This window comes from Paraburkholderia phosphatilytica (assembly GCF_003443895.1).
Classification (GTDB): domain Bacteria; phylum Pseudomonadota; class Gammaproteobacteria; order Burkholderiales; family Burkholderiaceae; genus Paraburkholderia; species Paraburkholderia phosphatilytica.
Genome location: NZ_QQOA01000034.1, coordinates 1 through 57671, shown reverse-complemented (window position 1 = coordinate 57671; position 57671 = coordinate 1). Strand labels below are relative to the sequence as shown.

Below are 57671 nucleotides of genomic sequence, written 5' to 3'. Positions count from 1 at the left end.
GCGAGCGTCCCGCGCAGGTCGCGCGGCGCGGCATCATCCGGTCGTTCCAGATTTCCGCGGTGTTTCCGCATCTGACGGCATTGCAGAACGTGCGCGTCGCGTTGCAGCGTTCGCTCGGCACCGCCTTTTATTTCTGGCGGAGCGAGCGCACGCTGCGCCAGCTCGACGATCAGGCGATCGATCTGCTGACCCAGGTGGGCCTTGCCGATTTCGCGGATGTCCTGACCGTCGAACTGTCGTACGGCCGCAAGCGCGCGCTCGAGATCGCCACGACGCTTGCGATGGAGCCTGAACTGATGCTGCTCGACGAGCCAACGCAAGGCATGGGCCACGAAGACGTGGATCGCGTGACGGCGTTGATCAAGAAAGTATCGAGCGGCCGCACGATCCTGATGGTCGAACACAACATGAACGTGATTGCCGGCATCTCGGACACCATCACCGTGCTGCAGCGTGGCGAAGTGCTCGCCGAGGGCACGTACGCCGAGGTGTCGAAGAACCCGCTCGTCACGCAGGCCTACATGGGCAGCGCGGACGCGACGCTCGCCGGAGCGCACGCATGAATACCGTTGCCGAACTGAACCCGACGGACGAGAAGCAGACCGCCGACGCCGAACCATTGCTGTCGATCAGCCAGCTGCAGGCGTGGTACGGCGAATCCCACATACTGCACGGCGTCGATCTCAACGTGAGCCGCGGCGAAGTGGTGACGCTGCTCGGCCGCAATGGCGCCGGCCGCACGACGACGCTGCGCGCGATCATGGGCCTCACCGGTCGGCGCACGGGCTCGATCCGCATCGGCGGACGCGAAACCATCGGCATGCCGACGCATCGCATCGCCCATTGCGGCATCGGCTATTGCCCGGAAGAGCGCGGGATTTTTTCGAGCCTGTCGTGCGAGGAAAACCTGCTGTTGCCGCCGTCGGTCGGCGCGACCACGAACGCGATGTCGATCGACGAGATCTACGAGATGTTCCCGAACCTGAAGGAGCGCCGCGCAAGCCAGGGCACGCGCCTGTCGGGCGGCGAGCAGCAGATGCTCGCGGTGGCGCGGATCCTGCGCACGGGCGCGAACCTGCTGCTGCTCGACGAGATCTCCGAGGGGCTCGCGCCGGTCATCGTGCAGGCGCTCGCGCGCATGATCGTCACGCTGAAATCGCGCGGCTACACGATCGTGATGGTCGAACAGAATTTCCGTTTCGCGGCGCCGCTGGCCGACCGCTTCTACGTGATGGAACACGGGCGCATCGTCGAGCATTTCGGCGCGTCCGCACTCGAATCGAAAATGCCCATCCTGCACGACCTGCTGGGCGTGTGAGCGCCCCGAAGTGCTTCCGACAACCACAACGCAAAGAAGAAGGAGACACGAATGAAAATCAAGACCCTCGCGCGCCTCTCGTCACTCTGTTTTGCGGCACTCGCCAGTGCCGCGCTGACGATCGCTCCCGCGCGCGCAGCCGATGACGCGGTGAAGATCGGTTTCATCACCGACCTTTCGGGGCTGTATGCCGACATCGACGGACAGGGCGGTATCGAGGCGATCAAGATGGCCATTGCCGATTTCGGCGGCAAGGTCAACGGCAAGCCGATCCAGTTCATGTACGCGGACCACCAGAACAAGGCGGACATCGCGGCGTCGCGCGCGCGCGAATGGTTCGACCGCGATGGCGTCGATCTGCTGATCGGCGGCACCAACTCGGCGACCGGCCTCGCGATGAACTCGGTGGCGGGCGAGAAGCACAAGGTCTACATCAACGTCGGCGCCGGCGCCGACACGCTGACCAACGAGCAGTGCACGCCGTACACGATCCACTATGCGTACGACACGATGGCGCTCGCGAAAGGCACGGGCTCCGCAGTGGTGAAGCAGGGCGGCAAGACGTGGTTCTTCCTGACGGCCGACTACGCGTTCGGCAAGTCGCTCGAAACGAATACCGCGAACGTCGTGAAGGCGAACGGCGGCCAGGTGCTCGGCGAAGTGCGCCATCCGCTGTCCGCGTCGGACTTCTCGTCGTTCCTGCTGCAGGCGCAGGCATCGAAGGCGCAGATCCTCGGTCTCGCGAATGCGGGCGGCGATACGGTCAACGCGATCAAGGCCGCGAAGGAGTTCGGCATCACGAAGACGATGAAGCTCGCCGCACTGCTGATCTTCATCGACGACATCCACGCGCTCGGCCTGCAGACCACGCAGGGCCTGGTGCTGACCGACAGCTGGTACTGGAACAAGGACCCGGCGGCGCGCAAGTGGGCGGAGCGTTACTTCGACATCACGAAGAAGATGCCGTCGAGCCTGCAGGCCGCGGACTATTCCGCGACGATGGACTACCTGAAGGCCGTGCAGGCGGTTGGTTCGACCGATGCCGACAAGGTGATGGCGCAGCTGAAGAAGCAGAAGGTCGACGACTTCTACGCGAAGGGCTATGTGCGTCAGGACGGCAGCATGATCCACGACATGTACCTGATGCAGGTGAAGTCGCCGGCTGAGTCGAAGGAGCCGTGGGACTACTACAAGATTCTCGCGACGATTCCGGGCGATCAGGCATTCGGCACGAAGCAGGAATCGCGCTGCGCGCTCTGGAAGTAAGCGCGGGCGTGGCCCGGTGCGTTGCCGTGTGAAGTTCGCGGCGGCCCGCGCCGGGCGCAACGATCGTGCGCTGGATGCGGACGTCCAGGGTGCCGATAGCGACGCGTGCTTCGGGGGAAGGGCCGCGTCGTTCGCGTTGGCGCCACCCTCGATCTGACTTTGACGACGGATTCAATGGATATCTTTGGCATTCCGCTATCGGCGATGCTGAGCCAGCTGTTGATCGGGCTCGTGAACGGCTCGTTCTACGCGATCCTGAGCCTCGGTCTCGCGGTGATCTTCGGCCTGCTCAACGTGATCAACTTCGCGCACGGTGCGCTGTTCATGCTGGGCGCGATGCTCGCGTGGATGGGGCTCGCGTATTTCAACCTGCCGTACTGGGTGATGCTCGTGCTCGCGCCGATCGTGGTGGGATTGTTCGGCATCCTGATCGAACGTTCGATGCTGCGCTGGCTGTACCGGCTCGATCACCTCTACGGGCTCCTGCTCACCTTCGGCCTCACGCTCGTGATCGAAGGCGTGTTCCGCTCCATCTACGGTTCGTCGGGCCAGCCGTACGACACGCCCGACGTGCTCTCGGGCGCGACCAATCTCGGCTTCATGTTCCTGCCGAACTACCGCGCGTGGGTCGTCGTCGCGTCGCTCGCGGTGTGCTTCGTCACGTGGTTCGTGATCGAGAAGACGCGGCTGGGCGCGTATTTGCGCGCCGGCACCGAGAACCCGAAGCTGGTCGAGGCGTTCGGCGTCAACGTGCCGCTGATGATCACGCTCACCTACGGCTTCGGCGTCGCGCTTGCGGCGTTCGCGGGCGTGCTCGCCGCGCCGGTGATCCAGGTGTCGCCGCTGATGGGCCAGCCGATGATCATCACGGTGTTCGCGGTGGTCGTGATCGGCGGGATGGGATCGATCATGGGCTCGATCATCACGGGTCTTGGCCTGGGCGTGATCGAGGGATTCACGCGCGTGTTCTATCCGGAGGCGTCGGCGACGGTCGTGTTCGTGATCATGGCGATCGTGCTGCTGGTTCGTCCGGCGGGCCTGTTCGGCAAGGAAAAATGATGCAGAGAAAAGCGCTCTACAGTCTTCTGCTGCTCGCGCTGATTGCCGCGCCGTTCGCCGGCGTGTACCCGCTCTTCGTGATGAAGGTGCTGTGTTTCGCGCTGTTCGCCGCGGCGTTCAATCTGCTCATCGGCTATACCGGGCTGCTGTCGTTCGGCCACGCGATGTTTCTGGCCACCGCTGGCTATCTGACCGGCTTCGGTATCCAGTCGCTGAACCTGTCGCCGGAACTGGGCGTGCTCGCGGGAACCGTGGCGGCGACGCTGCTCGGGCTCGTCGTCGGCATCTTCGCGATCCGGCGGCAGGGCATCTACTTCGCGATGGTCACGCTCGCGCTCGCGCAGATGGTGTACTTCGTCTATCTGCAGGCACCGTTCACGCACGGCGAGGACGGGCTGCAGGGCGTCGCGCGCGGCAAGCTGTTCGGCGTGGTCGGTCTCGATTCGGATCTCGCGCTCTACTACGTCGTGCTCGTCATCATGGTTCTGGCGTTCCTGCTGATCGTGCGGATCGTGCACTCGCCGTTCGGGCAGGTGCTGGTCGCGATCAAGGAGAACGAGCCGCGCGCGGTATCGCTCGGCTACGATACCGACCGCTTCAAGCTGCTGGCATTCGTGCTGTCCGCGGGCCTCGCGGGTCTTGCGGGTTCGCTGAAGGTGCTGGTGCTCGGCTTCGAGACGCTGAGCGACGCGTACTGGACGATGTCAGGGCTTGTGATCCTGATGACGCTCGTCGGCGGGATGGGCACGCTGTTCGGGCCGCTCCTGGGCGCGGCGCTGATCGTGTCGCTCGAAGACCGGCTTGGCGACATCGGCAACGGCATCGCGAGCGTGACGGGCGTGGGCTGGTTCCGCTCGCTCGGGGAATCGGTGACGATCGTGACCGGCATCATCTTCATCGCGTGCGTGCTGGCGTTCCGGCGCGGCATTGTCGGCGAGATCGTGGCGCGCGTGAAGACGCTGCGGGCCTGACCTCGTGAATTGATTGGGGATGCGAACTATCTGGTGGAGAGCGGGAAGAGTGGGGATCGCGGCGGAAGCGCTCCCATTCCGGCGCAACACGCCCCACATTTGTGCCGCACTGCACCACTAGGGTAAATGCTAGTTGTCCCGTAAGGTGGCGATTTTTAAACTACACGCAGTTCTGATGCACCGAATTTGCAGGTGGAGAACGAGGAGACAATTGAGGCGCTCAGCGCCCGAGACAGAGAGCGCTGTTGGATATTCATCCAACAGCGCTTTTTCTTTGTGCCTTCCATTTTGCGGGCTGTGATTGTCCTGCGCGTGTTCCGCGCGCAGGCGGACCGCTCGCTTCCCCGCGATTTTCCCTTATTTTTCAACGCCCGATGCGCCGCAAAATTCCTTGCCGCGCCGAGCTTGCGTCCGTTAAACTCGCCGTTCCCATTGACCGACCGTCTGGTTGGCGATGGACGATCACGTCATTCACTCGAACTTGATCCGAACGGATTCACGGGGACAACGCGTCATGAAGCGGGTCTGGAAGGTCACGGGTCGTGCGGCTTCGCCGGGCATTCCCGGGAAGCACACCATCGCGCTGCTGCCGAAGACCGTTGCGGGCCAGAAGATCGACTACGTCGTGCTCGACCACGCGACGGACTCGCGCGCGACGATCTTGATCGTCGGCGATTGAGACCACCGGCGAAGAGGTCAAGACGAGAACCCGGAAAACACAAGGCGCGTGCAGTTGACGCGCCTTTTTTCATGCTCGCGCGATGCAGGGAATACGAGCCTTGGCATTGCCGAACCTGACAGATAGATTCAGAAGCCCGGCCGAGGAGCCGGAAGACATTCACGCATCAAGCGTTTGGAGACTTGAATGACAACGACAAGAAACTGGATTCGCGCAGGCGTCACCGCCTCTCTCGCAACTACGCTCGTCTGCGCGGCAGGGTCGGCCGCGGCACAGGTGAAGATCGGCGTCACGCTGTCCGCGACCGGACCCGCTGCTTCGCTTGGCATCCCCGAGAAGAATACGATCGCACTGCTGCCGAAGGAAATTGGTGGCAAGAGCATCGAATACATCGTGCTCGACGATGGCTCGGATACGAGCCACGCGGTGCAGAACACGCACAAGCTGATCGACGAGGATCACGTCGACGCGATCATCGGCTCGACGGTCACGCCGAACTCGCTCGCAATGATCGACGTCGTGTCAGCGGCGAAGACGCCGATGATCTCGATGGCGGCATCGGCTGCGATCATCGCGCCGATGGACGCGAAGCGCGCGTGGGTCTTCAAGACGCCGCAGAACGACGGGCTGATGGCCGACGCGATCGCGAGCTCGATGGAGAAGCAGGGCGTGAAGAGCGTCGGCTTCATCGGCTTTGCGGATGCGTATGGCGAGAACTGGTACACGGTGTTCAGCCAGGCCGCGGCCGCGCATCACCTGAAGGTCGTTGCGAACGAGCGCTATAACCGCACCGACGCATCGGTGACGGGCCAGGTGCTGAAGATCGTCGCGTCGAATCCGGATGCGGTGCTGATCGCGGGTTCGGGCACGCCGTCCGCGCTGCCGGCGAAGACGCTGAAAGAGCGGGGCTACAAGGGCAGGGTCTATCAGACGCACGGCGTCGCAAACAACGACTTCCTGCGCGTGTGCGGCAAGGATTGCGACGGCGAGCTGCTGCCGGCGGGTCCGGTGCTCGTGACCGAGCAATTGCCGGATTCGAACCCGGTGAAGGCGTCGTCGCAGGCGTATCGCACTGCGTACGAGAAGGCCTATGGCGCGGGCTCGGTGTCGACCTTCGGCGGCCACGCATGGGATGCGGGCCATCTGCTGGAGCGCGCGATTCCCGAAGCGCTGAAGACCGCGCAGCCGGGCACGCCGGCCTTCCGCGAAGCACTGCGTAGCGCGCTCGAAAACGTAAAGGACATGGCGGGTGCACACGGCATCTTCAACATGACGCAGACCGATCACAACGGCCTCGACAAACGCGCGCGCGTGATGGTCGAGATCGTCGACGGCAAGTGGAAGCTGCAGGGCGAATGACGCGCTCCTGCGATGGACGAAGCAGGCGATGCTTCGTCCGCGCGGTTTTCTGATTGACGACCATGGCAGCCGCCGCGCCGGATTCTGGCGCGGCGGCTGTGCTTTACGGGCTTGCAATGCGCGCGTTCGCGCAGGCAACCGTCGCGGTTTTCCGATCTGATTTAGACGTTCCAGGACGAGGCAGTATGGATCTATCGATAGCGGCCATCCTTGCGCAGGACGGCATCACCACAGGCGCGATCTACGCGCTGCTGGCGCTCGCGCTGGTGCTGGTGTTTTCCGTCACGCGGGTGATCTTCATCCCGCAGGGCGAGTTCGTTTCCTATGGCGCGCTGACGCTCGCCGCGTTGCAGACGCAGAAGTTTCCGGCGACATGCTGGCTGCTGATTGCGATGGGCGTGGCGTGCTTCGTCGTCGAGACTGCGGGTCTCGTGCGTCATGCCGAGCGGCGACGTCATGCGGCGCGCACGCTCGCGACGCTGGCGGGGAAGTATCTGCTGTTCCCGATCGCGGTGTATGCCGTCACGCACAGCGTGTTTGCGCAGCAGCTGCCGATGATCGCGCAGATCGCGCTCACGCTCCTCATCGTCGTGCCGATGGGTCCGTTCGTGTATCGGCTTGCCTACGAACCGATTGCTGAGGCCACGACGCTGCTGCTGCTGATCGTCGCGGTCGCGGTGCACTTTGCGATGGTGGGACTCGGCCTTGTGATGTTCGGCGCGGAAGGTTCGCGCACCAATGCGTTTTCGGACGCGACGTTCAACATCGGCAGTCTGAGCGTGTCGGGGCAGAGCCTGTGGGTGATCGGCACCGCGGTCGTGCTGATCGGCGCGCTGTACCTGTACTTCGATCGCTCGATTTCCGGCAAGGCGCTGCGCGCGACGTCGGTGAACCGCGTCGGCGCCCGGCTCGTCGGCATCGGCACCACGCAGGCCGGCCGGCTCGCGTTCACGCTCGCGGCGGGCCTCGGCGTGCTGTGCGGCATCCTCGTCGCGCCGCTGACCACGATCTACTACGACTCGGGCTTTCTGATCGGCCTGAAGGGCTTCGTCGGCGCGATCATCGGCGGGCTCGTCAGCTATCCGCTCGCGGCCGCTGGGTCGCTGCTGGTCGGGTTGCTGGAGTCGTACTCATCGTTCTGGGCGAGCGCGTACAAGGAGGTGATCGTGTTCACGCTGATCATTCCGGTGCTGCTGTGGCGGAGTCTCGCGAGCCCGCACGCCGAGGAAGAGGAGGAGTGACGCGATGAATCGTCTTCTGCAGGCACGCTGGTTCGTGCTGTTCCTCATCGTCGTGTTCGCGCTGCCGGTGCTGCCGCATCCCGTTCATGTGCCGGAGTACTGGATCACGCTGCTCAACTACATCGGCCTCTACGCGATCGTCGCGATCGGGCTCGTGCTGCTGACCGGCATAGGCGGCATGACCAGCTTCGGGCAGGCCGCGTTTGTCGGCGTGGGTGCGTATACCACCGCGTATCTGACGACGAGCTTCGGCGTATCGCCGTGGCTCGCGCTGATCGCGGGCGTCGTGCTGACCGCGCTGATCGCGCTGGCGCTGGGCGCCGTGACGATGCGCCTGTCCGGCCACTTCCTGCCGCTCGGCACGATCGCGTGGGGGCTCGCGCTGTTCTTCCTGTTCGGCAACATGGAGATGCTCGGCAAGTACGACGGCATCAACGGCATTCCGGCGCTCGACGTGTTCGGGCTCAGTCTGGAGACCGGCCGGCACATCTACTACCTGATCTGGGTGGTCGTGCTGCTGTCGGTGGTGTCTGTTCAGAATCTGCTTAATAGTCGACCCGGCCGCGCGATCCGGGCGCTGCGCGGCGGCGGCCAGATGGCCGAAGCGATGGGCGTGAACACCGCGTGGATGCGCGTGGTGATCTTCGTCTATGCGGCCGTGCTGGCGGCGGTGTCGGGCTTCCTGTACGCGCATCTGCAGCGGGCGGTGAATCCGACGCCGTTCGGGCTGAACCACGGCATCGAGTACCTGTTCATGGCGGTGGTGGGCGGCGTATCGCATGTGTGGGGAGCGGTGGTCGGCGCTGCGATCCTCACGCTGCTGCAGGACTACCTGCAGACGCTGCTGCCGAAGCTGCTGGGCGAGAACGGCAACTTCGAGGTGATCGTGTTCGGCATCGTGATGGTGCTGCTGCTGCAGTACGCGCGGCAGGGCGTGTGGCCGTTCGTGGCGCGCCTGTTCCCGCGCGGTCCGCGCGCGCATGTGCCGGACAACGCCGAGCCATTGCCGCAACGCAGCAAACCGACGGCGGGCGAGACGCTGCTCGTGGTCGACAAGGCGCGCAAGCAGTTCGGCGGTCTGGTCGCCGTGAACGACGTCAGCTTCGAGGTGAAGGCAGGGCAGATCATCGGACTGATCGGGCCGAACGGTGCCGGCAAGTCGACGACCTTCAATCTCGTCACGGGTGTGCTGCAGGCAACCAGCGGCACGGTCACGTTCCGCGGCGAGCGCATCGATGCGCTCAATTCACGTGAAATCGTCAAACGCGGCATCGGCCGGACGTTCCAGCACGTGAAGCTGTTGCCGGGGATGACGGTGCTCGAGAACGTCGCAATTGGCGCGCATCTGCGCGGTCATGCCGGCGTCTGGCGCAGCGTCGCGAAGCTGAACGCGGCCGAAGAGGGCCGGCTGATGGCCGAGGCGGCGCGGCAGATTCGCCGCGTCGGGCTCGAGCAGCATATGTACGACGAGGCGGGCAGTCTCGCGCTCGGGCAGCAACGGATTCTCGAAATCGCGCGGGCGCTGTGCTGCGACCCGACGCTACTGCTGCTCGACGAGCCGGCCGCCGGGCTGCGCTATCAGGAGAAGCAGCAACTGGCAACGCTCTTGCGCAGGTTGAAGGAAGAAGGGATGAGCGTGCTGCTCGTCGAACACGATATGGACTTCGTGATGAACCTGACGGATCGGCTGGTCGTGATGGAGTTCGGTACGCGGATTGCCGAAGGCTTGCCGCAGGAAGTGCAGAACGATCCGGCCGTGCTCGAAGCGTATCTGGGCGGGGTGGAATGATGGTCGCGACGACGGAGGCAAAGGTGGACGTGGACGGCGTGCCGATTCTCGAAGTGCGCGGGCTCTCGGTGCGTTACGGGAAGGTCGAAGCACTGCACGGGGCGGCGATCAAGGTGGCGCCCGGGCAGATCGTGTCGGTGATCGGCCCGAATGGTGCCGGCAAGTCGACGCTGCTCAATGCCGTGATGGGCTCGCTTCCGGTGACGGGGCATGCGGCAGGCACGGTCCTGTATCGCGGCGAAGACGTGAGCGGCATCGCGGTGGAAAAGCGGGTTGCGCGGGGAATGTGTCTCGTGCCCGAGAAGCGGGAGCTGTTCGCGACGATGACGGTAGAGGACAACCTGGTGCTGGGCGCTTACCGCCGGAAGCGGGCAGGCGAGCGCAACTTCCTCGATCAGCTGGACCCGGTGTTCGAGCTGTTCCCACGGCTCAAGGAGCGGCGCAAGCAGGCGGCGGGAACGCTGTCGGGTGGCGAGCGCCAGATGCTGGCGGTGGGGCGCGCGTTGATGGGCAAGCCCGATCTGTTGATGCTGGACGAGCCGAGCCTCGGATTGGCGCCGCTGATCGTGAAAGAGATCTTCCACATCATCAGCGCGCTGCGGCAGACGGGTGTGGCGACGCTGCTGATCGAACAGAATGCGCGGGCGGCGCTGCAGATCTCGGACTACGGCTACGTGCTGGAAACGGGCGAGCTGGCGCTGGAAGGTGCAGCGAATGAATTGGCGCAGAATCCTCGTGTGATCGAAACGTACCTGGGGCTGACCAAGAAAGTCGCCTGAGGCGAGTCCTCGTGTAAAGGCAGGGCAGAGCGGCGTGTTTCACGTGAAACACGCCGCTTTTTTGTTGTTGGCCATTCGGACGTAAATCGGGCCGAAAGCGAACCCGCTATAATTTCGGCAATCCACTACTTCAAAAAGGTCCGCGCGATAGTTGCGCGGGATCCGCAATGCTTTTCCCAACTGAATTCGACGTCATCGTCGTTGGCGGCGGACACGCCGGCACCGAAGCCGCCCTCGCTTCCGCCCGTATGGGCGTGAAGACGCTTTTGCTTACCCACAACATCGAGACGTTGGGGCAGATGAGCTGCAACCCGTCGATTGGCGGCATCGGCAAAGGGCACCTGGTCAAGGAGGTCGACGCATTGGGCGGCGCGATGGCTGCTGCCACCGATGAGGCCGGTATCCAGTTCCGCATCCTGAATTCGTCGAAAGGTCCGGCCGTGCGCGCGACGCGCGCGCAGGCGGATCGTCTGCTGTATAAGCAGGCGATCCGCAGCCGTCTGGAGAATCAGCCGAACCTGTGGCTGTTCCAGCAGGCGGTCGACGATCTGATGGTGGAGGGCGATCGCGTGGTTGGCGCGGTGGCGCAGGTCGGCATCCGCTTCCGCGCGCGCGCCGTTGTGCTGACGGCGGGGACGTTCCTCGATGGCAAGATTCACGTCGGGCTGAACAACTACACCGGCGGTCGCGCGGGCGATCCGGCTGCGGTGTCGCTGTCGTCGCGTCTGAAGGAACTGAAGCTGCCGCAAGGGCGCCTGAAAACCGGCACGCCGCCGCGCATCGACGGTCGCACGATCGACTTTTCGAAGCTCGAGGAGCAGCCGGGCGATCTCGATCCGATTCCAGTGTTCTCGTTCCTCGGGCGCGTGGAACAGCATCCGCGACAAATGCCTTGCTGGGTCACGCACACCAACACGCAGACGCACGACATCATCCGCAGCGGCCTGGATCGGTCGCCGATGTACACCGGCGTGATCGAGGGCGTCGGGCCGCGCTATTGCCCGTCGATCGAGGACAAGATCCATCGGTTCGCGTCGAAGGAATCGCACCAGATTTTCCTGGAGCCGGAAGGCCTGACGACGAACGAGTTCTATCCGAACGGAATCTCGACGAGCCTGCCATTCGATGTCCAGTTAGACCTCGTGCGGTCGATGCGCGGGCTCGAGCATGCGCATATCCTGCGGCCTGGTTACGCGATCGAGTACGACTACTTCGATCCGCGCGGGCTGAAGGCGTCGCTGGAAACGAAGGTGATCAGCGGGCTGTTCTTCGCGGGCCAGATCAACGGTACGACGGGCTACGAAGAAGCCGCGGCGCAGGGCCTGCTGGCCGGTATCAACGCCGGCCTGCACGTGCAGGACAAGGACGCGTGGTGCCCGCGCCGCGATCAGGCTTACCTGGGCGTACTGGTCGACGATCTGGTGACGCGTGGCGTGTCCGAGCCGTACCGGATGTTCACGAGCCGCGCGGAATACCGGCTGAGTCTGCGCGAAGACAACGCCGATATGCGCCTGACCGAGATCGGCCGGGAGCTGGGCGTCGTGGATGACTTCCGCTGGAAGGAATTCAGCCACAAGCGCGACGCCGTTTCACGTGAAACAGAGCGCCTCCGCACGACGTGGGTGAACCCGAAGACGCTGTCTGCTGAAGAGGCGACCGGGTTGCTCGGCAAGTCGATCGACCGCGAGTACAACCTCGCGGATCTGCTGCGTCGTCCAGGCGTGTCGTACGACGGCGTCTGTGGTCTGCGAGAGGGCGCTTGCCGTCCTTCGGAATCGCTCGCTGATGATGAAGTGCTACTCGCCCAGATCAAGGAACAGGTCGAGATCGGCATCAAGTATCAGGGCTATATCGATCGCCAGGCGGATGAAATCGAGCGCAACGAAGCGCACGAAAACACGCGGATTCCTGAGGGGCTGGACTACGCGGAAGTGCGCGGCCTGTCGTTCGAGGCGCGTCAGAAGCTGACGCAGTTCCGCCCGGAGACGATCGGTCAGGCATCGCGTATTTCGGGTATCACACCCGCGGCGATCTCGCTGCTGATGGTTCACCTGAAGCGCGGCCTTGGCCGGCGCGCCGTTCCGCCGGCGGGTGATGCCGGCAGCGGCTCCGCGTCGGCGGCGCAATGACGGGGCGCCAACGGAGCTCGTCCGTAGACGCCGACACGCGGGCGACGCTCGCCTCATCGCTCGCGGATGGCGTGCGGGCACTGGGCGTCGCGCTCGACGACGCGCAACAGGGCAAACTACTCGACTATGTCGCGCTGCTGGCCAAGTGGAACGCGGTCTACAACCTGACCGCGATCCGCGATCCTCGCCAGATGCTGATCCAGCACATCCTCGATTCACTGGCCATCGTGCCACATCTCGCCGGCCGAGGCGCATCGTCCGCGCTCGACGTCGGCTCGGGCGGCGGGCTGCCGGGCATCGTGATGGCGATCGCGCTGCCTGACTGGTCGGTGACGACGAACGACATCGTCCACAAGAAGACCGCGTTTCAGTCGCAGGTGAAGGCTGAGCTTGGGCTGACGAATCTGCACGTGGTGACGGGGCGTGTCGAGACGCTGCAGCCGGGCGTCGAAGTGCCGGAGAAATTCGACGTTATCGTTTCCCGCGCTTTCGCGGAGATGGCCGATTTCGTTACACTGGCGCGTCACCTCGTGGCAGACGGCGGCGCGATCTGGGCGATGAAGGGCGTGCGCCCGGACGGCGAAATCGAGCGGCTCCCGGCTGGCGCGAAAGCCGTGCGCGTGATTCGTCTGGAGGTGCCGATGCTCGACGCGGAGCGCCATCTCGTCGAAGTGGCAGTCAACGACGCGAAGCCAGCGATTTGAGTCGCCACTTCCGAACCGAACAACACCATCCAGCAGCACAAAGGGACACACCAACGATGGCAAAAATCTTCTGCGTTGCGAACCAGAAGGGGGGCGTCGGCAAGACGACCACCGCGGTGAATCTCGCGGCGAGCCTCGCATCGCAGGGACAGCGGGTACTGCTCATCGATCTCGATCCACAGGGCAACGCGACGATGGGCAGCGGCATCGACAAGGCAGCCGTCGAAAACACCATCTACGAAGTGCTGGTCGATGGGGTGTCGGTGGCGGACGCGCGCGTCAAGCCCGAGGCCGTTTTGTATGACGTATTGCCGGCGAATCGCGAGCTGGCGGGCGCGGAAGTCGAGCTGGTCAGTGTGCAGAATCGCGAGAAGCAGCTGAAGGCGGCGCTCGCGCACGTCAGCGACGACTACGATTTCGTGCTGATCGATTGTCCGCCGGCGCTGTCGCTGCTGACGCTGAACGGGCTGTGCGCGGCGCATGGCGTCGTGATCCCGATGCAATGCGAGTACTTCGCGCTCGAAGGCCTGTCGGACCTCGTCAACACGATCAAGCAGGTTCACGCGAACCTGAACCGCGAGCTGAAGGTGATCGGTCTGCTGCGCGTGATGTTCGATCCGCGGATCACGCTGCAGCAGCAGGTGTCCGATCAGCTCAAGGAGCACTTTGGCGACAAGGTGTTCGACGTCGTGATTCCACGCAATGTGCGGCTCGCCGAGGCGCCGAGCTACGGCTTGCCGGGCGTGGTATTCGATCGTGCGTCGCGCGGCGCGCAGGCGTACGTGCAGTTCGGCGCGGAAATGATTGAGCGGGTGCGCGCGCTGTGACGCGTGCTCTTAACCAGGTTGTCTGAGGAAGCACGATGAACGCAGTCGCTAGAAAGAAGGGTTTGGGCCGTGGTCTCGAGGCATTGCTGGGCGGCAGCCCGGACATCGCCGAAGCGGTGAAGATTGCCGGCGCGCCCAACGTGCTTCCGCTCGACAGGATGCAGGCCGGCAAGTACCAGCCGCGCACGCGGATGGACGAGGGCGGGCTGCAGGAACTGGCCGCGAGCATCCGCGCGCAGGGCGTGATGCAGCCGATCCTCGTGCGCCCGATCGGCGAGGATCGCTACGAGATCATCGCCGGCGAACGGCGCTTCCGCGCGGCGCGCATGGCGGGTCTCGACGAAGTGCCGGTGCTGGTGAAGGACGTCCCGGACCAGGCCGCGGCGGCGATGGCGCTGATCGAGAACATCCAGCGCGAGGACCTGAATCCGTTGGAAGAGGCGCAGGGCATCCAGCGCCTGCTCGACGAATTCAACTTCACGCACGAGCAGGCGGCGGAGTCGGTTGGACGCTCGCGTAGCGCGGTGTCGAACCTGCTGCGCCTGCTGAATCTCGCCGCGCCGGTGCAGACGATGCTGCTGGCCGGCGACCTCGACATGGGCCATGCGCGTGCGCTGCTGGCGGTCGACGCCGCGACGCAGATCACGCTCGCGAACCAGGTGGTCAACAAGCGGATGTCGGTGCGCGAGACCGAGAAGCTCGTCAACGCCACGACGAAGGCCACGCCGGCGACCAAGGCACGTGCGAACCAGGACGGCGGCCGCGACACGCGCCGTCTCGAGGAAGAGTTGTCAGACCTGCTGGCCTCGACGGTCAAGATCAAGCTTGGCCGGCGTGGACGTGGGCAACTCGTGGTCGACTTCGGCGACCTCGATGCACTCGAAGGCATCCTGGCGCGGCTGCGCGGCAACGCCACGACGGTCTGAGCGCGGCCGCATGACGTCCAGCACCCGGCCATCGTCCGGTAGCGGCGCGCCGCGCGCCATTCGTTCTATCGCAGCGCTGGCGGCGAAGGAGCCGGTGCTGTCCGTTCTCGTCGTGGCGCTGATCGCGCTGCAGATCTTTCATCCGAAGCCCTGGCGTTCGCTGCCGTCGCTCGTCGACTGGCAAACGGTGATGACACTCGCAGGACTCCTGATCTTGACGAAAGCCGTCGAATCGTCAGGATTCCTGATGTGGATGGCGCATCGCGTCGTGCACCGGATTCATTCTGTGCGTGCGCTTGCCTATCTGCTGGTCGCGCTCGCGGCCGCACTGTCGACGCTGTTGACCAACGACGTCGCGCTGTTCGTCGTCGTGCCCTTGATGCTGTCGCTGCACCAGCTGACGCCGTTGCCGCTCAAGCGGCTCGTCATCTTCGTCGCGATCGCGGTGAATGCTGGCTCGATCCTCACGCCGCTCGGGAATCCTCAGAATCTGTTTCTGTGGGCGACGAGCGGCGTATCGTTCGGCGCTTTCGTCGTTGCGCTGGCGCCGCTGTGCGCCGCGCTGATGGTCATGCTGTTCGCGCTGTGCCAGGTGAGCTTTCGCGGCGATCCGCTTGACCTGTCGGGCGATACGGAGCCGCATGCCGTCGAATGGCCGATGTTTGGCGTAACGGTCCTGCTGTTCGCATCGTTCGTGACGCTCGCGGATGCGCACCGGCCAGGCATCGGGCTCGCGGCGCTCATCGCCGGTTTTCTGATCTGGCGACGCCGGGTCGTGATGAAGATCGACTGGCTGCTGCTGCTGATCTTCGTGTTCATGTTCATCGTGCTGCGCAGTGTGGCCGCGCTGCCGTGGGTGCACGACACGATCGGGCACATCGGCCTCTCCACGCCGTTGTCCGCGTACGCAGCGGGCGCGATCCTGTCGCAGGCGATCAGCAACGTGCCCGCCGCGATCATGCTCGCGCAGTTCTCGCACGACTGGCGCGCGTTGGCGTTTGGCGTGAGCGTCGGTGGCTTCGGCATTGCGATCGGCTCGCTCGCGAATCTGATCGCCGTGCGCCTCGCGAAAGAGCGGGGCATGTGGCTGCCATTCCACCTCTTTTCGATCCCGTTCTGGCTCGTTGCGGGCGCGGTTGGCGGCTGGCTGCTGTTGCATTTTTGAGACGGGCCAGGCGGGCTCGGCAGGCGTCCGGAACGCTCTGAACCCGTCCGCATAAGCGTGCATTTCGCCGTGCACCCTGCGAGTGCCGCGACCCTCTTACAATTGCCCGAATAGCGTGCACTAGCACGCTTTTTCCAGCATATAAAGCGCCGTTTCACCCAGGCGATCGACACCCGTAAAGTCTTGAATCGCCTGCAACTATCGCTTACAATCGCCCGGATTTATTAGCTAGGCAAACCCGTAAGCGGTGCGTAAGCTCGCGGGCTGGAACAGGACTTTGCGGAACACGCGATGGCGAGTCAGACGCCGGACAATCGGCAAGACAATCACCGCGCAGCACGCACTGATTCCGAGGCTTTTGCCGGTCAGCGCGACGACGTCGCGCATGACGACTGGGATGCCGGGCTGCAGGATAACAATATCGTTCCGCTCACGCGGGCTGAAGCCGAAAAGCTCTTCGGTCCAAACGTGAGTCGTCCATCGCGCGTCACACCTTTTCGGGTGGTGGTCGCGCAAATGGTTTTGTCCCTGGTTGCTTCGCTGTTGTGGTGGCTGTTTTACAAGCCGCCGGGCGCTGCTGCGCTGTCGGCGTTGTTAGGAGGAGCGATCTGCTGGGTGCCCGGTGCGTTGTTCGCGGCACGTCTGAGGAAGTTGACGGGCGCCGAAACCGTGATGAGCTGGATGATCGGTGAGGCGTTCAAGATGGGCGCCACGATTGCGATGTTTATTGCCATCGCATTCTGGTATCACGATGTGTGCTGGGTTCCGCTGCTCGTGACATACCTCGTCGCACTGAAGACGTACTGGATTGCACTGGCCTGGCGGTGAACGGTAGAAGGCGGTAGGAGACGTTAGGAGATATCCGGCGCGGCGGCGCCGGCAAGAACAAAGGCGCGTGGTTCCGAGCGGAACCGCGCAGGCACGGTCCCGCGAAGCCGGGAACGGCCCGATACGATTTTCGACAATTTGGGTGGCATTAACGATATGGCAGCTAGCGAAGGAACGCGCCCTCTGGATCCCTCAGAGTACATTGCGCACCACTTGCAGAACTTCTCCACCGCGCACCAGACGTCGATCATCGACTTTCACGTCTGGAATCTGGACACGCTGTTCTGGTCGATCCTGTGCGGCCTGGTCACGCTCCTGATTCTGCGACTCGCAGCCCGCAAGGCAACGCCGGGCGTTCCCGGCCGCTTCCAGTGCGCGATCGAGATGCTCGTCGAAATGGTCGAAGACCAGTCGAAGTCCATCATCCACGGCAACCGTACGTTCATCGCGCCGCTCGCGCTGTTCGTGTTCGTGTGGGTTGCGCTGATGAACTCGCTCGACTTCATCCCCGTCGACCTGCCGGGCCGCGTGATCGGCTGGCTCGGTCTGTCGGGCATCATCTCGCACCATCGCATCGTCCCGACGGCGGATCTGAACGGCACGTTCGGCATCGCGCTCGGCGTGTTCGTGCTGATGATCTACTACAACCTCAAGATCAAGGGCCCCGGCGGCTTCGTGCACGAGCTGCTGTCGGCTCCGTTCGGCTCGCACCCGCTGCTGTGGATCCCTAATCTCGCACTCAACATCATCGAGTTCGTCGCGAAGACGGTTTCGCTCGCACTGCGGCTGTTCGGCAACATGTACGCGGGTGAGCTGCTGTTCCTGCTGATCGCCCTGCTGGGCAGTCTGTGGACCTTCGGCGCGGACACGACGGTGCTGGGCTTCATCGGCCACATCATCGCTGGTACGGTCTGGGCGATCTTCCACATCCTGATCGTCCTGCTGCAGGCGTTCATTTTCATGATGCTGACGCTGGTGTACATCGGCCAGGCACACGACTCGCACTAACCGCGCGGGTCACGCAACGCTTTGAAGTATCCGGTTTTACATTTTTATAAATCCCAGTTCCAAAGTCTTTTCACAAAGGAGTGATCATGCAAGCTTTCATCGCCAACATCCAGGGTCTGACCGCCATCGGTATCGGCATCATCATCGGCCTGGGTGCTATCGGCGCCTGTATCGGTATCGGCCTGATGGGTGGCAAGTACATCGAAGCGTGCGCGCGCCAGCCGGAACTGATGAACCCGCTGCAAACCAAGATGTTCCTGCTGGCTGGTCTGATCGACGCGGCGTTCCTGATCGGCGTCGGTGTGGCAATGCTGTTTGCGTTCGCGAACCCGCTGCTGTCGAAGCTCGCAGGCTGAGGTTCCTCGGAAGTTTGCACCTGATCTATAACAGATAGGTGCAGGGTGGAACGGGTGCCAGGCGCTGATCGGACGTACGTCGATGAGCGCCTTGCCGTTTCAGGTTCCGATAAAGCAACGTTTAAGGAAACACCGTGAATCTCAACGCAACCCTGTTTGCGCAAATGGTCGTGTTCCTGATCCTCGCGTGGTTCACGATGAAGTTCGTGTGGCCGCCGTTGGTCAACGCCCTCGACGAGCGCTCGAAGAAGATCGCGGAAGGTCTGTCCGCAGCCGAAAAGGGCAAGGCGGAACTCGAAGCCGCTCACAAGCGGGTCGATCAGGAACTGACGCAGGCTCGCAACGACGGTCAGGCGCGTATTGCCGACGCCGAGAAGCGTGCCGTGCTGGTCGCCGACGAAATCAAGGCGCAGGCGCAGGCCGAAGCAGCGCGCATCGTCGCGCAGGCGAAGGCGGATGCGGATCAGCAGGTCGTGAAGGCGCGCGAAGCGCTGCGTAACGAAGTCGCTGCTCTCGCTGTGAAGGGCGCCGAACAGATCCTGAAGCGCGAAGTCGACCAGTCGGTGCATGCCGATCTGCTGAATCAACTCAAAGCCGAGCTCTGATCATGGCCGAACTTGCAACCATCGCCCGTCCGTACGCAGAAGCGCTGTTTGGCGTAGCCGAAGCTGGTGACATCGCCGCCTGGTCCACGTTCGTGCAGGAACTGGCCGAGGTTGCGCGTCTGCCCGAAGTGCTGTCGATCGCCACGAGCCCGAAAGTGAGCCGCGCGCAGATCAGCGATCTGCTGCTCGCCGCGGTCAAGTCGCCGCTCAAGGACGATGCGCAGGCGAAGAACCTGGTCCAGATGCTGGTCGACAATCATCGTCTGCCGCTTCTGCCGGAAATCGCCACGCAATTCGAAGAGCTGAAGAACGCCCGCGAAGGCGCGGCCGATGCGCTGGTAGTCAGCGCATTCCCGCTCGAAGGCCAGCAGTTGAACGACCTCATCGCGAGCCTCGAACGCCGCTTCAAGCGCAAGCTGAAGCCGACCGTCGAAGTCGACTCGTCGCTGATCGGCGGCGTGCGCGTCACGGTGGGCGACGAAGTGCTCGATACCTCGGTCCGCGCGCGGCTCGCCAGCATGCAGACGGCGCTCACCGCCTGACACGCATAGCGGCTGGCACGCAACAGAATTGACTATCAGGAGCGAATAATGCAACTCAATCCCTCTGAGATCAGCGAGCTGATCAAGAGCCGGATCCAGGGCCTTGAAGCGAGCGCAGACGTTCGCAACCAGGGCACTGTGATTTCCGTGACCGACGGTATCGTGCGTATCCACGGCCTGTCGGACGTGATGCAAGGCGAAATGCTCGAATTCCCGGGCAACACCTTCGGCCTCGCGCTGAACCTCGAGCGCGACTCGGTCGGCGCGGTGATTCTAGGTGAGTACGAACACATTTCGGAAGGTGACATCGTCAAGACGACGGGCCGCATTCTCGAAGTGCCGGTGGGTCCGGAACTGGTCGGCCGCGTGGTCGATGCACTCGGCAACCCGATCGACGGCAAAGGCCCGATCAACGCGAAGATGACCGACGCGATCGAAAAGATCGCTCCGGGCGTGATCTGGCGTAAGTCGGTGTCGCAGCCGGTGCAGACGGGTCTGAAGTCGATCGACTCGATGGTGCCGATCGGCCGTGGCCAGCGCGAGCTGATCATCGGCGACCGTCAGTGCGGCAAGACCGCGGTGGCCGTCGACGCGATCATCAACCAGAAGGGCAAGGACCTGATCTGTATCTACGTCGCGATCGGCCAGAAGGCTTCGTCGATCATGAACGTGGTCCGCAAGCTCGAAGAAACCGGCGCGATGGCCTACACGATCGTCGTGGCGGCATCGGCGTCGGAATCGGCCGCGATGCAGTACCTCGCGCCGTACGCCGGCTGCACGATGGGCGAATACTTCCGCGACCGCGGCCAGGATGCGCTGATCGTCTATGACGACCTGACGAAGCAGGCATGGGCGTATCGCCAGATCTCGCTGCTGCTGCGCCGCCCGCCGGGCCGTGAAGCGTACCCGGGCGACGTGTTCTATCTGCACTCGCGTCTGCTCGAGCGTGCTGCCCGCGTGTCGGAAGAGTACGTCGAGAAATTCACGAACGGTGAGGTGAAGGGCAAGAGCGGTTCGCTGACGGCACTGCCGGTCATCGAAACGCAGGCAGGCGACGTCACGGCCTTCGTTCCGACGAACGTGATCTCGATTACCGACGGCCAGATCTTCCTGGAAACCGACCTCTTCAACGCAGGTATCCGCCCGGCAATCAACGCTGGTGTGTCGGTGTCGCGCGTTGGTGGTGCGGCTCAGACGAAGGTTGTGAAGAAGCTGTCGGGCGGTATCCGTACCGACCTCGCGCAGTATCGTGAGCTCGCAGCGTTCGCGCAGTTCGCGTCGGACCTCGACGAAGCGACCCGCAAGCAGCTCGAGCGCGGCCGCCGCGTGACGGAACTGCTGAAGCAGCCGCAATACCAGCCGCTGCAGGTGTGGGAACTGTCCGTGTCGCTGTTCGCGGCGAACAACGGCTACCTCGACGATCTGGAAGTGTCGCAGGTGCTGGCGTTCGAAAAGGGCCTGCGCGAATACCTGAAGTCGAGCCACGCTGACCTCGTGAAGCGCATCGAAGACACCAAGGACTTGTCGAAGGACGACGAAGGCGCGCTGCATGCCGCTCTCAAGGACTTCAAGAAGTCGGGCGCCTATTGATCATCCGCGAAGTCACAACCGGAGCTTGAAGCAGCGCGGCCGCCGTATCGATTGATTCACCCGGTACGCGCGCGCTGCTTCGATCCGCTGTGCAGGGGGCCTGAGTAAGCGCCAAAGCGCTAACTGAGGCCTACAAGGAGCAAGCAATGGCTGGAATGAAGGAAATTCGCGGCAAGATCAAGAGCGTGCAAAACACGCGCAAGATCACGAAAGCGATGGAAATGGTCGCGGCATCGAAGATGCGCCGCGCCCAGGAGCGCATGCGCGCTGCCCGTCCGTATGCCGACAAGGTCCGCGACATCGCTGCGCACATGAGCCGTGCCAACCCCGAGTATCGCCATCCGTTCATGGCGGAGAACGAAGGCGCGAAGACGGCCGGCCTGATCCTCGTCACGACGGACAAGGGCCTGTGCGGCGGCATGAACACGAACGTGATGCGCGCGTCGCTCCAGAAGTTCAAGGAGCTCGAAGGCCAGGGCAAGACGATCGAAGCCACGGCCATCGGCGGCAAGGGTCTTGGTTTTCTGAACCGTCTGCACGCGAAGGTGGTGTCGCAGGTCACGCATCTGGGCGACACGCCGCACCTCGAAAAGCTGATCGGTGCGGTGAAGGTTCAGCTCGACCAGTACTCGGAAGGCAAGATCTCCGCGGTGTATCTCGCGTACACGCGCTTCGTCAACACGATGAAGCAGGAAGCGGTGATCGAGCAGCTGCTGCCGTTGTCGGCGGAAGACTTCGAGGCGAAGGACGAGGACCGGACGACGCCGAACAGCGCGTGGGACTACATCTACGAGCCGGATGCGCAGACCGTCGTCGACGAACTGCTCGTGCGTTATGTCGAAGCGCTGGTCTATCAGGCCGTCGCGGAAAACATGGCGTCGGAACAGTCGGCCCGGATGGTCGCGATGAAGGCCGCGTCGGACAACGCGAAGACGGTGATCAACGAACTGCAGCTCGTGTACAACAAGAGCCGGCAGGCCGCGATCACGAAGGAACTGTCGGAAATCGTCGGCGGCGCCGCTGCGGTTTGACGATCGGCCGGGCGGCGGCACCAACCTGCCCGGCGCAAATCGCAAGCTGACCGCGTGGTCGAGCGCCTCGAAACTGCGCCCTTGCGCGAGTGAAGAATCAGGTATCTAAAGGAAAAGCGATGAGTACAACTGCTTTGGTCGAAGGCAAGATCGTACAGTGCATCGGCGCGGTGATCGACGTGGAATTCCCGCGTGAACACATGCCGAAGGTGTACGACGCCCTCATTCTCGAAGGCTCGGAACTGACGCTCGAAGTCCAGCAGCAGCTGGGCGACGGCGTGGTCCGCACGATCTGTCTGGGCGCATCGGATGGTCTGCGCCGCGGCGTGATCGTGAAGAACACGGCGCAGCCGATCAGCGTGCCGGTCGGCAAGCCGACGCTCGGCCGCATCATGGACGTGCTGGGTCGTCCGATCGACGAAGCCGGCCCGATCACGAGCGAAACGAAGCGCTCGATCCACCAGAAGGCGCCGAAGTTCGACGAGCTGTCGCCGTCGACGGAACTGCTCGAAACCGGCATCAAGGTTATCGACCTGATCTGCCCGTTCGCGAAGGGCGGCAAGGTGGGTCTGTTCGGCGGTGCTGGCGTGGGCAAGACCGTGAACATGATGGAACTCATCAACAACATCGCGAAGGAACACGGCGGTTACTCCGTGTTCGCCGGTGTGGGTGAGCGTACCCGCGAAGGGAACGACTTCTATCACGAAATGAAGGACTCGAACGTTCTGGACAAGGTCGCGCTGGTGTACGGCCAGATGAACGAGCCGCCGGGAAACCGTCTGCGCGTCGCGCTGACCGGTCTGACGATGGCCGAGCACTTCCGTGACGAAGGTCTGGACGTGCTGTTCTTCGTCGACAACATCTACCGTTTCACGCTGGCCGGTACCGAAGTGTCGGCACTGCTCGGCCGTATGCCGTCGGCAGTGGGCTATCAGCCGACGCTGGCTGAAGAAATGGGCAAGCTGCAGGAGCGCATCACGTCGACGAAGACCGGCTCGATCACGTCGGTGCAGGCCGTGTACGTCCCTGCGGACGACTTGACCGACCCGTCGCCGGCTACGACCTTCGGCCACCTGGACGCAACCGTCGTGCTGTCGCGTGACATCGCGTCGCTGGGTATCTACCCGGCCGTGGACCCGCTCGACTCGACGTCGCGCCAGATCGATCCGAACGTGATCGGCGAAGAGCACTACACGATCACGCGCGGCGTGCAGCAGACGCTGCAGCGCTACAAGGAACTGCGCGACATCATCGCGATTCTGGGCATGGACGAACTGTCGCCGGAAGACAAGCTGTCGGTCGCGCGCGCTCGCAAGATCCAGCGTTTCCTGTCGCAGCCGTTCCACGTCGCTGAAGTGTTCACGGGTTCGCCGGGCAAGTACGTGCCGCTGAAGGAAACGATCCGCGGCTTCAAGATGATCGTCGAAGGTGAGTGCGATCATCTGCCGGAACAGGCGTTCTACATGGTCGGCACGATCGACGAAGCCTTCGAGAAGGCCAAGAAGATCCAGTAAGTGTGAGAGCGGGCGCTGGCGCGTAGAGCGCTGGCGTCCACGAACGACACTAGGAGTCGACAATATGGCAACTATCAAGGTAGACGTCGTCAGCGCGGAAGAGCAGATCTTCTCGGGCCAGGCGAAATTCGTCGCGCTCCCGGGCGAAGCGGGCGAGCTCGGCATTCTGCCGGGCCACACGCCGCTCATCACGCGGATCCGTCCGGGTGCGGTGCGTATCGAAGCGGAAAGCGGCGAAGAAGAGTTCGTGTTCGTCGCGGGCGGCATTCTCGAAATCCAGCCGGGCGCGGTGACGGTTCTGGCCGACACGGCAATCCGCGGCAAGGATCTCGACGAAGCGAAAGCCGAGCAGGCTCGCAAGCGCGCCGAAGAAGCGCTGCAGAACACGGGTTCGAACCTCGAGTACGCAACCGCCCAGGCGGAACTCGCGTACGCGACGGCGCAACTCGCGGCAATCCAGCGCTTGCGCAAGCTTCGCGGTCAGCACTGAGCACTGAGAACTCGCTCAACGCCGAACGCGCAGCAGGAAAAAGCAGCCCTCGAGGCTGCTTTTTTTTTCGCCCGCCGGTTTCGTCAGTACAGGGCGCGCGTCAAGGCGCGGCATTTCACCGATGTGTCGGCGGCGCGAATCGACGGCTTGGTATTTTCCTGAAGTTGACGTTTACGGAAAGGTAAGCACAATAAGCGCTGCTTCGCCGGTCGCAAGCTGCGGGTAAGACTCGATGTTTCGGGGCTTCCCCGGTGGCAGAATCGGCGTCACATGGCCGCGAGAACAAACAGGAACGGTGAGCGGTTCCATTCATCCGGAGACGGACGGAGACACACCATGACCACCGATGTCGCAGGTGATTTCGCAGGTGCCTTGATCGAACCGAAAGACGGCCGCTCGTACGTGCGCGGATCGACGGAGATCCCGCTCAGCGACGCGAGCATCGCGCGCTTTCTGCTCGACACCGCCGAACGTTTTCCCGACCGTCCTGCCGTCGTGTTCCGCGAACAGGGCATCCGCTGGACGTGGCGCGAGTTCGCGAACGAGGTGGACGTGCTTGCCGCCGGCTTACTCGCGCTCGGCGTAGAGAAGGGCGATCGCGTCGGCATCTGGTCGCCGAATCGCGTCGAATGGCTGCTCACGCAGTTCGCGACGGCCCGCATCGGCGCGGTCCTCGTCAACATCAACCCGGCGTACCGGCTCGCCGAACTCGAGTACGCGCTGAACAAGGTCGGCTGCAAGGCGATCATCTCGGCGGAGCATTTCAAGACGTCGATGTATCTGCAGATGCTGCAGGAGCTGGCGCCCGAGCTGGCCACCGCCGAGCCCGGCAACCTGCGCGCCGCGCGGCTGCCCGACCTGCGCATCGTGATCCGCATGTGCGATACCGAAACGCCCGGCATGCTCACGTTCTCCGATGTGATCGAACGCGGCCGCGTGTCGCTCGATGTGCCGAAGCTCGACGCGATCTGCGCGACGCTCGATGCGCACGAACCGATCAACATCCAGTTCACGAGCGGCACGACGGGCAATCCGAAAGGCGCGACGCTCACGCATCGCAACGTCGTCAACAACGCGCGCTACATCGCGATGGCGATGCGCCTCAGCGAGCAGGACGCGTTGTGCATTCCAGTGCCGCTCTATCACTGTTTCGGGATGGTGCTGGCGGTGCTCGCATGTGTGTCGGTGGGCGCGAACATGGTGTTCCCCGGCGAAGCCTTCGACCCGGGCGCGACGCTCGCCGCTGTGTCCGAAGAGCAGTGCACCGCGCTGCACGGCGTGCCGACGATGTTCATCGCCGAACTCGATCATCCGGACTTCGCGCGCTACGACCTGTCGCGGCTGCGCACCGGGATCATGGCGGGCTCACCGTGTCCGATCGAGACGATGAAGCGCGTCGTGTCGCAGATGCACCTGAGCGAAATCACGATCGCATACGGCATGACGGAAACGAGCCCGGTCTCGTTCCAGAGCTCGACGGCCGATCCGCTCGACAAACGCACGACCACCGTCGGTCGCATTCAGCCGCATCTCGAAGTGAAGGTCATCGATGCGCTCGGCAATATCGTGCCGGTCGGCGAGACGGGCGAGCTGTGCACCAAAGGCTACTCGGTGATGCGCGGCTACTGGGGCGACGATGCGAAAACGCGCGAGAGCATCGTCGACGGCTGGATGCACACCGGCGACCTCGCGACGATCGACGCCGATGGCTACTGCAATATCGTCGGACGGTTGAAAGATATGCTGATTCGCGGCGGCGAGAACATCTATCCGCGCGAGATCGAAGAGTTTTTGTTCAGGCATCCGAAGATTCAGAGCGTGCAAGTGTTCGGCGTGCCCGATGCGAAATACGGCGAGGAGGTGTGCGCGTGGATCGTGCTGCGCGCCGGCGAACATGCCACCGACGAGGACATCCGCGGCTTCTGCCAAGGGCAGATCGCGCACTACAAGATTCCGAAGTACATCCGCTTCGTCGACGAACTGCCGATGACGGTCACGGGCAAGGTACAGAAGTTCGTGATGCGCGAGCGGATGATCGCCGAATTGCATCTCGGCGTCCAAAAGACCGCATAAACGGACACCGGTGGGACGCTGATGCGCTGCGCGGATCATGCGCAGCGCATGCACGCATGCATCGATGCGCCGCAGCCGCGACGCACATTCACCAGGCAGGAGAGGGGAGAGAGACACCGCGTATGCGCGGGTCGGAGGACAACGCCTGCCTGTCCAACGAGTCAAGAACGAGTCGAAGAACGCCGCAAACGTTTGACCGGAAGAAAAAAAAGCGGGCCTGGAGCCCGCTAAAAACCACACGCTACGGGGTTAGCGCGAGGAGACCAATTGAGGAGCCGGCAAAGGACATACGTATTGACGCCGGTACGGCCCCAGCAAGGATGCCCCTTCGCAGGGCTTCGGCAAAAGCCGACCGGCGACGCGTCGTATCCGCTCACACCACGCGCAGCCACATCCGTGTTGAAACCGTTGAGGGCATTGTGGGCGAATTGCCTGGGGTTCGCGGTAACAAAGTGTTTCAGGTTGTAACGCCCGCCAGACAAGGCTCCGCGGGATTTTTTGCCATCCTGACGAGTTTAAAACGTCAATTTTACCTGGGCGTTTTTCAGGTCTTTTTCGACCCCATTGGATTCCTCTGGAGTCCTTGCTCAGGCATACTTCGCGCGGGTTAGTCGGATTGAATAACATCGCACGAACGAGCGGCCATGTGTCCCTCGAACGCGGGCGCCTTTACCGGCCCCGACGACACGCACCTTTCAAATAACGGATCGTCATCAATGAACGAGCGCGCGAAACTAAAGCGCATATTGGAGCGAGACAAAGTGATCGCGGTAGTAGGGTTATCGCGGCAACCATATCGACCGAGCCATTCGGTATCGGTCTATATGCAGTCGCACGGCTACCGGATCGTACCGATCAACCCCGCGTATTCGAACGATACCGCGGGCGTGCTTGGCGAGCGCTGCTACGCGACGCTGCAGGACGCCAGCGCATCGCTTGCCGGGGAAGGTGTGGCCATCGAAATGGTGGACGTGTTCCGGCGTTCCGACGAAGTCGCGGCAATCGTCGACGATGCGATCAGCATCGGAGCGAGGTCGCTATGGCTGCAGCTGGGCGTGATTGATGATGCATCGGCGAAGCGCGCGGAACTCGCCGGGCTCGATGTTGCGATGGATCGCTGCGTGATGGTCGAGCATGGCCGGCTCATCGGCACCGCGCAGCGCATCAATGCGCCCGCGCCGCGGCTGCCGCAGATGTAGCGCGCGACCACGTATGCGTCCCGCATCGCGCGCAGAAAGCGCGGCCAAGCGGGACGCGCAGGCAACGTGCAGGCAACCTCAGCGCGAAATACGCGATGAGGTTGCCCCGTGCATCACTTCAGCCACTTGTCCCAGATCGTCTGATATTCGCCGGACGCCTGCGCGAGATGCAGCCACTGGTCGACGTACTGCTGGAACACGACGTCGCCGCGCGGCAGCAGCCACGCTTTCTCGCCATACTGGAACGGCTTGTCCGGATGCACGGAGCACAGGCCTGGATTCAGCTTCTGCTGCAGCAAGGTCTCCGAAGCATCGGTCACCATCACGTCGGCCTTCCCCGCGAGGATCTGCTTGAAGATCGTCACGTTGTCCGGATAAATGGTCAGATTCGCGTGCGGGAAGAACGCCTTCGCGAAGCGTTCGTTGGTGCCGCCCGGGTTGGAGATCACGTGCACCGACGGCTGATCGATCTGCGCGACCGTCTGATATTTGTCGACGTCCGCGCAGCGCACGATCGGCGTCTTGCCGTCCACCGCGTACGGTTGCGTGAAGAACGCGCGGCGCTGACGGTCGAGCGTCGTCGATACGCCGCCCACGCCCACGTCGCACTTCGAGACAAAGTCGTCCATCAGGTGAGACCACGTCGTCTTCACGAACTCGACCTTCACCCCCAGCGACTTCGCGAGCGACTGCGTGAGGTCGATATCGATGCCTTCGAACTGACCGTCCGGCCGATAGTACGAATAGGGTTTGTAATCGCCCGTCGTGCAGGCGCGCAGCGTGCCGCGAGACAGGATCTCGTCGAGACGCGACTGCGCGGCGGAGGCGGGCGCGGGAGCCGGCGCGTCGGTTTGCGCGTGCGCGGCGCCGGCGAGCGAGAACGAGCAAAGCACAGCCAGTACGATTCTTTTCATTGGGTCTCCGAGGGCGTGGGCGGTGGTGCAAGCTGCATGAAACCTTCCGCCGCCGATGATAGCGGTCCATATCGCCGTTGAACATTGGCGCTCGCGAGGGTGTGCGACGCTGTACCGCACGCGCGCGACGGCCGCGGCGCCAAACCAGACCGCCCGATACCGCCGATCAGCCCAGCCGCCGCGGCCCCCGTCCGGTAAAATGCCCCTTTGCTCCCGGTTGCATCCCGCACTTCCCGCTTTCTGTCTGCACGGATCCAAGTGGCTCATACCCTGCTCAACGACACCTTCCTGCGCGCACTGCTGCGTCAGCCGACCGACTACACGCCGATCTGGCTGATGCGTCAGGCGGGCCGCTATCTGCCCGAGTACAACGCGACGCGCGGCCGCGCCGGCAGCTTCCTCGGCCTCGCCAAGAATCCCGCTTACGCGACCGAAGTCACGTTGCAGCCGCTCGACCGTTATCCGCTCGACGCCGCCATTCTGTTCTCCGACATCCTGACCGTACCGGACGCGATGGGCCTCGGCCTCGAGTTCGCCGCTGGGGAAGGGCCGCGCTTCGCCAGGCCGGTACGCACGGAAGACGACGTCGCGCGCCTCGCCGTGCCGGACATCGATGCCACGCTGCGCTACGTGACCGACGCCGTTCGCGAAATCCGCCGCGCGCTCACCGATGCGCAAGGCCGCCAGCGCGTGCCGCTGATCGGCTTCTCGGGCAGTCCGTGGACGCTTGCGTGCTACATGGTGGAGGGTGGCGGCTCGGACGACTTCCGCACGGTCAAGTCGATGCTCTATAGCCGCCCCGACCTGATGCGCCGGATTCTCGACATCAACGCGCGGGCCGTCGCCGCCTATCTGAACGCTCAGATCGAAGCGGGCGCGCAGGCCGTGATGATTTTCGACACGTGGGGTGGCGCACTGGCCGATGGCGCCTACCAGGCGTTCTCGCTCCACTACATCCGCGAAGTCGTGTCACAGTTGAAGCGCGAGCACGATGGTGCCCGCGTGCCGGTGATCACGTTCACGAAGGGTGGCGGGCTGTGGCTGGACGAGATCGCCGATTCGGGCGTCGACGCGGTCGGGCTCGACTGGACGATGAATCTCGCGAAAGCCCGCGAGCGGGTGGGCGGCAAAGTCGCGTTGCAGGGGAATATCGACCCTTCCGTACTGTTCGCGCCGCCGTCGACGATCCGCATCGAAGCGCGCGCGGTGCTGGACAGTTTCGGCAACCACCCGGGGCACGTGTTCAATCTCGGGCACGGCATCTCGCAGTTCACGCCGCCCGAACACGTGGCCGAACTGGTGGACGAAGTGCACCGGCATAGCCGCGCAATCCGCGCCGGTGCGGCGTCGGGCAGTGGCGCCACGCGCTGAGCGGGCTGCTGCGACGCAGCACGCTGGGCTCTGCGCGTTGGGGTCGCGTATCCGGATTTTCCCCGGCGGCAAGGGCTTCCCCGAAAGTCAAGACTTGACTTATGCACATTGCTCTCGTTGCGGCGCGGTAGAGGGTCCGGTCATCCCCAAACACTTGCAAGTTGCGTGCACATCTGATGAACGCCTTGACAGACAAGGCTTCGCGAGATTGTCTGGGGAATGTGCGGTCTCCCGCATAAGGTCCAGATGGCGCGGATCCCGGGCCGGCAAAGGCGAGTTCTCAACAAAGTTATCCACAGGCTGGCGGGGCGACACGGAATTGTTCCGGCGAATTCAAAACTTAGCGAACGAAGCTAGGATTTACCTTAAGTTTCGGCGCCAACTCATGGTCAGCCGGTCCGCGCGGCTGTGTCCCCATCAGTGTCCGCATTCACGCCAGCTCGTCCGCCCGTGACTGACCTGTTTGTCCGCGTCGCGCTCGATCATCCGCTCCCGACGCTCTTTGACTACCGCTACGACCGCGACGCGCTCGGCGCCGAGCCTCAGCCAGGCATGCTGGTGAGCGTGCCGTTCGGCCGGCGCAACGCGGTGGGGCTGATCTGCGAAGTGACCGTTCACAGTGACGTGCCGGACGACCGGCTGAAGCCGGTGAGCGTGGTCTGCACGACCTGCCCGCCGCTGTCGCCGGAATGGCTCGAACTCACCGCATTTGCCGCCGATTACTACCAGCGCGGACTCGGCGAAGTCGCGTTGCCAGCGTTGCCGCAGGCGCTGCGCGATGCGACGCGCTGGGCGCGCCTGTTCGCGCCACAGGAGCATTATCGCCTGCTGCCCGCCGGCCGCGACGCGTTGCCCGCCGCACTGCCGGCGCGGGCGGCCGCGTTGCGGCGCCTCGCCGAAGCGCTCGCCGCCGCGGACACGCTGCCGGCGGCGGACGCCCGCGCGCTCCATCCGAAAGCGACCGCGACGCTGCAAAGCTGGCAGGCGTCGGGCTGGGTTGCGCTCGAAACCGTGGACGCGGCGACCTCACCATTCAATGCCAACCACGCCTCCAGCGGAAGTGAGCCTTCGCTACCCACGCTCACCGACGAGCAGAACACAGCTATCGAGGCGATCCTCGAAGCCGGCGGCTTTGCGTCGTTCCTGCTGCACGGTGTGACCGGCAGCGGCAAGACGGAGGTCTACCTGCGCGCGCTCGCCGCGCTGCTCCACGCGCAACCGGATGCGCAGGCGCTCGTGCTCGTACCCGAGATCAATCTCACGCCGCAGTTCGAAGCCGCGTTCCGTGCGCGCTTCGGGGCGCTGTCGCCGGATGCGATCGTCACGCTGCACAGCGGTCTCGCGGAAGGCGAGCGCGCGCGCAACTGGTTCGCCGCGCACACCGGCCGCGCGCGGATCGTGCTCGGTACGCGACTCGCAGTGCTCGCGTCGTTGCCGCGGCTCGCGATCGCCGTCGTCGACGAGGAGCACGACCCCGCGTACAAGCAGCAGGAAGGCTTGCGCTACTCCGCGCGCGATCTGGCCGTGTGGCGCGCGAAGCAGCTCGGCGTGCCGGTCGTCCTCGGCTCGGCGACGCCGTCGCTGGAAAGCTGGTGGCAGGCCGATCAGGGCCGCTACCGGCGCCTCACGCTATCGCGCCGCGCCATTGCCGAGGCGACGCTGCCCACGGTTCGCCTGATCGATCTTGAAGAGGAGCGGCGCCGCGGCCGCGCGTCGTTCGAAGGGCTGTCGGGTCCGCTCGTCGCTGCGCTCAAAGCGCGCGTCGAACGTGGCGAGCAAAGCCTCGTGTTCCTGAACCGCCGCGGCTACGCGCCGGTGCTTTCGTGCGATGCGTGCGGCTGGGTGGCGGGCTGTCCACGCTGCAGCGCCTACGTCGTGCTGCACAAGCCCGAACGCGCGATGCGCTGCCACCATTGCGGCTGGGAATCGCGTATTCCGCGCTCGTGTCCGGAATGCGGCAATGTCGATATCGCGCCACTCGGGCGCGGCACGCAGCGCGTCGAAGAGGCGCTCGCGAGCGCGGTGCCGGGTGCGCGTGTGCTGCGCATCGATGCCGACAGCACGCGCCGCAAAGGCAGCGCGCAGGCGCTTTTTTCGGACGTGCACGCGGGCGAGGTCGACATCCTCGTCGGCACGCAGATGATCGCGAAGGGACACGACTTCCGGCGCGTGTCGCTGGTCGGCGTGCTCAACGCCGACACCGCGCTCTTTTCGCACGACTTCCGCGCGAGCGAGCGGCTGTTCGCGCAACTGATGCAGGTGAGCGGCCGCGCGGGCCGCGCCGGGCTGCCGGGCGAAGTGCTGGTGCAGACGCGTTACCCGCGACATGCGCTGTACTACGCGCTCGGCCGGCACGACTACGTCGGCTTCGCGAACTCGACGCTCGGCGAACGCCGCGATGCGCATCTGCCGCCGTTCGTCTATCAGGCGTTGCTGCGCGCCGAAGGCCGTACGCTGGAGCAGGCGCTCGCATTCCTGAAAGCGGCGCAGGACGCGCTCGCCGCGATCCCCGCCGCCGAACGCGTGACGGCCTACGACGCCGTGCCGATGACGATCGTCAAGGTGATGCACGTGCACCGCGCGCAACTGCTGGTGGAAAGCGCATCGCGGGCCGCGCTGCAGGCGACGCTGCGCGCGTGGCAGCCTGTTCTGCGCACGCTGAAGGGCGTGCTGCGCTGGAGCCTCGAAGTCGACCCGCTCGACATCTGAGCTTCGCCCGCGCGAAGCCGTCCGCATGACATATCCCTTGCGGTCATATCGATAGAGCGAAAGGTCGTTTCGTTTCCCGAACGGGTTTGACTATAGTGCGCCCCAACGGCGCCCGTTTCCTGCGGACTGCACAACAATTTCCAGATGTTTGAGCAGGGTTGGCCGCGCCATCGCACTCAAGTCGCACTCAAGTCGTACTCAACTACGGGGGCATCCGCGATGAGCGATCACCACACCTTGCCGGCCGGTTCGCAGCCGGCCACGCCGACCGACACCACACGCGGCCTGCGCGGCGGTGGTCTCTTTTCCACCGAGGACTGGTGGGCCGTCTGGATCGGCCTGCTCGTGATCGTGATTGCGTGGGCGCTTTTCGCGTCGGGCAGCAGCATCAAGTGGATCGCGGTCGCGCCGGCGAAGTGGTCGAGCGTGCCGGCGGCCGCGAAAGATCTGGCCGCGCATCTGCCGAACTACGTAGCGCTCTTCGTGCTGTTCGCCGTGCTGTTCAGCGTGAGCCTCGCCGCGCTGAAGCAGCGCGTCGCGCACTTCCTGCCGTCGTTCGCGATCCTGTTCGTCGTGTCCGTGCTGATCTTCGAGCTCGGCGCATGGGTCGACGCATCGAAGTACAACCTCGAGCCGCCGCTCGTCGCGCTCGCGCTCGGTCTCCTGATCTCGAACCTCGTGCCGCTGCCTGCGTGGTTCCAGGCCGGGCTGCGCGTCGAGTTCTACATCAAGGTCGGCATCGTGCTGCTCGGCGCGACGCTGCCGTTCACGCTGCTCGTCTGGGCCGGCCCCGTGGCGGTCGGGCAGGCGACGATCGTCTCGCTCGTCACGTTCTTCGTGATCTTCTTCGCGGCCAAATCGCTCGGTCTCGATCAGCGTTTTGCAGCGGTGCTCGGCGTGGGCGGCGCGGTCTGCGGCGTGTCGGCGGCCATCGCGATTGCGGGCGCCGTGCGCGCGAAGCGCGAGCAGGCATCGGTGGCGATCACGCTCGTGATCCTGTGGGCGATCGTGATGATCTTCGCGCTGCCGTTCGCATCGCGTTCGCTCGGCCTGCCGACGGGCGTCGCGGGCGCCTGGATCGGCACATCGGAATTCGCGGATGCCGCGGGCATCGCGGCCGCGCAGGCCTATGGCGATTTCGCGAAACAGGCGGGCGGCGCGATCGTCGGCGCGCCTGAAGCGTCGCTACAGGCGTTCACGCTGATGAAGGTGGTGGGCCGCGACATCTGGATCGGCATCTGGGCGTTCCTGCTCGCGATCGTCGCGACGACGCGCTGGGAGACTGCGGATGGCGTCAGGGGAAAGGCGGACGCGGGCGAGATCTGGGCGCGCTTCCCGAAGTTCGTGATCGGCTTCGTGATCGCCTCGGCGCTCGTCACGTGGATCGCGAGTCACTACACGCTCGCGGACTACCGGAAGATCGTGACACCGCAGTTCGTCGCGCCGATCACGGCGTTGCGCACGTGGGCGTTCATCTTCTGCTTCTTCAGCATCGGGCTGACCACGCGTTTCCGCGCACTGTCGGCGACCGGCTTCAGGCCGTTCGTCGCGTTCACCGCGGGCGTGGTGGTCAATATCGCGATCGGCTATGCGCTGTCGGCGCACGTGTTCGCGCCGTACTGGCGTAGCCTGGGGCTGGGGTCGTGAGGGAAATGAATCCGGTGCTAAAGCGCGTGCTCGTAGTGGCCAGGCCGCGGAAAGGCATCGCGGCGACCGAAACACGCGCTCGCTGCGCCGCCTGCCGGCATCGCGCCGACGAACGGCAGGAACTGGAGCAACGCGTTGCGGGCCTGGTGGTGTTCGGGTCCGGCTTCGGCGCGAGCATCGCGTCGAGCCGTCTGTGCCGGTTGCACGACCGGCTCGTGTCGCCGGACGATACGTGCGGCGAGTTCAACCCCCGCGGCTGAGCGCACTTCAGCCAGCCGCCGGAAAGCCGCTCAATAATCCCGCGAAACGTCCTGTCGCAGCGTCGCGAGTCGGGCACGGCGGCTCATCACGGGCACACGGCGCAATGCCGGCGCCTGAGCCGATGCACCGCGGATGAACAGGACCGCGCACAGCGCGCACATCAGCCAGATGCCGCCAATCACCATCAGGTTTTCCATTTTGCTTCCCTCCCTGCCAGATCGTCCGCAAAGCACATACCCGTATATCGGCGGGACGTCGCGGCAGTTGAGGGGTGTCAAAAAAGATTCCGACCAGGGTAAGTCCTGGGCGCAACCCGCGGCGCCCGGCAGATGTCCGCCCGGCGCAAATGCAGCAGCGACGGGAGTTCCACAAGGGTGCAACCTGTGGCTCGCACTGGTTGCACCTTTTTATTGAGAGAGGTACGATGCGCCAACTTTTTAGTCACTGGCCGGCAGCGCTTCGCCGGCACAAGAAGGAAACATGGCCAGTACCACTCTCGGCGTCAAAGTCGACGACCTGCTGCGTTCCCGGCTGAAAGACGCCGCCGCGCGCCTCGAGCGCACCCCTCACTGGCTGATCAAGCAGGCGATCTTCGCCTACCTCGAAAAGATCGAGCACGGCCAGCTGCCTCCTGAACTGAACGGCCACACCGGTGTTGCCGAGATGGCGGACGGCGCGACCACGGAAGCCGACGAAGAGAGCGCGTCGCACCCGTTCCTCGACTTCGCGCAGAGCGTGCAGCCGCAATCGGTGCTGCGCGCGGCGATCACGGCTGCGTACCGCCGTCCGGAGCCGGAATGCCTGCCGTTCCTGCTCGGCCAGGCGCGCCTGCCCGCCGCGCTCGCGACCGATGTCGAAAAGCTCGCGACGAAGCTGGTCGAAACGCTGCGCTCGAAGAGCAAGGGCGGCGGCGTCGAAGGACTGATCCACGAGTTTTCGCTGTCGAGCCAGGAGGGCGTTGCGCTGATGTGTCTCGCGGAAGCGCTGCTGCGCATTCCCGACCGCGCGACGCGCGATGCGCTGATCCGCGACAAGATCAGCAAGGGCGACTGGCGCTCGCACGTCGGCCATGCGCCGTCGCTGTTCGTGAACGCGGCGACGTGGGGCTTGATGATCACCGGCAAGCTCGTGACGACCAACAGCGAAACCGGTCTGTCGTCGGCACTGACGCGCCTGATCGGCCGGGGCGGCGAGCCGCTGATCCGCAAGGGCGTCGACATGGCGATGCGTCTGATGGGCGAGCAGTTCGTCACCGGCGAGAACATTTCGGAAGCGCTCGCGAACAGCCGCAAGTACGAAGCGCGCGGCTTCCGCTACTCGTACGACATGCTCGGCGAAGCGGCGACGACCGAAGCCGACGCGCAGCGCTACCTCGCATCGTACGAACAGGCGATCCACGCGATCGGCAAGGCCGCGGGCGGCCGCGGCATCTACGAAGGTCCGGGCATCTCGATCAAGCTGTCCGCGCTGCATCCGCGCTACTCGCGCGCGCAGCAGGAACGTACGATGAACGAGCTGCTGCCGCGCGTGCGCTCGCTCGCGATCCTCGCGCGCCGCTACGACATCGGTCTCAACATCGACGCGGAAGAAGCGGACCGGCTCGAACTGTCGCTCGATCTGCTCGAAGCGCTGTGCTTCGACCCGGAGCTACAGGGCTGGAACGGCATCGGTTTCGTCGTGCAGGGCTATCAGAAGCGCTGCCCCTTCGTGATCGACTACATCGTCGATCTCGCGCGCCGCAGCCGTCATCGCATCATGGTGCGCCTCGTGAAGGGCGCGTACTGGGACAGCGAAATCAAGCGCGCGCAGGTGGATGGCCTCGAAGGCTATCCGGTGTACACGCGCAAGATCTACACGGACGTGTCGTACCTCGCGTGCGCGAAGAAGCTGCTGAGCGTGCCCGATGCCGTGTACCCGCAGTTCGCGACGCACAACGCGCACACGCTCTCCGCGATCTATCATCTCGCGGGTCAGAACTACTATCCCGGCCAGTACGAGTTCCAGTGCCTGCACGGCATGGGCGAGCCGCTGTACGAGGAAGTGACGGGCCGCGACAAGCTGAACCGTCCGTGCCGCGTGTACGCGCCGGTCGGCACGCACGAGACGCTGCTCGCGTACCTCGTGCGCCGTCTGCTCGAGAACGGCGCGAACACGTCGTTCGTGAACCGCATCGCGGATGAAAGCGTGCCGGTGAAGGAGCTCGTCGCCGATCCGGTCGAAGAAGCATCGAAGATCATGCCGCTCGGCGCGCCGCACCCGAAGATTCCGCTGCCGCGCAACCTGTACGGCGCGCAGCGCAACAACTCGATGGGCCTCGATCTGTCAAACGAGCACCGGCTCGCGTCGCTGTCGTCGGCGCTGCTCGCGAGCGCGCATCATCCGTGGCACGCGGCGCCGATGCTCGACGATCACGAGCAGATCGAGGGCAAGGCTCACGACGTGCGCAACCCGGCCGATCATCGCGATCTCGTTGGCACGGTGATCGACGCGACGCACGAGCATGTGTCTGCTGCGCTGTCGCATGCAGTTTCCGCCGCGCCAATCTGGCAGGCGACGCCCGTCGATGCGCGCGCCGACTGCCTCGCGCGCGCCGCGGATCTGCTCGAAGCGCAGATGCACACGCTGATGGGACTGATCGTGCGCGAAGCAGGCAAATCGCTGCCGAACGCGATCGCGGAAATCCGCGAAGCCGTTGACTTCCTGCGCTATTACTCGACGCAGATCCGCAGCGAATTCTCGAACGATACGCACCGGCCGCTCGGTCCCGTGGTGTGTATCAGCCCGTGGAACTTCCCGCTCGCGATCTTCATGGGCCAGGTGGCCGCCGCGCTCGCGGCCGGCAATACGGTGCTCGCGAAGCCCGCGGAACAGACGCCGCTGATCGCCGCGCAGGCGGTGCGCATCCTGCGCGAAGCCGGCGTGCCGGCGGGCGCGGTGCAGCTGCTGCCGGGCAACGGCGAAACTGTGGGCGCGGCGCTCGTGGCCGACGCACGCGTGCGCGCGGTGATGTTCACCGGTTCGACGGAAGTGGCGCGCCTGATCAACAAGACGCTCTCCGCGCGTCTGGACCCGGACGGGCGGCCGATTCCACTGATCGCCGAAACCGGCGGCCAGAACGCGATGATCGTCGATTCGTCGGCGCTCGCGGAGCAGGTCGTCGCGGACGTGCTGCAGTCGTCATTTGACTCCGCCGGTCAACGGTGTTCGGCGCTGCGCGTTCTTTGTCTACAGGACGACGTCGCAGATCGCACGCTCGAGATGCTGTCGGGCGCGATGAAGGAACTCGCGGTGGGCAATCCGGATCGCCTGTCAGTGGATGTCGGCCCGGTGATCGACGCCGAAGCGAAGCGCGGTATCGACGCGCATATCGCCGCGATGCGTGAAAAGGGTCGCAAGGTGCTGCAGCTGGCGATGCCGGAAGGCTGCGCGCCGGGCACCTTCGTGCCGCCGACGCTGATCGAGCTGGACAGCATCGACGAACTGAAGCGCGAGGTGTTCGGTCCGGTGCTGCATGTGGTGCGTTATCGCCGCAGCGCGCTGGACAAGCTGCTCGAGCAGATCCGCACGACGGGCTACGGATTGACGCTGGGCATTCACACGCGGATCGATGAGACCATTGCGCATGTGATTGGCCGCGCGCACGTGGGCAACATCTACGTGAACCGCAACGTGATCGGCGCGGTGGTCGGCGTGCAGCCGTTCGGCGGCGAAGGGCTCTCGGGCACGGGCCCGAAGGCGGGTGGCGCGTTGTATCTGCAGCGGTTGCTCGCGAAGCGTCCGGCGGGTCTGCCGAAGTCGCTCGCGCAGACGCTCATCGTGGATGCGCCGCAGGCGAACGGGCAGGCAAACGACGGCGGCGAGCGTCCGCAGTCCGCCCAGGCCGCGTTGACGGCGTTGCGCGACTGGCTGATCGCCGAGCGCGAGCCGGCACTGGCCGCGCGCTGCGACGGTTATCTCGCGCACGTGCTGGCCGGCGCGACGGCGGTGTTGCAGGGTCCGACGGGCGAGCGCAACACGTACACGCTCGGCGCGCGCGGCACGGTGCTGTGCGTGCCGTCGACGGCGAGCGGTGCGCGCGCGCAGCTTGCGGCGGTGCTCGCCACCGGCAACCGCGCGCTCTTCAGCGGAGCGGCCGGCGAGGAGCTGGTGGCCGCGCTGCCCGCGGCGCTGAAGTCGCATGCGGGCGTGCGCAGGCAGGCCGAAGCCGCATACGACGCGGTGCTGTTCGAAGGCGATAGCGACGAGCTGCTGGCGCTCGTGCAGGACGTCGCAAAGCGCCCGGGGCCGATCGTGTCGGTGCAGGGCGTGGCGGCTGGCGCGCTGGCCAATGGTGGCGCGGGCAGCAGCGAGCACGACGAGGACTACGCGCTCGAACGCCTGCTCACCGAGCGGTCGGTGAGCGTGAATACGGCAGCAGCAGGCGGCAATGCGAATTTGATGACGATCGGTTGAGCGAACCTCGCCGGTCGATTCAAAAAAACGGAAGCGGTGCGGAGACCCCGAAAACTGCTCCACCCATACCTGGTATCAAGGAGAAGCTATGCAACACAAGATGAAGCAGCTGGCAGGCGCGGCGGTTGTCGCGGCACTGTCGCTGGCGGGGACAGCACAGGCGCAGCAGGTGGAAGACGTCAAGATCGGCTTTGCCGGTCCGATGACGGGGGCACAGGCGCACTACGGCGAAGACTTCAAGAACGGCGTCACGCTCGCGGTTGAAGACATGAACGCGACGAAGCCGATGATCGGCGGCAAGCAGGTTCGCTTCGTGCTCGACGCAGCCGACGACCAGGCTGACCCGCGCACCGGCACGACGGTTGCGCAGAAGCTGGTCGACGACGGCATCAAGGGCATGATCGGCCACTTCAACTCGGGCACGACGATCCCGGCTTCGCGCATCTACGCGAACGCGGGCATCCCGGAAATCGCGATGGCGACGGCGCCGGAATACACGCAGCAAGGCTTCAAGACCACGTTCCGGATGATGACGTCCGACACGCAGCAGGGCTCGGTTGCCGGCACGTTCGCGGTGAAGAACCTGGGCGTGAAGAAGATCGCGATCGTCGACGACCGCACGGCTTACGGCCAGGGTCTCGCGGACCAGTTCGCGAAGGCGGCGCAGGCATCGGGCGGCAAGGTCATCGATCGTGAGTACACGAACGACAAGGCCGTCGACTTCAAGTCGATCCTCACGAAGATCAAGGCGTCGAATCCGGACCTGATCTACTTCGGCGGCGCGGACTCGCAAGCCGGCCCGATGGTCAAGCAGATGAAGACGCTGGGCATCAAGGCTCCGCTGATGGGCGGCGAAATGGTCCACACGCCGACGTTCCTGCAGATCGCGGGCGACGCGGCGAACGGCACGGTGGCGTCGCTCGCCGGCCTGCCGCTCGACCAGATGCCGGGTGGCGCGGACTACGTCGCGAAGTACAAGAAGCGCTTCAACGAAGACGTGCAGACGTACTCGCCGTACGCGTACGACGGCGCGATGGCGATGTTCGACGCGATGAAGGCGGCGAATTCGACGGATCCGGCGAAGTACCTGCCGTATCTGGCGAAGACGAACATGCAGGCCGTGACGACGAAGGATCTCGCCTACGACCAGCGCGGCGATCTGAAGAACGGCGGCATCACGCTGTACAAGGTCGTCGACGGCAAGTGGACGACGCTGGAAAGCGTGGGCGGGAAGTAATTCCGGCTGCGATGCACGACGAGGGCCCCGCGAGAGCGGGGCTTTTGTTTTTGGGCCGCGACATTGACGTGACCGCGGCACGGCTCTTCGGGCAACCAGTAGAATGCGACATGTCGGGACGTTACAAGTACGGCCGCGACAGCCAAACTCCCGTTGAAACGCGTGTTCCGGAACGCCAAGCCACATGCCATCGACAACTTTTCTACGCAGAGTCGTTCTTCGCAATTACAAGAGCATCGCGGCCTGTGATGTTTCCTTGAGCGCCTTGACGTACCTGGTCGGACCGAACGGCTCGGGCAAGAGCAATTTTCTCGACGCGCTTCATCTGGTGCGCGATGCGTTGACCGGATCGCTCGGCAATGCGATCAATGAACGCGGCGGCCTCAACGAGGTCCGACGCCGCTCGGCTGGACACCCGACGCACTTTGGCATTCGTCTCGAGTTCACCCTTCGTACTGGACAGACGGGCTGGTATGCGTTCGAGGTGGGCGCGCTGACGAATGGCGCGTTCGAGGTCCGCAAGGAAGAGTGCGTGTTGACCGGTGTCGGCAAGGGACCATTCTACAAACTCGAGCGAGGCAAGCTGACGCAATCCAGCGAATCCACGTTCCCTGTCGTCACGAGTGACCGACTGGCGCTGGTGAGCGCGTCCGGTCTCGAGGTGTTCCGGCCGGTCTACGAGGGGCTGACGGCGATGGGTTTTTACAACCTCAACCCGAAGCTGATCCGGGAACTGCAGAAGCCGCAGGATGGCCGTCTCCTGAAGCCAGCGGGTGAGAATGTCGCGAGTGTCATCAGCCATCTGGAGCGCTCGTCGCCCGAATCGATGCAGTTGATCCAGGACTATCTGCATGCTGTGGTGCCGATGGTTCACGGTGTTGAACGGGTGTCCGTCGGTCCGATGGAGTCGTTGTCGTTCAGGCAGGACATGGCGGGCGTCAAGTACCCATGGCATTTCCTTGCGCAGAACATGTCCGACGGAACGCTTCGGGCGCTCGGCGTACTGCTCGCGTTGTTTCAGAAGAACGCCGACTATGCCCCTTCCGTGATTGGCATCGAAGAACCCGAAACTGCGTTGCACCCCGCAGCTGCCGGCGCGTTGCGGGAGGCGCTGAAGCGAGCGGCCGAGCAGACGCAGGTCATCGTGACCAGTCACAGCCCCGATCTGCTGAACGACATGCATCTCTCGCCGGATGCGTTGCTGGCTGTTGGCTCGCGTGGTGGCGCGACCCACATCACGCCGCTGGATCAGGCGTCGCGGGAAACGATGCGAGAGCATCTCTTTTCCGCAGGCGAGCTGCTGCGCCTGAATCAGATCGAACCGGATCCGAAGATTGTGGAAGCGCAAAGCTTGCGCAGCCGCCAGACCGACCTCTTCGGCGGCGGAGACGATTGATGGTGCAGGTTGTGTCTATCGTTGAAGGCGATGGAGAGGTACAGGCTCTGCCCGTCTTGCTGCGGCGCCTGAACTTCTGGCTGACACCCGAATGTTCCACCACGATTCATCCGCCCATTCGCGTACATCGCGATCGGTTCATCCGGAAAGCCGAAGAGTTCACGCGGATTCTGCTGCTCGCGTCAAAGAAGTGTCTGGACGATGGCTGGATCCTGATCCTGCTAGATGCCGACGACGACTGCCCGGTTCAAATGGCGAACGAACTGCTGCGACGCGCGCGCGAAGTGATTCCGCATCGGTCAGTGAGTGTCGTACTGGCGAATCGTGAATTCGAAGCGTGGTTTCTCGCCGCAGCCAGGTCTCTTCACGGCTGCCGTGGATTCACTTGGGACGTCGATCGGGACGCACTTGAAGGTAGCGAGACCGTTCGCAATGCCAAAGGGCGAATGGCGGAGCGGATGGGCGGCGCCGGATATCACGAGACGACCGATCAGCCGAAGTTCGCGCATACGTTCGACCTCGACATGGCCGTCGCCAACAGCCGCTCGTTCCGCAAACTGTGCGCGGACTGGACGAGCGGGATCCAGCGCTAAAACGCGGCGAGGAGCCGTCTCCTCGCCGCATCACCTCAAATCATTCCCCCCGCAACTTCCTGCCCTGCTCGCGAATCTGCTCGAGCGTCGCGCCCGGCGTGCTCGCTTCCTGCGGCATGCGGACCTCGAGCACGGCTGCGCGCTTCGCGGCGATCGCCCGTTCGAGCGCCGGCAGAAAGTCTTCCGTGCGTTCGACGAGCTCGCCATGCGCGCCGAACGAGCGCGCGAACGCGGCGAAGTCCGGGTTCGTCAGCCCGGTGCCGTGCACGCGGTTCGGATAGTGCCGCTCCTGATGCATGCGGATCGTGCCGTACTGGCTGTTGTTCACGACGATGAAGAGCACATGCAGGTCGTACTGCATTGCAGTTGCGATTTCCTGCGCGGACATCATGAAGCAGCCGTCGCCGGCCAGCGCGACCACGGCGCGGTCACGATACATCGCTTTCGCGGCGATCGCGGCGGGCACGCCGTAGCCCATCGCGCCGCTCGTCGGCGCGAGCTGCGAGCGGAAATGCCGGTACGAGAAATGGCGATGCAGCCACGTCGCGTAGTTGCCCGCGCCGTTGGTGAGGATCGCGTCCTGCGGCAGCTTCTCGCGCAGCTGAAGCATGATCTCGCCGAGTTGCACGTCGCCGGGAATCGGGCGCGGCTTGCGCCATTCGAGGAACGCACGGTGCGCTGCTTCGGCGCTGCCGCTCCACGCGGGCGCGGATGCGGATGCAGGCTTCAGCGCCGCGAGCTGTTCCGCGAGCTCGGGCATGCCCGACACGATCGGCAGATCCGCCGAATACACGCGGCCCAGTTCTTCCGCGCCCTGATGCACGTGCACGAGCGTCTGCTTCGTCTTCGGGATGTCGAGCAGCGTGTAGCCGTTCGTCGTCGATTCGCCGAGGCGCGGTCCGATCACCAGCAGCAGGTCCGCGTCCTTGATGCGCTGCGCGAGCGCGGGATTGATGCCGAGGCCGACGTCGCCCGCATAGTTCGGATGCTCGTTGTCGAGCGTGTCCTGAAAGCGGAACGCGAGACCGACCGGCAATTGCCACGTCTCGACGAAGCTGCGGAAATCGGCGCACGCCTGCGGCGTCCAGCCGCTGCCGCCCGCGATCACCATCGGCTTCTTCGCGGCTTCGAGCAGTTCGCGCAGCTTCGCGATCTGCGCGGGCGCGGGCGCTGCCGCGACGCGATGATAAGCCGGTGCGCCCGGCACCACGGGGCACGGGTCGCTCAGCATGTCTTCCGGCAGCGCGAGCACCACGGGGCCCGGCCGTCCCGACGTCGCGACGTGGAACGCGTGGCTCAGATACTCCGGCACGCGCTTCGGATCGTCGATCTGCGCGACCCACTTCGCCATCTGCCCGAACATGCGGCGGTAGTCGATTTCCTGGAACGCCTCGCGGTCCATGTGCTCGCGCGCGCACTGGCCGATGAAGAGGATCATCGGCGTCGAGTCCTGAAACGCGGTGTGCACGCCGATCGACGCATGCGTGGCGCCAGGGCCGCGCGTGACGAACGCGATGCCGGGCTTGCCGGTCAGCTTGCCGGTGGCCTCCGCCATGTTCGCCGCGGCGGCTTCGTGACGGCAGACGATCGTTTCGATCTGCTTCGTCTCGTCGTGCAGCGAATCGAGCACCGCGAGAAAGCTCTCGCCTGGCACGCAGAACACGCGCTCGACGCCATGCGTCACCAGCGCATCGACGAGCAGCTGTGCGCCGGTGGTGGTAGCGGAATCGGAAACTGAAGCATGTGACATGACGGGGAAGCCTCCAGACTGGTCGGTTTGATCGGTTCGCAGAGCGGCCGGCGCACGACGTTGCAACAGCATTGCAACGTCAGCGCCGCCGCGGATCGCGCGACACGGCGCGCGGCATCAGCACTCGACGATATTCACCGCGAGGCCGCCGCGCGACGTCTCCTTGTATTTGGTCTTCATGTCGGCGCCGGTTTCGCGCATCGTCTTGATGACGGAATCGAGCGACACGTAGTGGCTGCCGTCGCCGCGCAGCGCCATGCGCGCGGCGTTGACGGCCTTCACCGACGCCATCGCGTTGCGTTCGATGCACGGAATCTGCACCATGCCGCCGACGGGATCGCAGGTGAGGCCGAGATTGTGTTCCATGCCGATTTCGGCGGCGTTCTCCACCTGGCCCGGCGTGCCGCCCATCACCGCGGCGAGCGCGCCGGCGGCCATCGAACAGGCCACGCCCACTTCACCCTGGCAACCCACTTCCGCGCCGGAGATCGACGCGTTCAGCTTGTACAGGATGCCGATCGCGGCGGCGGTCATCAGGAAGTCGATCACGCCTTGCTGGTTCGCGTGCGGCATGAAGCGCCAGTAGTAGTGCAGCACGGCGGGAATGATGCCGGCCGCGCCGTTGGTCGGCGCAGTGACGACGCGGCCGCCCGCCGCGTTCTCTTCGTTCACGGCGATCGCGTACAGATTGATCCAGTCGACCATCGAAAGCGGGTCCTGCAACGCCTTTTCCGGATTGCCGGTGAGTGCGCGATACAGCTGCGGCGCGCGGCGCTTCACCTGGAACGGACCGGGCAGATTGCCGTCCGCGTCCGGATTGCCGATGCCGCAGCCACGCGCCACGCACGACTGCATCACGTCCCAGATCTTCAGCAGGCCCGTGCGCGTCTCCTCTTCCGTGTGCCACACGCGCTCGTTGTCCCACATCAGCTGCGCGATCGATTTGCCCGAGTCCGCGCACAGTTGCAGCAGCTCGGCGGCGCTGCGGAACGGATACGGCATCTGGTCCGCAGCGGACAGCACCTTCGTGTTCGGCGCGCCCGCCGTGACGACGAAGCCGCCGCCCACCGACAGATACGTCGCTTCGCGCAGCGTCTCGCCGGCGGCGTCGAATGCGCGCAGCTTCAGGCCATTTGGATGCTCAGGCAGCGCCTGGCGATAGAACGAGATGTGATCCTTCGGCACGAACGGCACCGGGTGCGTGCCGAGCAGCGCGAGCGAGCGGGACGCGCGGATCGCATCGAGACGCGCCGCGATCGTGTCAGGATCGACGGTGTCCGGCGCGTCGCCCAGCAGGCCGAGCATCACGCCGCGGTCCGTGCCGTGGCCCTTGCCAGTCGCGCCGAGCGAGCCGTACAGATCCACCTTCACCGAAGCCGTCGACGCGAGCAGCCCGTCGCGTTCGAGCCCTTGCGCGAACATCAATGCGGCGCGCATCGGTCCGACCGTGTGAGAACTCGACGGACCGATACCGATTTTGAACAGATCGAACACGCTGACTGCCATTGCAACTGCTCCTGCGGAAATGTGTGCGTTTAGCGCGCCGGCAACGGCAGGCACACGGCGAGCCACGCGGGCGGCGTCGGTGCGAGCTTGAGCGCGATCGGCGTATAGCGGCCGTCGAGCCGGGCGGCGAGGTGAAACAGTTCGGCTGCGTTCTTCGGGTCCCATTGTCCCGAGTAGCCGGGCAACCCGGCTTCGCGGCGCTTCTCGTCGAACGGCACCTTCGACTGCACGAACTCGTCGTGCGTCTTCGTGCCGAGCGCATAGGGGGTGAGCCAGTTGAGGCCGTCGGCGAGCGTCGCGCCGGTGGGCGCGCGTTCCGCAAGCCAGTTGCGGTTGTGCCGGCGCGCGGCGAGTGCGGCGGTGACGAGCGGCTGCAGGTCGTAGGTCACGTAGTGCAGCGCGTCGCGCTCGGCGAAATCGATCGTCGAGCCGTCGGGCGCGATGTTGTCGCCCACGTGCTCGACGAACAGGCGCTGCGCATCCGCGATCAGCTTGCGGTTGTCGAGCGTGAACGCTGCCATCGCGATCAGCTTCACGCGATGGCTCTGCCAGTTGTTGCGGAAAGTCCCGGTAAGCGGCCGCTTCTGCGCATCGATCTGCGCGATATAGCCGGTGGCGAACTTCGTGAGGAACGCCATCGCCGCGTTGCGGGTCTTCACCGGCAGCGCGCTCGCGGTCATGTCGTACGCGAGAATCAGGCCTTCGAAGCGGGTTTCGTCGATCGGATTGAAGCTCGGCTGATAGGTGGTGACCCATGCATACAGCAGACGGTCGACGAGCTTCAGATAGCGCTCGTCGCTCGTCGCGCGCCACGCGAGTGCGGCGTTGCGCATCAGATCGAGGTCTTTCTCGGCTTCGACGCTCTGGTCGTAGATGCCTTCGTGCGGCAACGTGCCTTCGGTGTGCAGCTTCGCGACCGCATGCGGCGGGTCGTTCAGATGGGACTGGACCTCGGCGACGAGCGCCTTGACGCCCGGGTCGGCGTTCGTGCGTTCGCTGGTCTGGAGCGCGGGCGCGGCGCAGAAGTTCATCGCGGCGTGAGCGTTGCGGACCGGCACGCAGAGCGTACCGCAGACCGCGGCCAGTGCGGCAAGCGGCCTGCCGATGGCCCGCCATGGTGGGATCTGCGTCGTGTGCCGTGCCATCGGTCGCACCTGTCGCGCCATGCGAAGCTCCTTCGTGGGGCTGATTCGGTGTGTGATGTTAGCTGTTTCAACGCACGAACGCAGCCGCGCGTCGAAGATATTCGACGCGCGACGTTGGATCACGACAGTTCCTTTACTCGTAGTCTGCGATCGGCACGCAGGAGCAGAACAGGTTGCGGTCGCCATACACGTTGTCCGCGCGGCCGACGGGCGGCCAGTACTTGCGCGTCACGAGCGACGGCAGCGGATAGGCTGCCGTTTCGCGCGCATACGCATGCTTCCAGTCGTTACCGACAACTACGGCGGCCGTGTGCGGCGCATGCTTCAGCGGGTTGTCCTCGCGGTCGCTCGTGCCTTCTTCGACCGCGCGGATCTCGTTGCGGATCGCGATCATCGCTTCGACGAAGCGGTCGAGCTCTTCCTTCGACTCCGACTCGGTGGGCTCGACCATCAGCGTGCCCGGCACCGGGAAGCTCATCGTCGGCGCGTGGAAACCGTAGTCCATCAGGCGCTTCGCGACGTCGTCGACCGAAATGCCGCTGGTTTCCTTGATCGGGCGCAGATCGAGAATGCACTCGTGCGCAACGAGCCCGCCCGGGCCCGAGTACAGCACCGGGTAATGCGGCGCAAGTTTGTTCGCGACGTAGTTCGCGTTGAGGATCGCGGCTTCGGTCGCGCCGGTGAGGTTCTTCGCGCCCATCATCGCGATGTACATCCACGAGATCGGCAGGATCGACGCGGAACCGTAAGGCGCCGACGACACCGCGCCGATACCTTGCTCGGCGCGCTTGTAGCCCGACGACGTCTGGTTCGGCAGGAACTGCGCGAGATGCGCGCCGACCGCGACCGGACCCACGCCCGGTCCGCCGCCGCCGTGCGGAATGCAGAAGGTCTTGTGCAGGTTCAGGTGCGACACATCGCCGCCGAACTGACCCGGCGCCGTAAGGCCGACCATCGCGTTCATGTTCGCGCCGTCCACGTACACCTGGCCGCCGTGCTGGTGCACGATCTCGCAGATCTCGCGCACGTTCTGCTCGAACACGCCGTGCGTGGACGGGTACGTGATCATGATCGCCGCGAGCTTGTCGGCGTGCTGCGCGGCCTTCTTCTTCAGGTCTTCGATATCGACGTTGCCTTGCGCATCGCACGCCACGACGACGACCTGCATGCCCGCCATCTGCGCGGAAGCCGGGTTCGTGCCGTGCGCGGAAGCCGGAATCAGGCACACGTTGCGATGACCTTCGCCGCGCGACGCATGGTACGCGTGGATGATCAGCAGACCCGCGTACTCGCCCTGCGAGCCGGCGTTCGGCTGCAGCGACACGGCCGCGTAGCCGGTTGCCGCGACGAGCATCTGCTCGAGCTGGTCGATCATCTCGCGGTAGCCGACCGTCTGTTCGGCCGGTGCGAACGGGTGAATCTGACCGAACTCGGGCCACGTGACCGGCAGCATTTCCGACGTCGCGTTCAGCTTCATCGTGCACGAGCCGAGCGGGATCATCGAGCGGTCGAGCGCGAGGTCCTTGTCCGACAGGCTGCGCAGATAGCGCAGCATTTCCGTCTCCGAATGGTGACGGTTGAACACGTGATGCGTGAGGTACGCGCTCGTGCGTTCGAGTTCGGCCGGGAACGTGTTCGCCGCGCCGAGTTGCGTGTCGAGCGCGTCGATCTGCGGCACGTCGTTCGAGAATGCAGCCTGCGCGAACACCGCGAGCAGGTCGGCGAGATCGGCGCGCGTCGTCGTTTCGTCGACCGACAGGCCGACGCGCGTGTCGCTCACGCGGCGCAGGTTGATGCGCTTCGCGAGCGCGGCGTCGTGCAGCGCCTGGGTGCGGGCACCGGTTTCGAACGTGAGCGTGTCGAAGAACGATTCGTTGACGAGCGTGTAGCCGAGCGCCTTCGCGCCCGCCGCGACGAGCGCGGCGATGCGGTTCACACGCTGCGCGATCATCTTGAGGCCGCGCGGGCCGTGATAGACCGCGTACATGCTGGCCATGATCGCGAGCAGCGCCTGCGCAGTGCAGACGTTCGACGTCGCTTTCTCGCGGCGGATGTGCTGTTCGCGCGTTTGCAGCGCGAGGCGCAGCGCGGGGTTGCCTTGTGTATCGACCGTCACACCGACCAGGCGCCCGGGCATCTGCCGCTTGAACTCGTCGCGCACCGCGAGATACGCGGCGTGCGGACCGCCGAAGCCGACCGGCACGCCGAAGCGCTGCGAGTTGCCGACCGCGACGTCCGCGCCCCATTCGCCCGGCGGCGTGAGCATCGTCAGCGCGAGCAGATCGGCGGCCGCCACGACGTGACCGCCGGCAGCATGGATAGCATCTGCGAGCGCGCGGTAGTCGCGCACGTCGCCGTTCACGCCCGGGTATTGCAGCAGCACGCCGAACGCATTCGCGTTCGCGGCGTCAGCAGCCGGGCCGACCTTCACCTCGATGCCGACCGGCGTTGCGCGCGTCTTCACCACTTCGATGGTTTGCGGCAGCACGTCGTCGGCGACGTAGAACACGTTCGATTTCGGCTTGCCGACGCGTTGCAGCAGCGTCATCGCTTCGGCGGCGGCGGTCGCTTCGTCGAGCAGCGACGCGTTCGAGATCGCAAGCCCCGTCAGGTCGACGATCATCTGCTGGAAGTTCAGCAGCGCTTCGAGACGGCCCTGCGAGATTTCCGGCTGGTACGGCGTATACGCGGTGTACCACGCCGGATTTTCCAGCACGTTGCGCAGGATCACCGTCGGTGTGTGCGCGTTGTAGTAGCCCTGCCCGATGTACGAGCGGAACACCTGGTTCTTGTCCGCGAGCTCGCGCAGCGCGGCGAGCGCTTCGGCTTCGCTCTTCGGCTGCGCGAAGGGCCCAAGCGGCAGCGCCTCCGCGCGGCGGATCGCCTGCGGGATCACCGCGTCGATCAGCGCGGCGCGCGACGCAAAGCCGAGCGCTTCGAGCATGGCTTGCTGGTCGGCGCTATCCGGGCCGATGTGGCGTTCGGCGAAGGCGTCGTGCACTTCGAGCGCGGCGAGCGAAAGAGGCGTGCGGTTCATCAGGCGATCCGGGTGTTCGAGCTTCATGTGGTGTTCCTGCGGTACGGCGCGGCTTCAGGCGCGCTGGTGGCGCGCGTTGCGCTTTTGGCGTGATGCATGCGCCGTACCCGTGGGGTAAAAGATCAGGCGCCGATTGCCTTTTCGTAGGCGGCTGCGTCGAGCAGGCTGTCCAGCGACGCGCCCGCGGCCGGCTTGATCTTGAAGAGCCAGCTGTCGTACGGGGTGCTGTTCACGGAGTCCGGCGCATCGGCGACGGCGGTGTTCGCTTCGATCACTTCGCCGGAGACCGGCGCGTAGATATCCGAAGCGGCTTTCACGGACTCGATCACCGCGATCGTGTCGCCGGCGGACACGCTGTTGCCGAGCGCCTGGACTTCGAAAAAGACGATGTCGCCGAGCGCTTCCTGCGCGTGGTCGGTGATGCCGATAGTCAGCGTGCCGTCCGCTTCGGTGCGGACCCACTCGTGCGATTCGGTGTATTTCAGATCGGCCGGGATGCTCATCGGTTGCTCCTGTGCGTTGGTTCCAGTGGTTCGGTTGTGCAGTTGGGGTCGTGCGCTGCGTTCCGCATTGTTCCGCTACGTTCCGGCGGTGGTCCGCGAGGACCAGCAGTGAAGCCGGCGGATCAGCCGGCGAGCACCTTGCCGTTGCGCACGAAAGGCAGTTTTACCACGCTTGCGGGAAGCGCCTTGTCACGAATCTGCACCTGCACGATGTCGCCCGGCTTCACGCCCACCGGCACCCGCGCGAACGCGATCGATTCCTGCATCGTCGGCGAGAACGTGCCGCTCGTGATCTCGCCTTCGCCCTGCGGCGTGACGACCTTCTGATGCGCGCGCAGCACGCCCGCCGCCTTGCCGTTGTCCTTGTGCAGGATCAGGCCGACGAACGCCTGCTGCATGCCATCCGCCTCGAGCTTTTCGCGGCCGACGAAGTCGCGCGGCGAGTTCAGATCGACCGTCCATGCGAGGCCGGCGTCGAGCGGCGACACGTCTTCGTCCATGTCCTGGCCGTACAGGTTCATGCCCGCTTCGAGGCGCAGCGTGTCGCGCGCGCCGAGACCCGCGGGGCGCACGCCCTGGCGTTGCAGCGCGTCCCAGAACGCGCAGACTTCCGTCGCGGGAATCACGATCTCGAAGCCGTCTTCGCCGGTGTAGCCGGTGCGCGCGACCATCAATTCGCCGAACGGCGTGTTCTCGATCTTCGCGGCGTTGAAGGGCTTCAGGAGTTCGGTGGCGCTGCGTGTGGATGGCGCGACCTGCCAGACCTTGTCGCGCGCGTTCGGGCCTTGCACGGCGACGATCGCGAGGTCGCGGCGCGGCGTGATCGTGAGACCGAAGCCGCCTTCCGCATTGAGCTGGCCGAACCACGCGATGTCTTTCTCGGCGGTGCCGGCGTTGACGACGGTGCGGAAGTTGTCGTCGGCGAAGCGATAGACGATCAGGTCGTCGATCACGCCGCCGTTGCTGTTCAGCATGCACGAGTACAGCGCGCGGCCCGGGGTCTGCAGCTTGCCGACGTTGTTCGCGAGCGCGTACTCGAAGAACGCGCGGGCACGGTCGCCGGTGAAGTCGACGACGCGCATGTGCGACACGTCGAACATGCCGGCGTCGGTGCGCACGGCGCGGTGTTCGTCGATCTGCGAGCCGTAGTTGACGGGCATGTCCCAGCCGCCGAAGTCGACCATGCGCGCATTGAGCGAACGGTGCGTGGCGTTGAGCGGGGTCTGTTGAAGTTCAGTCATCGGGGCCTCGGCCTTCAGGGAATCGACGCAGCAAAACAAAAAGGCCACGTAGCGCGACAGCTTGCGGCGCGATGCCGGCAAGCGATGCGATACATGGCCCCTCTGTCCTCGATACCTGAGAGATTGCGCGGACGTGTCACGGTTGCCGTGCCACGCGTGCCGCGCGCGCCCCTTCGGTGGGCAGCCTGCCTGCGTCTTGCGACGCGCTGGCTACTGCCGCTCTCCAGAGTGCGAAACGACCGGACCGACGGTGCGCGACGAGCTTTGAGACAGTGCGCAACGAACGACGGACGGTGATTTCGACGCGGTCGGTCCTTTTGCCTGAGAGTTTGCGGGTGTGCCCCTTCGGCGGCGCCAGGTGCCTTGAAAAACGGCAAACGGCGCGCTCTCCCGACGCGTGCGGCGACTGTACGCGACGGCCATGGGCTTGTCAAATTAACCCCGAAACCGCAGAGGGCGTGTGCGTTTGCGGGCGGCGCGCTGTCAAAAAAAGATGCCTTTGCGAAAGACGCGCAGGAAAAGAACAAGCCCGCGAGAACGCATGAAGCGTTCTGCGCGGGCTTGGTGCGAGCCTGCCGTATTTGGCAGCGGGCGCACGCCTTCCGATGCGTGCGCACTGCGAAACGCTTACTGGTCGATCGCGTGCTGCGCGTTGTCCAGTTCCTGGTTCAGCACGCGCTGCTCGTCGCCGGACAGACCGCCGCCATGTTGCGCGGACATGTCGCGCGCTTCCTGACGCACCACGTCGAGACGGTGATGCAGCGCGCCACCTTGCGGCGGCGGATAGAAGCCCTGGTTCACGCGGTTGTCGATGCGGCGGCTCAGGTTATCGATGCGGCCGTTCACCTGATTGAAGCGCTGCACGGCGGCTTCGTGCGGATTCGGCGGGGGCGGCGGCGCCGGTTGCTGCTGCTGCACCACGCAGGCTGCGAGCGACGAAACCAGCGCGCCGCATGCCAGCGCACGAATGAAACGGGTCATGCGGTTCTCCTTGTCGTAGTTGTTCCACGTCGGTAGTCCGACATCGCAGAAACGCACGCATTGTTGCAAAAGATGACCGCGGGTTGGCAATAATTTGTAACTGCCCGTTCCTTTCGATGCCGTCACGCGAGGCTTTCCTCCTCATTACGGCCCGAAAGCATGCGTTCGATACTTCCCGGCGCTTCTCTCAACGCTTCTCAGCGCAGCAGCACGAACGGCAGGCGGCGGCCTTCGTCCGCGCTTTTCTGTGCGAGTTCGATGATCGTCATCACGTCGACGGCATCGTCGGGGCTGACGGGGAACGGCACGCCGTCCTGGATCGCCGCCGCGACCGCGCGGTAGAGGTCCGCGTAGGCGCCGTCGCGCGTCGGCAGTTCGCGTTCCATTTCGCGCGCGGCATCGCCTTCGCCTTCGAGCACGCGCAGCGCGCCCGCCGGATTGCCGCCGCCATAGCCCGGCTGGCCCGGACGCAGTCCGGCCTTCAGCTGGTCTTCCTGGGTGTCGAGGCCGTGCTTCACGTAACTGCCGCGCATGCCGTGAATCGCGAAGCGCGGCGGATCGATCGCCGCGAGCGCGGTGGCGTGCAGCACCACTTCGCGCTCGGGATAGCCGAGCAGCACGTGCACGTAATCCGGCGCGCCGCCGTTGTCGCGATGCGTCTTCACCGTCGCGCTGACCGTCGCGGGCGCGCCGAACAGCGCGAGCGCCTGATCGATCAGATGCGGCCCGAGATCGAACAGCAGCCCGCCGCCGCGCGACGCCTCTTCGCGCCAGCGCTGACGCACGCCCGGCCGGAAGCGGTCGAAGTGCGATTCGAAGTGCGTGACGCGGCCGAGCGTGCCGGCCGCGAGCAGATCGCGCACCGTCATGAAATCGCCATCCCAGCGGCGGTTGTGGAATGGCGCGAACAGCAGTGAGCGTTGCTTCGCGAGATCGGCGAGCGTGCGCGCTTCGCCGGGCGTCAGCGTGACCGGCTTGTCGACGACGACGTGCTTGCCCGCTTCGAGCGACTGCTTCGCGAGCGGATAGTGCGTGTCGTTCGGCGTGGCGATCACTGCGCATTCCACCTCGTCCAGCGCGAGCAACGCATCGATGCCCGCGACGAGCGTCGCATCCGGATAGTCGGCGCGCGCCTTGTCGGGCGAACTCGTCGCGATGGCCGCGACGACCGCGCGGCCGCAGTGTTCGATGACCGGCGCGTGAAACGTCGCGCCGGCGAAGCCGTATCCCATCAGGCCGATTTTCAGCGGTGTAGTCATGGCGTGATCCTGCGGAAAGTCCTGCGAAAAAGGGCGGAAATCAAGCGTGCCGCGATGGTCGCGGCGAGCACGCTACGGCACGATTTTGGCACGGTCGGCGCACGCATGCGACCGCGCGCATCCGTGTTAACATCGCGGGTCCCTTCGGCGCCGCACGCGGTGCCTTCCCCGCTTCGTCAAACCGTCACACCATCCACACACGATGTCCGCAGGCCTGAATCCCGCGCAAAGCGAAGCCGTCCGGTATCTCGACGGACCCTGTCTCGTGCTCGCCGGCGCGGGCAGCGGCAAGACGCGCGTGATCACGCAGAAGATCGCGCACCTGATCGAGAACAAGGGCTTCGAGCCGCGTCACATCGCGGCCGTCACGTTCACGAACAAGGCCGCGGCGGAAATGCGCGAACGCGTGGGCAAGCTGCTGGAAGGCAAGACGCTGACGACGCCCGGCAAGGAAGGCCGCAAGGTGCCGGTGAACCAGCTGACGGTGTGCACGTTCCACTCGCTCGGCGTGCAGATTCTCCGGCAGGAAGCGGAACATGTGGGCCTCAAGCCGCAGTTCTCGATCATGGATTCCGACGACTGCTTCGGCATGATCCAGGAGCAGGTCGGTTCGACAGATAAAGGCTTCATCCGCAAGGTCCAGTCGATCATCTCGCTGTGGAAGAACGGGCTCGTGATGCCGGAGCAGGCGCTGGCCACCGCATCGAACGAAGACGAGCATCAGGCCGCGATCGTCTATCGCAACTACGTGGCCACGCTGCATGCGTATCAGGCGGTGGATTTCGACGACCTGATCCGCCTGCCCGCCGAACTCTTCGAGAAGAACGAACAGGTGCGCGACCGCTGGCAGAACAAGCTGCGCTATCTGCTGATCGACGAGTATCAGGACACCAACGCGTGCCAGTACGAGCTGCTGAAACTGCTGGCCGGGCCGCGCGCCGCGTTCACCGCGGTGGGCGACGACGATCAGGCGATTTACGGCTGGCGCGGCGCGACGCTCGAGAATCTCGCGCAGCTCGGCAAAGATTTTCCGAAGCTGCATCTGATCAAGCTTGAGCAGAACTATCGTTCGACGGTGCGCATTCTCACCGCCGCGAACAACGTGATCGCGAACAACCCGAAGCTGTTCGAGAAGAAGCTGTGGTCCGAGCACGGCATGGGCGACACGATCACCGTCACACCGTGCAACGACGAAGAGCACGAGGCCGAATCGGTCGTGTTCCGTTTGTCCGCGCACAAGTTCGAACGGCGCGCGCAGTTTCGCGACTACGCGATCCTTTATCGCGGCAACTTCCAGGCGCGCATCTTCGAACAGGTGCTGCGCCGTGAACGCATTCCGTACGTGCTGTCGGGCGGGCAATCGTTTTTCGACAAGGCCGAGATCAAGGACATCTGCGCGTATCTGCGCCTGATCGCGAACGCGGACGACGATCCCGCGTTCATCCGCGCGGTGACCACGCCACGTCGTGGCATCGGCAATACCACGCTCGAAGCGCTCGGTTCGTTCGCGGGTCAGGCGAAAGTGTCGCTGTTCGAGGCGGTGTACATGGGCGGCATCGAAGCGCGGCTGTCGGCGCGCCAGGTCGAACCGCTGCGCGTGTTCTGCGACTTCATGCAGCGCCTCACCGATCGTGCGGACAAGGATGCGGCGACCACGTTGCTCGACGAGATGATGGACGCGATCCACTACGAGGCGTATCTGTACGACACGTTCGACGAGCGCCAGGCGCAGTCGAAGTGGCAGAACGTGCTCGAGTTTCTCGAGTGGCTGAAGCGCAAGGGCACGAAGCCCGAGCAGCAGGTGTCCGACGACGGCGAAGGTGAAGCGACCGGTTACGACAATGCCGACGGGCTCGGCGATACCGGCAAGAACCTGCTCGGCCTGATCCAGACCGTCGCGCTGATGTCGATGCTGGAAGGCAAGGAAGAAGACCCGGATGCGGTGCGGCTTTCCACGGTGCATGCGTCGAAGGGGCTCGAATATCCGCACGTGTTTCTGGTGGGTGTCGAGGAAGGCATCATGCCGCATCGCGGCGGCGCCGACGACGAACCGATCGACGACGCGCGCATCGAGGAAGAACGTCGGCTGATGTATGTCGCGATCACGCGCGCGCAGCGCAGCCTGCATCTGAACTGGTGCAAGAAGCGCAAGCGGGCGCGCGAGACGATCGTGTGCGAGGCGTCGCGCTTCATTCCCGAGATGGAACTCGACGACGCGCCGCCGCCAACCGCCGAAGAAGCGCCGATGACGCCGAAGGACCGGCTCGCGAGCCTCAAGGCGTTGCTGCAGAAGGGGTAAGGGCCATGACGTTGCTGACGCACTATCGCGCGCTGCTCGAAGGCTATATCGATGCGAAGGACCACACGCGTCCTGAACGCATCGCCGATGTGTTCGCGTCCGACGCGATCCTGACCTTCTCGCTCGCCACCACCAACATCGCGTTTCCCGCTCGCACCGTGGGCGCGGAGGCGATCGCGAAGACGCTCGTGATCGACTTCGGCGCGCAGTACTCGCAATGCATGACGTGGTACGTCTGCGACGATCTGCGAGTGGACGATGACGGTTGCGTGACGGTGCCGTGGCTCGTCGTGATGCGCGAGCCGGCGGCGCGCACGCTGCGGGTCGGCAACGGACACTATCGCTGGACGTTCGGTTCGCTGGATGCGACGCCGCGCGTGACTGCATTTCACATCCACATCGCGCGGATGGACGTGGTCGCGGATCCGGATGCGCGGCTCGTCGAGACGTTGCAGCAGGGGCTCAGCTATCCGTGGCTGACGCCGCGCGAGTTGCGCGAGCGGTTCGGCGCGATCGCGATGCAGGAGCCGGCGTTGCGCTTCGTCGAAGGTTTTGCGGAGCCGGCGCTGCCGCCTTCGGTTAGCTAGTTGAGCGGCATAAAAAAATCCCCGCGTGGCCTTTGCTAGCCGACGCGGGGATTTTTTGCGCTTACGCGGTCGCTGTCTCGCTAGACGCGCGTCGTGTTACTTGACCGCCGACACCATGTAGTCGACCGCGGCCTTCACATCGGCATCCGACGCGTTCGATCCACCCTTCGGCGGCATCGCGCCCTTGCCGTGCAGCGCGTAGTTGTAGATCACGTCCATCGGATCCTTCAGACGCGGCGCCCAGTCGTCCTTGTTGCCGTATTTCGGTGCGCCGAGCACGCCCGCCGTGTGACACGCGGAGCACACCTGCGTGAACAGCGCCTTGCCCGCCTGCGAAGCGTCGGCGCTTTGCGTTGCGCCGGCGGCCGGCGCCGACGACGACTGCGGCACGCTTGCGAGCGCGGCGATCGCCGCGGCGGCTTGCGCGTTGGTGCCACCTGCCGCTTCCGATGCGCCCGGCGCGGCAGCTGCGGCTGCGCCCGATGCCTGCGCGCCTGGTGCGGGCTTCGGCGGATCCTGGAAGTTCGCGCCACCGTGGTTCGCCATGTAAGCGACGGCGAGGCCGATTTCGTAGTCGCTGTAGTCGTCGGGGCTGGTGCCGCCGCGCGCGGGCATCGCGCCCTTGCCGGTCAGCGCGGTGTGCCAGAGCGTGTCGAAGCCTTGCGCGATGCGCGGCGCCCAGTCGCCTGCGTTGCCGAACTTGGGCGCGCCGGCGGCGCCGGTGGCGTGACAGGCGGAGCAGACAGCCTTGAAGACTTCCTCACCGGTCTTGTAGACGCGCGGCGCATTGGCGTCGCGGAGGTTCAGCTGGGCGACCGGCGCGATGCGGGCGCTGACCTGCGCATCGGACAGTTCGTCGGTGCCGGCCCCGGTGCGGGTGGCCTTGTTGGCGTAGACCGCGAGCAGAATGATGATGACGACCGGGATCGCAAACGACGCAATGATGGCAGCGATCAGCTGGCCGGGTGTTTTGATCGGGGCTCCGTGGGGTGCTTCGCTCATGCTTGTCTCGTCTCCCGTGATTTTGTGAGCGGTACAGCAGGACGGCAACGGCGTACATCTGATCAAACTTGACCGATTATAGACGTAACGTTTCGGCCCCGGCGAGCGGGCCGCGAGCGACTTCAGCAGGCGTTTACCCGGGGTTGGGCGTTAGTGTGGGCTGTGTGACGTGGCTTGCGTAGCGACGCGGCTGGCGTGAAATGCCAGGGCAATCGCATTAGGAAGTCGTTTACTGGGGGGCTTGGGCAGGTTAGTGGTTGTAAACAAAGGGCGAAGCGTCGTTTACTCTCGATTTTTGGGGAATCGGGATGGAGAAGCGCATGGCCCTGGTAT

General features: G+C 64.7%; 46 protein-coding genes, 1 pseudogene and 2 riboswitches (1 of these 49 running past the window's edge). Of the genes and pseudogenes, 36 read left to right on the top strand and 11 right to left on the bottom strand.

Going from position 1 to position 57671, the window contains the following annotated elements:
• From DVS29_RS27930 to DVS29_RS27800, 26 genes and pseudogenes are all read left to right on the top strand, one after another.
• Nucleotides 1–563, top strand: partial view of an ABC transporter ATP-binding protein gene (locus tag DVS29_RS27930; RefSeq protein WP_118183773.1) — the 3' portion only. Its footprint begins 217 nt before the window's first position; the window shows 563 of its 780 coding nt (coding positions 218–780); its start codon lies beyond the left edge, outside the window; the stop codon is at nucleotides 561–563.
• Nucleotides 560–1318, top strand: coding sequence for an ABC transporter ATP-binding protein (locus DVS29_RS27925; protein ID WP_118183772.1), 759 nt, complete (start codon nucleotides 560–562; stop codon nucleotides 1316–1318). The genes DVS29_RS27930 and DVS29_RS27925 overlap by 4 nt, the downstream gene beginning before the upstream one ends.
• Nucleotides 1319–1369: 51 nt before the next feature.
• The gene (locus DVS29_RS27920) at nucleotides 1370–2584 is read left to right on the top strand and encodes an ABC transporter substrate-binding protein (RefSeq protein WP_118183771.1); all 1215 of its coding nucleotides are present in this window, start codon (nucleotides 1370–1372) and stop codon (nucleotides 2582–2584) included.
• A gap of 174 nt (nucleotides 2585–2758) precedes the next feature.
• Complete coding sequence (locus DVS29_RS27915; protein WP_118183770.1) at nucleotides 2759–3643, top strand: branched-chain amino acid ABC transporter permease; 885 nt, start codon at nucleotides 2759–2761, stop codon at nucleotides 3641–3643.
• Entirely contained in the window at nucleotides 3643–4614 is a 972-nt protein-coding gene (locus DVS29_RS27910) for a branched-chain amino acid ABC transporter permease (protein WP_164708002.1), read from the top strand. Before DVS29_RS27915 ends, DVS29_RS27910 begins: the two co-directional genes overlap by 1 nt.
• A 535-nt stretch (nucleotides 4615–5149) precedes the next feature.
• Nucleotides 5150–5275, top strand: a pseudogene (locus DVS29_RS27905) (ABC transporter substrate-binding protein); the annotation flags it as partial.
• Between the two features lie 204 nt (nucleotides 5276–5479).
• Nucleotides 5480–6652: an ABC transporter substrate-binding protein gene (locus DVS29_RS27900; protein ID WP_118183768.1), complete on the top strand. Its 1173-nt coding sequence runs from the start codon at nucleotides 5480–5482 to the stop codon at nucleotides 6650–6652.
• A gap of 185 nt (nucleotides 6653–6837) precedes the next feature.
• Nucleotides 6838–7893: a branched-chain amino acid ABC transporter permease gene (locus tag DVS29_RS27895; protein WP_118183767.1), complete on the top strand. Its 1056-nt coding sequence runs from the start codon at nucleotides 6838–6840 to the stop codon at nucleotides 7891–7893.
• Nucleotides 7894–7897: 4 nt separating this feature from the next.
• Complete coding sequence (locus tag DVS29_RS27890; RefSeq protein ID WP_118183766.1) at nucleotides 7898–9682, top strand: branched-chain amino acid ABC transporter ATP-binding protein/permease; 1785 nt, start codon at nucleotides 7898–7900, stop codon at nucleotides 9680–9682.
• 29 nt (nucleotides 9683–9711) lie between these two features.
• Entirely contained in the window at nucleotides 9712–10461 is a 750-nt protein-coding gene (locus DVS29_RS27885) for an ABC transporter ATP-binding protein (RefSeq protein ID WP_420816171.1), read from the top strand.
• 167 nt (nucleotides 10462–10628) lie between these two features.
• The gene (mnmG, locus tag DVS29_RS27880) at nucleotides 10629–12590 is read left to right on the top strand and encodes a tRNA uridine-5-carboxymethylaminomethyl(34) synthesis enzyme MnmG (RefSeq protein ID WP_118183764.1); all 1962 of its coding nucleotides are present in this window, start codon (nucleotides 10629–10631) and stop codon (nucleotides 12588–12590) included.
• Nucleotides 12587–13294 carry a 16S rRNA (guanine(527)-N(7))-methyltransferase RsmG gene (rsmG, locus tag DVS29_RS27875; protein WP_118183763.1) on the top strand — a complete coding sequence of 236 codons (708 nt, stop codon included), beginning with the start codon at nucleotides 12587–12589 and terminating at the stop codon, nucleotides 13292–13294. The genes mnmG and rsmG overlap by 4 nt, the downstream gene beginning before the upstream one ends.
• A 56-nt stretch (nucleotides 13295–13350) precedes the next feature.
• The gene (locus DVS29_RS27870; RefSeq protein ID WP_118183762.1) at nucleotides 13351–14121 is read left to right on the top strand and encodes a ParA family protein; all 771 of its coding nucleotides are present in this window, start codon (nucleotides 13351–13353) and stop codon (nucleotides 14119–14121) included.
• 35 nt (nucleotides 14122–14156) lie between these two features.
• The gene (locus tag DVS29_RS27865; RefSeq protein WP_118183761.1) at nucleotides 14157–15047 is read left to right on the top strand and encodes a ParB/RepB/Spo0J family partition protein; all 891 of its coding nucleotides are present in this window, start codon (nucleotides 14157–14159) and stop codon (nucleotides 15045–15047) included.
• Nucleotides 15048–15057: 10 nt separating this feature from the next.
• Complete coding sequence (locus DVS29_RS27860; RefSeq protein ID WP_118183760.1) at nucleotides 15058–16212, top strand: SLC13 family permease; 1155 nt, start codon at nucleotides 15058–15060, stop codon at nucleotides 16210–16212.
• 291 nt (nucleotides 16213–16503) lie between these two features.
• Nucleotides 16504–17040, top strand: coding sequence for an ATP synthase subunit I (locus DVS29_RS27855; RefSeq protein WP_118183759.1), 537 nt, complete (start codon nucleotides 16504–16506; stop codon nucleotides 17038–17040).
• Nucleotides 17041–17196: 156 nt separating this feature from the next.
• Nucleotides 17197–18048, top strand: coding sequence for a F0F1 ATP synthase subunit A (atpB, locus tag DVS29_RS27850; RefSeq protein WP_118183758.1), 852 nt, complete (start codon nucleotides 17197–17199; stop codon nucleotides 18046–18048).
• Nucleotides 18049–18134: 86 nt separating this feature from the next.
• On the top strand, nucleotides 18135–18404 hold the full coding sequence (gene atpE / locus DVS29_RS27845; protein ID WP_007180033.1) for a F0F1 ATP synthase subunit C: 270 nt from the start codon (nucleotides 18135–18137) through the stop codon (nucleotides 18402–18404).
• A gap of 134 nt (nucleotides 18405–18538) precedes the next feature.
• Nucleotides 18539–19009, top strand: a complete 471-nt coding sequence (locus DVS29_RS27840) for a F0F1 ATP synthase subunit B (protein ID WP_118183757.1) — start codon at nucleotides 18539–18541, stop codon at nucleotides 19007–19009.
• Nucleotides 19010–19011: 2 nt separating this feature from the next.
• Nucleotides 19012–19551: a F0F1 ATP synthase subunit delta gene (locus DVS29_RS27835; RefSeq protein ID WP_118183756.1), complete on the top strand. Its 540-nt coding sequence runs from the start codon at nucleotides 19012–19014 to the stop codon at nucleotides 19549–19551.
• A 48-nt stretch (nucleotides 19552–19599) separates the two neighbouring features.
• Nucleotides 19600–21141, top strand: coding sequence for a F0F1 ATP synthase subunit alpha (gene atpA, locus DVS29_RS27830; protein ID WP_118183755.1), 1542 nt, complete (start codon nucleotides 19600–19602; stop codon nucleotides 21139–21141).
• 146 nt (nucleotides 21142–21287) lie between these two features.
• Nucleotides 21288–22172 carry a F0F1 ATP synthase subunit gamma gene (gene atpG / locus DVS29_RS27825; RefSeq protein ID WP_118183754.1) on the top strand — a complete coding sequence of 295 codons (885 nt, stop codon included), beginning with the start codon at nucleotides 21288–21290 and terminating at the stop codon, nucleotides 22170–22172.
• Between the two features lie 119 nt (nucleotides 22173–22291).
• A complete protein-coding gene (gene atpD / locus DVS29_RS27820; RefSeq protein WP_118183753.1) occupies nucleotides 22292–23686 on the top strand; it encodes a F0F1 ATP synthase subunit beta in 1395 nt (464 codons plus the stop codon).
• 64 nt (nucleotides 23687–23750) lie between these two features.
• Nucleotides 23751–24176 carry a F0F1 ATP synthase subunit epsilon gene (locus DVS29_RS27815; protein WP_118183752.1) on the top strand — a complete coding sequence of 142 codons (426 nt, stop codon included), beginning with the start codon at nucleotides 23751–23753 and terminating at the stop codon, nucleotides 24174–24176.
• Between the two features lie 336 nt (nucleotides 24177–24512).
• Nucleotides 24513–26249, top strand: a complete 1737-nt coding sequence (locus DVS29_RS27810) for an AMP-binding protein (RefSeq protein WP_118183751.1) — start codon at nucleotides 24513–24515, stop codon at nucleotides 26247–26249.
• 644 nt (nucleotides 26250–26893) lie between these two features.
• A complete protein-coding gene (locus DVS29_RS27800; protein ID WP_338069348.1) occupies nucleotides 26894–27448 on the top strand; it encodes a CoA-binding protein in 555 nt (184 codons plus the stop codon).
• 113 nt (nucleotides 27449–27561) lie between these two features.
• On the opposite strand, the gene DVS29_RS27795 is transcribed toward DVS29_RS27800, so the two are convergent.
• A complete protein-coding gene (locus DVS29_RS27795) occupies nucleotides 27562–28362 on the bottom strand; it encodes a transporter substrate-binding domain-containing protein (protein ID WP_118183748.1) in 801 nt (266 codons plus the stop codon).
• A 258-nt stretch (nucleotides 28363–28620) separates the two neighbouring features.
• On the opposite strand from DVS29_RS27795, the gene hemE reads away from it, so the two are divergent.
• The 4 genes from hemE to DVS29_RS27775 all read left to right on the top strand — a co-directional run bounded on the left by hemE (nucleotide 28621) and on the right by DVS29_RS27775 (nucleotide 34349).
• The gene (gene hemE, locus DVS29_RS27790) at nucleotides 28621–29733 is read left to right on the top strand and encodes a uroporphyrinogen decarboxylase (RefSeq protein ID WP_118183747.1); all 1113 of its coding nucleotides are present in this window, start codon (nucleotides 28621–28623) and stop codon (nucleotides 29731–29733) included.
• A 450-nt stretch (nucleotides 29734–30183) separates the two neighbouring features.
• Nucleotides 30184–32442, top strand: a complete 2259-nt coding sequence (locus DVS29_RS27785) for a primosomal protein N' (protein WP_205962524.1) — start codon at nucleotides 30184–30186, stop codon at nucleotides 32440–32442.
• A 219-nt stretch (nucleotides 32443–32661) separates the two neighbouring features.
• Nucleotides 32662–34089, top strand: coding sequence for a YeiH family protein (locus DVS29_RS27780; RefSeq protein WP_118183746.1), 1428 nt, complete (start codon nucleotides 32662–32664; stop codon nucleotides 34087–34089).
• Between the two features lie 5 nt (nucleotides 34090–34094).
• Nucleotides 34095–34349: a hypothetical protein gene (locus DVS29_RS27775; RefSeq protein ID WP_240655815.1), complete on the top strand. Its 255-nt coding sequence runs from the start codon at nucleotides 34095–34097 to the stop codon at nucleotides 34347–34349.
• A 30-nt stretch (nucleotides 34350–34379) separates the two neighbouring features.
• Here DVS29_RS27775 and DVS29_RS37445 read toward each other — a convergent pair whose 3' ends face one another.
• Nucleotides 34380–34547 (bottom strand): hypothetical protein, encoded by a 168-nt coding sequence (locus tag DVS29_RS37445; RefSeq protein ID WP_164708001.1) that lies wholly within the window; start codon nucleotides 34545–34547, stop codon nucleotides 34380–34382.
• Between the two features lie 283 nt (nucleotides 34548–34830).
• Between DVS29_RS37445 and putA the strand changes: the two genes are divergently transcribed.
• The 4 genes from putA (at nucleotide 34831) to DVS29_RS27755 (ending at nucleotide 42028) form a co-directional block, all read left to right on the top strand.
• Nucleotides 34831–38802, top strand: a complete 3972-nt coding sequence (gene putA, locus DVS29_RS27770; protein WP_118183745.1) for a trifunctional transcriptional regulator/proline dehydrogenase/L-glutamate gamma-semialdehyde dehydrogenase — start codon at nucleotides 34831–34833, stop codon at nucleotides 38800–38802.
• An 88-nt stretch (nucleotides 38803–38890) separates the two neighbouring features.
• Complete coding sequence (locus DVS29_RS27765; RefSeq protein ID WP_118183744.1) at nucleotides 38891–40039, top strand: branched-chain amino acid ABC transporter substrate-binding protein; 1149 nt, start codon at nucleotides 38891–38893, stop codon at nucleotides 40037–40039.
• A 184-nt stretch (nucleotides 40040–40223) separates the two neighbouring features.
• Nucleotides 40224–41435, top strand: coding sequence for an AAA family ATPase (locus DVS29_RS27760; protein WP_118183743.1), 1212 nt, complete (start codon nucleotides 40224–40226; stop codon nucleotides 41433–41435).
• Nucleotides 41435–42028, top strand: coding sequence for a DUF4276 family protein (locus tag DVS29_RS27755; RefSeq protein ID WP_118183742.1), 594 nt, complete (start codon nucleotides 41435–41437; stop codon nucleotides 42026–42028). Before DVS29_RS27760 ends, DVS29_RS27755 begins: the two co-directional genes overlap by 1 nt.
• Before the next feature lie 40 nt (nucleotides 42029–42068).
• On the opposite strand, the gene DVS29_RS27750 is transcribed toward DVS29_RS27755, so the two are convergent.
• The 8 genes from DVS29_RS27750 to DVS29_RS27715 form a co-directional block, all read right to left on the bottom strand.
• The gene (locus DVS29_RS27750; RefSeq protein WP_118183741.1) at nucleotides 42069–43778 is read right to left on the bottom strand and encodes a thiamine pyrophosphate-binding protein; all 1710 of its coding nucleotides are present in this window, start codon (nucleotides 43776–43778) and stop codon (nucleotides 42069–42071) included.
• 117 nt (nucleotides 43779–43895) lie between these two features.
• The gene (locus DVS29_RS27745) at nucleotides 43896–45284 is read right to left on the bottom strand and encodes an L-serine ammonia-lyase (RefSeq protein ID WP_118183740.1); all 1389 of its coding nucleotides are present in this window, start codon (nucleotides 45282–45284) and stop codon (nucleotides 43896–43898) included.
• A 29-nt stretch (nucleotides 45285–45313) separates the two neighbouring features.
• Complete coding sequence (locus DVS29_RS27740) at nucleotides 45314–46450, bottom strand: alginate lyase family protein (RefSeq protein WP_205962523.1); 1137 nt, start codon at nucleotides 46448–46450, stop codon at nucleotides 45314–45316.
• Nucleotides 46451–46562: 112 nt separating this feature from the next.
• Nucleotides 46563–49493: an aminomethyl-transferring glycine dehydrogenase gene (gene gcvP, locus DVS29_RS27735; RefSeq protein WP_118183739.1), complete on the bottom strand. Its 2931-nt coding sequence runs from the start codon at nucleotides 49491–49493 to the stop codon at nucleotides 46563–46565.
• A 95-nt stretch (nucleotides 49494–49588) separates the two neighbouring features.
• Nucleotides 49589–49969 (bottom strand): glycine cleavage system protein GcvH, encoded by a 381-nt coding sequence (gene gcvH, locus DVS29_RS27730; RefSeq protein WP_118183738.1) that lies wholly within the window; start codon nucleotides 49967–49969, stop codon nucleotides 49589–49591.
• A 122-nt stretch (nucleotides 49970–50091) separates the two neighbouring features.
• Nucleotides 50092–51210, bottom strand: a complete 1119-nt coding sequence (gcvT, locus tag DVS29_RS27725; protein WP_118183784.1) for a glycine cleavage system aminomethyltransferase GcvT — start codon at nucleotides 51208–51210, stop codon at nucleotides 50092–50094.
• 92 nt (nucleotides 51211–51302) lie between these two features.
• Nucleotides 51303–51447, bottom strand: a riboswitch (glycine riboswitch).
• A 62-nt stretch (nucleotides 51448–51509) separates the two neighbouring features.
• Nucleotides 51510–51613: riboswitch (glycine riboswitch) on the bottom strand.
• Between the two features lie 224 nt (nucleotides 51614–51837).
• Nucleotides 51838–52191: a hypothetical protein gene (locus tag DVS29_RS27720; protein WP_118183737.1), complete on the bottom strand. Its 354-nt coding sequence runs from the start codon at nucleotides 52189–52191 to the stop codon at nucleotides 51838–51840.
• 197 nt (nucleotides 52192–52388) lie between these two features.
• Nucleotides 52389–53450: an oxidoreductase gene (locus DVS29_RS27715; RefSeq protein ID WP_118183736.1), complete on the bottom strand. Its 1062-nt coding sequence runs from the start codon at nucleotides 53448–53450 to the stop codon at nucleotides 52389–52391.
• Nucleotides 53451–53652: 202 nt separating this feature from the next.
• On the opposite strand from DVS29_RS27715, the gene DVS29_RS27710 reads away from it, so the two are divergent.
• Together DVS29_RS27710 and DVS29_RS27705 are read left to right on the top strand one after the other, a co-directional pair.
• Nucleotides 53653–55749 carry a UvrD-helicase domain-containing protein gene (locus DVS29_RS27710; protein WP_118183735.1) on the top strand — a complete coding sequence of 699 codons (2097 nt, stop codon included), beginning with the start codon at nucleotides 53653–53655 and terminating at the stop codon, nucleotides 55747–55749.
• Between the two features lie 5 nt (nucleotides 55750–55754).
• The gene (locus DVS29_RS27705; protein ID WP_118183734.1) at nucleotides 55755–56336 is read left to right on the top strand and encodes a hypothetical protein; all 582 of its coding nucleotides are present in this window, start codon (nucleotides 55755–55757) and stop codon (nucleotides 56334–56336) included.
• 96 nt (nucleotides 56337–56432) lie between these two features.
• Here the strand turns inward: DVS29_RS27705 and DVS29_RS27700 are convergent, their stop codons facing one another.
• The gene (locus DVS29_RS27700; RefSeq protein WP_118183733.1) at nucleotides 56433–57338 is read right to left on the bottom strand and encodes a c-type cytochrome; all 906 of its coding nucleotides are present in this window, start codon (nucleotides 57336–57338) and stop codon (nucleotides 56433–56435) included.
• Nucleotides 57339–57671: the final 333 nt, after the last annotated feature.

Bases quoted from the DNA above. Each gene is read 5' to 3' on its own strand.
- DVS29_RS27720 (WP_118183737.1), bottom strand. From the start codon at position 52,191: ATGACCCGTTTCATTCGTGCGCTGGCATGCGGCGCGCTGGTTTCGTCG.
- atpA (WP_118183755.1), top strand. From the start codon at position 19,600: ATGCAACTCAATCCCTCTGAGATCAGCGAGCTGATCAAGAGCCGGATC.
- DVS29_RS27795 (WP_118183748.1), bottom strand. From the start codon at position 28,362: ATGAAAAGAATCGTACTGGCTGTGCTTTGCTCGTTCTCGCTCGCCGGC.
- atpG (WP_118183754.1), top strand. From the start codon at position 21,288: ATGGCTGGAATGAAGGAAATTCGCGGCAAGATCAAGAGCGTGCAAAAC.
- DVS29_RS27860 (WP_118183760.1), top strand. From the start codon at position 15,058: ATGACGTCCAGCACCCGGCCATCGTCCGGTAGCGGCGCGCCGCGCGCC.
- DVS29_RS27895 (WP_118183767.1), top strand. From the start codon at position 6,838: ATGGATCTATCGATAGCGGCCATCCTTGCGCAGGACGGCATCACCACA.
- putA (WP_118183745.1), top strand. From the start codon at position 34,831: ATGGCCAGTACCACTCTCGGCGTCAAAGTCGACGACCTGCTGCGTTCC.
- DVS29_RS27715 (WP_118183736.1), bottom strand. From the start codon at position 53,450: ATGACTACACCGCTGAAAATCGGCCTGATGGGATACGGCTTCGCCGGC.
- DVS29_RS37445 (WP_164708001.1), bottom strand. From the start codon at position 34,547: ATGGAAAACCTGATGGTGATTGGCGGCATCTGGCTGATGTGCGCGCTG.
- atpE (WP_007180033.1), top strand. From the start codon at position 18,135: ATGCAAGCTTTCATCGCCAACATCCAGGGTCTGACCGCCATCGGTATC.
- gcvH (WP_118183738.1), bottom strand. From the start codon at position 49,969: ATGAGCATCCCGGCCGATCTGAAATACACCGAATCGCACGAGTGGGTC.
- DVS29_RS27765 (WP_118183744.1), top strand. From the start codon at position 38,891: ATGCAACACAAGATGAAGCAGCTGGCAGGCGCGGCGGTTGTCGCGGCA.
- DVS29_RS27775 (WP_240655815.1), top strand. From the start codon at position 34,095: ATGAATCCGGTGCTAAAGCGCGTGCTCGTAGTGGCCAGGCCGCGGAAA.
- atpD (WP_118183753.1), top strand. From the start codon at position 22,292: ATGAGTACAACTGCTTTGGTCGAAGGCAAGATCGTACAGTGCATCGGC.
- DVS29_RS27800 (WP_338069348.1), top strand. From the start codon at position 26,894: ATGTGTCCCTCGAACGCGGGCGCCTTTACCGGCCCCGACGACACGCAC.
- atpB (WP_118183758.1), top strand. From the start codon at position 17,197: ATGGCAGCTAGCGAAGGAACGCGCCCTCTGGATCCCTCAGAGTACATT.
- DVS29_RS27815 (WP_118183752.1), top strand. From the start codon at position 23,751: ATGGCAACTATCAAGGTAGACGTCGTCAGCGCGGAAGAGCAGATCTTC.
- DVS29_RS27925 (WP_118183772.1), top strand. From the start codon at position 560: ATGAATACCGTTGCCGAACTGAACCCGACGGACGAGAAGCAGACCGCC.
- DVS29_RS27705 (WP_118183734.1), top strand. From the start codon at position 55,755: ATGACGTTGCTGACGCACTATCGCGCGCTGCTCGAAGGCTATATCGAT.
- DVS29_RS27910 (WP_164708002.1), top strand. From the start codon at position 3,643: ATGCAGAGAAAAGCGCTCTACAGTCTTCTGCTGCTCGCGCTGATTGCC.
- DVS29_RS27890 (WP_118183766.1), top strand. From the start codon at position 7,898: ATGAATCGTCTTCTGCAGGCACGCTGGTTCGTGCTGTTCCTCATCGTC.
- gcvP (WP_118183739.1), bottom strand. From the start codon at position 49,493: ATGAAGCTCGAACACCCGGATCGCCTGATGAACCGCACGCCTCTTTCG.
- gcvT (WP_118183784.1), bottom strand. From the start codon at position 51,210: ATGACTGAACTTCAACAGACCCCGCTCAACGCCACGCACCGTTCGCTC.
- DVS29_RS27915 (WP_118183770.1), top strand. From the start codon at position 2,759: ATGGATATCTTTGGCATTCCGCTATCGGCGATGCTGAGCCAGCTGTTG.
- DVS29_RS27760 (WP_118183743.1), top strand. From the start codon at position 40,224: ATGCCATCGACAACTTTTCTACGCAGAGTCGTTCTTCGCAATTACAAG.
- DVS29_RS27780 (WP_118183746.1), top strand. From the start codon at position 32,662: ATGAGCGATCACCACACCTTGCCGGCCGGTTCGCAGCCGGCCACGCCG.
- DVS29_RS27870 (WP_118183762.1), top strand. From the start codon at position 13,351: ATGGCAAAAATCTTCTGCGTTGCGAACCAGAAGGGGGGCGTCGGCAAG.
- DVS29_RS27700 (WP_118183733.1), bottom strand. From the start codon at position 57,338: ATGAGCGAAGCACCCCACGGAGCCCCGATCAAAACACCCGGCCAGCTG.
- DVS29_RS27865 (WP_118183761.1), top strand. From the start codon at position 14,157: ATGAACGCAGTCGCTAGAAAGAAGGGTTTGGGCCGTGGTCTCGAGGCA.
- rsmG (WP_118183763.1), top strand. From the start codon at position 12,587: ATGACGGGGCGCCAACGGAGCTCGTCCGTAGACGCCGACACGCGGGCG.
- DVS29_RS27810 (WP_118183751.1), top strand. From the start codon at position 24,513: ATGACCACCGATGTCGCAGGTGATTTCGCAGGTGCCTTGATCGAACCG.
- DVS29_RS27835 (WP_118183756.1), top strand. From the start codon at position 19,012: ATGGCCGAACTTGCAACCATCGCCCGTCCGTACGCAGAAGCGCTGTTT.
- DVS29_RS27920 (WP_118183771.1), top strand. From the start codon at position 1,370: ATGAAAATCAAGACCCTCGCGCGCCTCTCGTCACTCTGTTTTGCGGCA.
- DVS29_RS27755 (WP_118183742.1), top strand. From the start codon at position 41,435: ATGGTGCAGGTTGTGTCTATCGTTGAAGGCGATGGAGAGGTACAGGCT.
- DVS29_RS27710 (WP_118183735.1), top strand. From the start codon at position 53,653: ATGTCCGCAGGCCTGAATCCCGCGCAAAGCGAAGCCGTCCGGTATCTC.
- DVS29_RS27900 (WP_118183768.1), top strand. From the start codon at position 5,480: ATGACAACGACAAGAAACTGGATTCGCGCAGGCGTCACCGCCTCTCTC.
- DVS29_RS27740 (WP_205962523.1), bottom strand. From the start codon at position 46,450: ATGGCGCGACAGGTGCGACCGATGGCACGGCACACGACGCAGATCCCA.
- mnmG (WP_118183764.1), top strand. From the start codon at position 10,629: ATGCTTTTCCCAACTGAATTCGACGTCATCGTCGTTGGCGGCGGACAC.
- DVS29_RS27750 (WP_118183741.1), bottom strand. From the start codon at position 43,778: ATGTCACATGCTTCAGTTTCCGATTCCGCTACCACCACCGGCGCACAG.
- DVS29_RS27855 (WP_118183759.1), top strand. From the start codon at position 16,504: ATGGCGAGTCAGACGCCGGACAATCGGCAAGACAATCACCGCGCAGCA.
- DVS29_RS27745 (WP_118183740.1), bottom strand. From the start codon at position 45,284: ATGGCAGTCAGCGTGTTCGATCTGTTCAAAATCGGTATCGGTCCGTCG.